The following is a 57,671-nucleotide window of genomic DNA, read 5'->3' on the forward strand; positions in this document are numbered from 1 at the left end:
AGAGGGGGTCATTGTTTTTTTAGGTTTAAAATAGAACAAACCCTTGCAATAGCAAGGATTGAAATAAATAAAACAACGATAGTGTTAACACTATCCAAATAAAATGGGAGAGGATAATATGAAATTACCTCCTTTAAAAATTGGAGATTTAGTAGCAAGAGTGCCTATAATTCAAGGTGGAATGGGAATTGGAGTATCAAGATCAAAATTAGCTTCTGCAGTAGCAAACGAAGGTGGCGTTGGTATTATATCTGGTGTACAAATAGGATATGATGAACCAGACTTTGAAACTAATAATAAAGAAGCAAATATTAGAGCATTGAAAAAACAAATAAAAAAGGCAAGAGAAAGTACCAAAGGTATATTAGGAGTTAACTTTTTATGTGCAATGAATGATTATAATGAATTAGTAAAGGTAGCTATAGAAAGTGGTATAGATTTAATTATATCAGGAGCGGGACTCCCTATATCGCTTCCTAAAATAGTGGAAGGGTCAAATTGCAAGATAGCACCTATAGTATCTTCTGCAAAGGCAGCTAATATTATATGCAGTTTATGGGATAAAAGATATAATAGAATACCGGATTTAATAGTTGTAGAGGGGCCAAAGGCAGGAGGACATTTAGGATTTTCATTAGAGGATTTAAAAATAATAAAAGAGGAGGACTTCGAAAATATAGTAATAGAAGTTATAAGGGTTATAAAACCTTTTGAAATTAAATATAATAAGATTATACCTGTGGTTGTAGCAGGCGGAATTTTTGATGGGAGAGACATAGCAAGATTCATGAAACTAGGAGCAGCAGGAGTTCAGATGGCTACTAGATTTGTAGCTACAGAAGAATGCGATGCAGATATAAGATATAAGAACACCTATGTAAATGCAAAAAAAGAAGATTTAGAAATTGTAGTTAGCCCTGTGGGAATGCCAGGAAGAGCTATAAAAAATGAGTTTGCTTGTAAAGTTATTAAAGAGGGTAAACAACCAATAAATAAATGTTATAAATGTTTAAAGCATTGCAATCCTAAAATTGCGCCTTATTGTATATCTAATGCATTAATAGAAGCGGTAAAGGGGAATATAGATAAGGGGCTTATTTTTACAGGGGAAAATTGTACTAGAATAAATAAAATTGTTAAAGTAAAAGATTTAATTAGTGAACTTTTGACAGAGGCAGAGCTTAATTATATATAATTAGATCTTATAAAATTTTAACAAGTGCTTTGAAAGTCAAAGTATTTGAGTGTCAAAGCAAATGGAGAGGTGAATAATGAATAAATCAATAAGCACAATTAATGAACTTTTAGTTGAAACTTTTAATGATATTTTAACCATAGAGCAAAATGCTATTAATAGTGGTGCGTTTAAAGATATTTCAGTTACAGAAGTACACACTATAGATGCTATAGGAATGTATGAACCAAGAACCATGACTGAAGTTGCAAAAGAGCTAGATATAACTGTAGGGACACTTACTATAGCTATAAACAATTTAGTAAAAAAAGAATATGTAGAAAGAAAAAAGTCAGCAGAAGATAGAAGGTTAGTAATGGTTCAGCTAACTAAAAAAGGAAAATTAGCATATAGGATTCATGAAAAGTTTCATTCAGATATGGTTAAAGCAACTATTGAAGGATTAACAAAAGAAGAAGAGGAAACCTTAGTTAAATCCTTAGAAAATCTTAATAGCTTTTTTAGAGAAAAATATAACTTGAAAAACGGGAAAAAGAGGGAATAGCTATATGAGTGAGGTAAAGATAATAGGTACAGGAAGTTATATCCCAAAGGGAATTACAACTAATGATGATTTATCAAGGTGGGTAGATACTAGCGATGAGTGGATTTCAAGTAGAACGGGAATAAAAGAAAGACGATTATCCATAGGAGAAAATACATCTGAATTAGCATCTAAAGCAGCAATAGATGCTCTGAAAGATGCCAATATGAAAGCAGAAGATATAGAATTAATTATTGTAGCTACTATTACAGGTGATAGCTTTACACCTTCTACAGCTTGTATGGTACAAGAAAGTATAGGTGCTTTTAATGCAGTAGCCTTTGATATTTCGGCAGCTTGCTCAGGATTTATATTTGGACTTAATACCGCTTATCAATTCATAAAAGCTGGACAGATGAAAAATGCACTTATAATAGGGGCAGAGGTTTTATCTAAAATAGTGGACTTTAAGGACCGTAATACTTGTGTATTATTTGGAGATGGTGCAGGCGCAGCTATTCTTAAAGCTTCAAAGAAGCAAGGTATATTATATAATAATATAGGATCTGACGGAATTAATGGGAAGGAATCTTTAAATTGTACTGCTGTGCAACTAAGTAATCCTTATACAAAAGTGGAAAAGAAAGAAGAAAGTTTTATATCTATGAATGGTAAAGAAGTCTTTAGGTTTGCAGTAAAAATTATCCCTAAAAGCATAGAGCAAATATTAAAAGATACTAATAATAGATTAGAAGATATAAAATATATAATTCCACATCAAGCAAATTTACGAATTGTAGAATTTGCAGCAAAAAAGCTAAAAGTAGATATAGAAAAGTTTTACGTAAATCTAGATAGATATGGAAATACATCAAGTGCAAGTATACCTATAGCATTAGATGAAATGAATAAAAATGGTTTACTTAAAAAAGGAGACAAAATAATACTTGTAGGATTTGGTGGTGGACTCACCTGGGGATCAACCTTAATTAAGTGGTAAAAAATAATTTATAAAAAAATGGAGGGCTTAATAATGATTTTTGAAAAAATAAGAAAAGTTACATCTGAGGAATTAGGAATAGAAGAGGATACTATTAAAATTGATATGTCATTTCAAAATGATTTAGGTGCAGATTCTTTAGATCTTTTTCAAATAATAATGGAATTAGAAGAACAGTTCAATATACAAATAGAAGATGCAGAAGATATAGTAACCCTAGAAGATGCTGTGAGTTATGTTAAAAGAAAGATTGAACAATAGGAGGAGCAAAATGTTAAGGTCTATATTTTGTAATATAGTTGGAATAGAATATCCTATAATACAGGGCGGGATGGCTTGGATTGCTGACAGTAGTTTAGCAGCGGCGGTGTCGAATGCAGGAGGACTTGGAATAATAGCAGGAGCTAATGCGCCTGTAGATTATATAAGAAATGAAATAAGAAAGGTTAAAAGTCTTACAGATAGGCCTTTTGGAGTAAATATAATGCTTTTAAGTGATAATGCAGAAGAATTAGCTAAGGTTGTTTGTGAAGAAGGAGTTAAAGTAGTAACTACTGGTGCAGGTAATCCTGGGAAGTATATGAAGATGTGGAAAGAGCATGATATAAAAGTTATACCCGTAGTAGCATCTGTAGCATTAGCAAAAAGAATGGAAAGAAGCGGAGCTGATGCCATTGTAGCTGAAGGTTATGAAGCAGGTGGGCATGTAGGCGAACTTACAACTATGGCACTATTACCTCAAGTAGTAGATGCAGTTGATATACCCGTAATAGGTGCAGGGGGTATTGGTGATGGAAGAGGAGTTGCAGCAGCATTTATGCTTGGAGCAGAAGGAATACAAGTAGGCACTAGATTCTTAGTTGCAAAGGAGTGTACAGTACATCAAAATTATAAAAATAAAATAATAAGTGCAAAAGATATAGATACAGTTGTTAGTGGTAGAGCGACAGGACACCCTGTAAGAGTATTAAAAAATAAACTTACAAGACAGTTTAAACTTTTAGAAAAAGAATGTGTACCCATTGAAAAATATGAGGAGCTTGGCAAAGGAGCCCTTCCAAAAGCAGCAAAAGAGGGAGATGTAGATTATGGTTCTGTAATGGCAGGACAAATAGCAGGACTTATAGATAAAGAGCAAAGCTGCAGGGAAATAATAGAAGAGATGTTTTCAAAGGCAGAAGAGACAATAAATAGATTTAAATAAAGCTTGGAGGTATCTTTTATGAAAGTAGCATTTCTTTTTGCAGGTCAAGGGGCACAATATGTAGGTATGGGAAAAGAACTATACGAAAAGTATAACATTGCAAGGGAAGTATATACTAAAGCTGATTTGGCATTAAATTTTAATATAAGCAATTTGTGCTTTGAAGGACCCATAGAAAGTCTTAACCAAACTAAATATACACAACCTGCAATACTTACTACGAGTATAGCTATACTAAAAGTTTTAGAGCAATTTGAAATAAAGGCTGATGAGGTTGCAGGATTAAGTCTTGGAGAATATTCAGCTCATGTATGTAGTGGAAGTTTAAATTTTGAGGATGCAGTAAAGCTTGCAAAAAAAAGAGGAACATACATGGAGGAAGCTGTACCAAAAGGATTAGGAACTATGGCTGCTATTTTAGGGCTAGAAGGTGAAATATTAAGACAAATATGTGTAGATTGTAGTAGCTTTGGAATAGTTGAAGTGGCAAATTATAACTCTCCAGGACAAATTGTAATTGCTGGAGAAGTAGAAACCGTAAAAAGGGCATCTGAAATGGCCATAGAAAAAGGAGCTAAAAGGGTTATTCCACTTAAGGTTAGTGGACCTTTTCATACATCTATGTTAAAGGAAGCTTCAGAAAAATTATCAAAAGAGCTTCAAGGCGTTAAAGTTAATACTATGAACATTCCTGTGGTAACAAATGTAACAGGGTCATATATAAATAAAAAAGAAGATATAAAAGAATTTTTGATAAAGCAGGTAAGAAGTTCTGTTAGATGGGAAGATACTATAAAAACCATGGTTAAAAATGGAGTAGATACTTTTGTAGAAATAGGGCCTGGCAAGGCACTTAGTGGATTTGTAAAAAGAGTAGATAGAAAAGTAAATATAATAAATGTTGAGGATATAAAGTCTTTAGAAAAGGCTATAGAGTATTTTAAATCTTAATAAGGTGAGGAGGAAGGGTATGCTTAAAAGAAAAACAGCTATAGTTACAGGGGCAAGCAGAGGTATAGGAAGAGCAATAGCCCTTAATCTTGCGTCGCAAGGAGTAAATATAGTTCTAAATTATAGAAATGATGTAGAAGCAATGCAGGAAGTAATTAAAGAAATAGAAGCAAAGGGGGTAAGGGTAGTAGCAATAAAAGGGGATGTAAGTGATTTTAAACAGGCAGAAAATATAATAAAAGCTGCTACTGAAAGTTTTGGATCTCTAGATATCTTAGTTAACAATGCGGGAATTACTAGAGATGGTTTAATTATGAGAATGAAAGAAGAAGATTTTGATAATGTAATAGCTGTGAATTTGAAGGGCGCCTTTAATTGTATAAGGCATGCCAGTTTAGTTATGATGAAACAAAGAAGTGGAAAAATAATAAACATAGCATCTGTAGTTGGAATAGTAGGAAATGCAGGTCAATCTAACTATGCAGCATCTAAAGCTGGGATAATAGGAATTACTAAGTCGGTTGCAAGAGAGTTAGCTTGCAGGGGTGTTAATGTAAACGCAGTAGCACCGGGATTTATAGAAACTGATATGACAGCTATTTTATCAGATAAGATTAAAAGGGTCATGGAAGAAGGAATTCCGTTTAAAAGACAAGGCAAGGCTGAAGAAGTGGCTAATGTAGTAAGCTTTTTAGCTTCAGATATGGCAAGTTACATAACAGGACAGGTAATAAATGTGGATGGTGGAATGGTTATGTAATTTTAAAGGGATTTTGTGTAGTATAAAAATAATAATTTAAAGCATATAAAGAGAAGGTGAAGTATATGAAGAGAGTAGTTATAACTGGTATGGGTGCAATAACACCTATAGGAAACAATGTTAAAGATTTTTGGGCTTCAATAAAAAGAGGCCAATGTGGAATAGATTTTATAAAAACTTTTGATACTTCAGATTTTAAAGTTAAGTTAGCAGGAGAAGTTAAAAATTTTAAGCCTGAAGATTATATAGATGCAAAACAAGTAAAAAGAATGGATAGGTTTTGCCAGTTAGCAATGGTAGCCTCAAAAGAAGCAGTAGAAGATTCAAAGTTGAATTTACAAAACATAGACAAAGAAAAATTAGGGGTTATAGTTGGATGTGGTATAGGTGGTATGAGTACTATAGAAACTCAAGAGGAAAGACTATTAAACAAGGGACCGAGTAGAGTATCTCCAATGTTAATCCCTATGATTATAAGTAATATGGCAGCTGGAAATATAGCTATTGAATATGGAGCAAAGGCTGTCTGTAATACAGTAGTAACAGCCTGTGCGTCAGGGACTAATGCTATAGGTGAAGCCTTCCATAGTATTAAGTTAGGTATGGCAGATATTATAATAGCAGGGGGAACGGAGGCGGCTATAACACCATTATCAGTGGCAGGATTTATATCACTTACAGCTTTAACAAAAAACCAAGATAAAAATAAGGCATCTATTCCCTTTGATAAAAATAGGGATGGATTTGTAATGGGAGAAGGAGCTGGTATGGTTGTACTTGAAAGTCTTGAAAGTGCAGAAAAAAGAGGAGCGAAAATATATGCAGAAGTAGTAGGCTATGGTACTACTTGTGATGCCTATCATATAACATCTCCAGCACCAAACGGAGAAGGTGCAGCTAGAGCTATAAAGATGGCATTAAAAGAAGGAAATATAAAAGCAGAGAAGGTATCATACATAAATGCACATGGAACAAGTACACCATATAATGATAAATTTGAAACAGCAGCTATAAAATCGGTTTTTGGAGAAAAAGCTTATGAAATACCTGTAAGTTCAACTAAATCAATGACAGGACATTTATTAGGTGCAGCAGGAGCTATAGAAGCAATAATTTGTGTAAAAGCTATAGAAGACAGTTTTGTACCAGCGACCATAGGCTATACAACACCTGATGAAGAATGTGATTTAGATTATGTACCGAATAAGGGTAGAGAGAAAGAATTAGAGTATGTACTTTCTAATTCACTAGGATTTGGAGGACATAATGCAGTGCTTCTATTTAAGAAATGGAGTGGGAGGTAATTAACATGGATTTTTCTAAAATACAAGAGCTTATAAAGGCAGTAAGTGAATCTAGCTTAACTAGTTTTGAATTTAAGTGTGATGGAACACAGATAAATATGAAAAAAGAATGTGAAAAAGTAGTGGTTAAAGAAAAGCCACACTTAGAAGCATTAAAAGAAGATATAAAGAAAATAGAAATTCAAAACTTTAAAGAAGAGGATAAAAGAGAAGATAAAACAAAGGCAGCTATTGAAGAAAATTATAATGTAGTTAAATCGCCCATTGTAGGAACATTTTATAAATCCTCTGGTCCAAAGCAAGATCCCTTTGTTAAGATTGGCCATAAGGTGAAAAAGGGAGAGGTACTTTGCATAGTAGAAGCTATGAAACTTATGAATGAAATTGAAAGTGAATTTGAAGGTGAAGTAGTAGAAATACTTGCAAAAGACGGTGAAATGGTAGAATACGGTGAGCCTTTGATTAAAATAAAATACAGTTTATGTATTAATGCATAAGCTGTATTTTATTTAAAAGTAAGCAGTGTTTTAGCATAAGGTTCATTAAAAAGGGAACCTCAAAATTAATAGTAAGGAGAGAAAAATGTTAGATATAAAGGAAATTCAAGAAATAATTCCTCATAGATACCCAATGTTACTTTTGGATAGAGTAGAGGAGCTAGAACCTGGTAAAAGAGTAGTGGCTATAAAAAATGTAACTATAAATGAACAATTTTTCCAAGGGCATTTCCCAGTAGAACCAGTAATGCCGGGAGTACTTATGATAGAAGCATTAGCTCAAGCAGGAGCTGTGGCCATTCTTTCAATGGAGGAATTTAAAGGTAAAATAGCATATTTTGCAGGAATAAATAAAGCTAAATTTAGAAAAAAGGTAGTACCAGGAGACACATTAAAATTAGAAGTGGAAATTACAAAATTAAAAGGTTCAGCAGGTGTTGGAAAAGGAGTTGCATATGTTGAAGGTAAAAAGGCAGTAGAAGCTGAACTTATGTTTATGATTGGATAATCTAAGTTTTCATTTAAGAGGTGATTAAATGTTTAATAAAATATTAATAGCTAATCGTGGAGAAATTGCAGTAAGAATTATAAGAGCTTGCAGGGAAATGGGAATAAGAACAGTTGCTGTTTATTCCGATATAGATAAAGATGCGATTCATACCCAATTAGCAGATGAATCAGTTTGCATAGGATCTGCTAAAGCAAAGAATAGTTATTTAAATATGCAAAATATATTAAGTGCAGCGGTACTTAAAGGAGTTCAGGCCATTCATCCAGGCTTTGGTTTTTTATCTGAAAATAGTACATTTGCACATATGTGTACAGATTGTAATATTAAATTTATAGGTCCAGATCCTGAAACTATAGAAGAGGCAGGTAATAAATCTAGAGCAAGAGAAATTATGATAAATGCAGGGATACCTGTAATACCAGGCACCGAAGGCGTAGTAGAGACAGTAGAAGATGCCCTAAAAGAAGCAAGAAAAATAGGCTATCCGGTAATGATAAAAGCATCTTCTGGTGGTGGTGGAAGAGGAATACGAATAGTAAGAAAAGAAGAAGAATTAAAGAATGCATATGAAACAGCAAAGACAGAATCAAAGGCAGCCTTTGGAGATGACAGCTTATATATAGAAAAGCTCATAGAAAATCCTAAACATATAGAATTTCAAATATTAGGAGATAACTTTGGGACCATATTGCACTTAGGGGAGCGAGATTGCTCAGTACAAAGAAAGAATCAGAAGGTTGTAGAAGAAGCTCCTTCAGCTATAATTACAGATAGTCTTAGAAAACAAATGGGTGAGGTAGCAGTAAAAGCAGCTAGAGCCGTTAATTATAAAAATGCAGGAACAATAGAGTTTTTGTTAGATAAACATGGTGAGTTTTATTTTATGGAAATGAATACAAGGATACAAGTGGAGCATCCAGTTACAGAAATGGTTACAGGTATTGATATATTGAAAGAACAACTAAGTATAGCTAGTGGAGAAAAGTTAAGTTATGATCAAAGTCACATAAAAATACAAGGTCATTCCATAGAATGCAGAATAAATGCAGAAAATCCAGACAAAGGTTTTATGCCATCTCCAGGAAAGATAGAGCGGTTATATGTACCAGGGGGAAATGGAGTAAGAATTGATAGTGCAGTATATGAAGGCTATACCATTCCTCCAAATTATGATTCCATGATAGCTAAACTTATTGTTCACGGAAAAGATAGATTAGAAGCTATAAGTAAAATGAAAAGAGCCTTGGAAGAATTTGTAATAGGAGGGGTAGATACTAATATAGATTTCCAACTTAAAATATTAAACAATAAAAACTTTGAAAAAGGTAAATTTGATACAAGTTTTATAGAAAAAGAAATTTTAAATAGGAAATAATGAGGGTGAATTAAATGAATTTATTTAAGAAGAGGAAATATATAACTGTAAGTAACCTAAATTTAGAGAATAGTAAAGATAAGGCGCAACAGTTAGAAAATACTTCTAATATTCCAGAAGGCATGTGGGTTAAATGTGAAGGTTGCGGTAAAGTACTTTATAAAAAGGACGTTGAAAAGAAAAATAAGATATGTATTTATTGCGGTTATCATTTTAGAATGACACCTAAAGAAAGAATAGAATTAACGATAGATAAAGGAACCTTTGAAGAATTTGATAAAGATATGAAGGCCTCGAATCCTCTTGATTATCCTAAATATGAAGAAAAAATATTTAAAATGGAACAAAAAACAGGTAATAATGAAGCAGTAGTAACAGGAAAAGGTAAAATACAAAATGAAGATACAGTAATTGCTGTAATGGATAGTAATTTTATTATGGGTAGTATGGGTACAGTTGTAGGGGAAAAAATAACTAGAGCTGTAGAATATGCAACTTTGAATAAACTTCCAATGGTTATTTTTACAGCTTCAGGTGGAGCAAGGATGCAAGAAGGAATATTTTCACTTATGCAAATGGCAAAAACCAGTGCAGCTTTAGGAAGGCACAATGAAGCAGGACTTTTATATATTACCATACTTACAGATCCAACTACTGGGGGGGTTACAGCAAGTTTTGCAATGCTTGGAGATATTATTTTAGCAGAACCTAATGCCTTAGTAGGATTTGCAGGAAGAAGAGTTATAGAACAAACTATAAAACAAGAATTACCAAAAGAATTTCAAAAGGCAGAGTTTTTATTACATCATGGATTTGTAGATAAAATTGTAAAAAGAGATGAATTAAAAGAAACCTTAGGTAGAATTATAAAATTACATTCAGATGGAGAGTAAAAAGTGGTAAAGAATTGATTATATAAATATAGGCATTATATGGTGGTAGGTTTATGTAGAAAATATAATAGTAATAGGAGAAGGTGAATTTTATGGCTAGCTTAGATGCAGAAACAAGGATTAAAAAATTAGAATATGCTATTGAAGAGCTAAAGCAAAGTTCTATTAAAGGAAATATAGATTTATCAATGCAAATTTGTGAAATGGAAAAGAAGTTAAATAAAATGAAAGTTAATTTATATGAAAATTTATCACCCTGGGAAAAAACTACTATTTCTAGAATGGTAGAAAGACCTACAGCATTAGATTATATAGAAAGAATCTTTGAGGGATTTATTGAGTTCCACGGTGATAGAAACTTTGGAGATGATAATGCAATTGTAGGTGGAATAGCAAAATTAAATGGAATTCCTGTAACAGTAATCTCACAGCAAAAAGGAAGAAATACAAAGGAAAACATAAAAAGAAATTTTGGTATGCCGAGCCCTGAAGGGTATAGGAAAGCTTTAAGACTTATGAAACAAGCTGAAAAGTTTAAGCGTCCAGTAATATGTTTTGTAGATACTAAAGGAGCCTTTTGTGGTATAGGTGCAGAAGAGAGAGGGCAAGGAGAAGCAATTGCAAAAAACCTTATAAATATGGCTGAACTTAAAACTCCAATAATATCAATAATTATAGGTGAAGGAGGAAGTGGAGGAGCACTTGCTATGGCAGTTGCCGATGAGGTGTGGATGCTTCAACATTCAATATATTCAATATTATCTCCAGAAGGATTTGCCAGCATCTTATGGAAAGACCCTTCCCGTGCGAGAGAGGCAGCAGAGGTCATGAAAATAACTGCTGAAGATCTAAAAGGTTTTGGAATAATAGACAAAATAATAAAAGAGCCCCTAGGTGGAGCTCATAAAGATATAGATAAAATGTCCCAAAGACTAAAAGATAACATAATAAAATCTATTTTAAAATTAAAAAATAAAGATATAAGTAATTTAGTTCAGGAAAGATATGAGAAGTTTAGAAATATGGGAACAAATAAAGTAGTTGATTAAAATTAAATGTAACCCATAAGCCCTCGCACTGAAACCTCCTCAGATATCAAATATTCTTTAGAGCCATCTTTATATTCAACGAGTAACCGTCCATCATTAGTAATATCAATGGCTTTTGCACAAAGGCAAGAGTCTTTTTTTATAACTTGAATTTCCTTCCCTAAAATAGCGGAATTTTCCCTACATATATTAAGAGTTGTGTCCATATTACAATCCTCTAAAAACTCATCATAAAGTATCTCAAAGTTATCCAAAATACTACACAAAAGTCCTTTTCTATCTATAGCATTTTTACTTTCTATTTTAAGTGATGTTGCAATAGATCTAATATCATTAGGAATTTCATCTTCATCTAGATTTACATTTATACCAATACCTATTACTAAATAACTTATTCTATTTAGCTCAGCGCTCATTTCTGTAAGTATGCCACAAACCTTTTTATTGTTTAAAACTATATCATTAGGCCATTTTATTAAAGACTTTATACCTAATTTATTTATTGACCTATGAATTGCAGCAGCTACTATCTGAGTGATTTTAACAGCATTTATAGGATCTATATTTGGTCTTAAAATAATGGACATCCATAATCCCTTATGTTTAGGAGAAATCCAACTCCTACCAAGCCTTCCACGCCCAGCAGTTTGCTCTTCACTAATGACAACAGTCCCTTCTGACACACCCTTAGAAGCAAGCTTTTTTGCTTTAGTATTAGTAGAATCTATAGAATCAAAGTAGTAAACATTCCTACCTATGTATTTTGAAGATAGATCTGATTTAAAATCCTCATAACTTAATGTTTCTTCCTTCATAATTTACCACCTTATAATTGTTATTTTGTGTTGTATATTTATTAGGGCTGACATATGAATAATTATAACAGAAAACAAATAATTAGTATTAGAACTTTCAGTATTTTATTTAATTTAAAGAATATTTGTAATTGGGGTAATTTTCGTTTAAAATATGGTATAAAATCATAGATCATGTTATAATTTGGTATTACATATACTGAGTAGTACAATTTTATAGTGAAGTTGGAGGAATACTACAAAGTATAACCGTATATTAGTAGAAATTTTATGAAAATTAGGGGGAGAAGACATGGATGAATTTAAAATTCTTAAAATCAAAGAAAGCGTTTTCGAAAACAATGACAAACAAGCAGATTTGCTTAGGGAAGACTTAAAAAGAGATAAGACATTCTTGCTTAATTTAATGTCATCACCAGGTTCAGGCAAAACCACAACCCTTGTGAGAACAATTGAAGTATTAAAAGATGAAATGCGCATTGGAATTTTAGAAGCAGATATTGACTCAGATGTAGATGCTCATGCAGTTGCAAAGACGGGTACAAAAGTAATTCAATTGCATACAGGAGGCATGTGTCATCTTGATGCAGATATGACTAAACAAGGTCTATTAGGGCTAGGTACAAAAGACATTGATTGCGCTATATTAGAAAATGTAGGAAACCTAGTGTGTCCAGCAGAATTTGACACAGGTGCATCAAAAAATGCTATGATTCTGAGCATTCCAGAGGGAGATGACAAGCCTTTAAAATATCCTTTAATGTTTTCTATTGTTGATGTTTTATTAATTAACAAGATTGACGCCATTGATTATTTTGATTTTGATTTAGAAGCCGTAAAAGAGCGTGTCAAAAAATTAAACCCAAACATTAAGATTATACCAATTTCAGCTAGAACTGGTGAAGGTATTGAAGAGTGGGCTCAATGGCTACGTACTGAAGTTAAAAATTGGAATGAATAATATAACCATTGCAAAACTAAAAAATTGGGGGTAAAAGATATGGTTAATGAAAAGGTACTAGATCTTGCAAATAAGATTAGTAGGGTAAAACGTGGTACAAAATCAGAAATTAAGCCTGAACATCCAGAATACAAAATTTTAGAACCTGTTGTTACAGAAGAAATGGCAGAAACAGCACTTTGCCTTGAACTACGTAAACCAAAGAGTGCTAAAGAAATTGCATTAGAGTGTGGTAAATCTTTAGAGGAAACCGAGAAACTTTTATGGAAGTTAGCTGTTGACGGTGTAGCATTTGTAGGGAAAATTGATGGAGTTGACAAGTACTGGCATGATATTTGGGTTCCAGGACATATGGAGATGATGGTTAATAATAAGGAAAATGTAAAAAAGTATCCTCAAATTGCTTGGGCTTTTGAGGAATATGGAAGAAAAAAAGGACCTATGGCAGCGGGAATGTTTCCTGTAGGTGTAGGACCTATGCGAGTTATACCAATTGAGACATCAATAGAAGGGGAAACGAGAAGAGCATCCTATGAAGAGGTTTCAAAATATCTTAATGAAAATACTATTTTCTCAGTTTCGGATTGCTCCTGCCGTACATCAAGAGAAGCCATGGGAGAAGGGTGCGGTCATTTAAAGGAAGATATGTGTATTCAGATGGGACATGCTGCTGAATACTATATTCGTACAGGTAGAGGACGAGAGATTACTCGTGAAGAGGCTTTTGAAATTATTAAAAAAGCTGAAGAAAATGGCTTAATGCACAGTATACCAAATACAGACGGTCCAGGAAAAACTCATGCTATTTGTAACTGTTGTGGGTGCTCATGTTTTGCACTAAGAATTGCAGGTATGTTCATTAATAATGATATGGTGCGTTCAAATTATATTTCTAGGGTGGATCAAGAAAAGTGCGTTGCCTGTGGAGAATGTGTTGAAGTCTGTCCTGTAAATGCATTGAAATTAGGTCAGAAATTATGTTCTAAAACCCCAATAATTAAAAAAGAGAGAGAGGATCTCCCATCTAATACGGAATGGGGACCAGATAAGTGGAATGAAGACTATCGTATTAATAGAGAAAATGTGATGGACACTGGAACAAGTCCTTGTAAAACAAATTGTCCAGCGCATATTTCTGTTCAAGGATACATTAAGCTAGCATCTCAGGGAAGGTATAAAGAAGCTCTTGAACTTATCAAACATGAAAATCCATTCCCAGCAGTATGTGGACGTATATGTCCAAGAAAATGTGAAACTGAATGTACAAGAGGGGATATTGACGATCCAGTTGCTGTAGATGAAATCAAAAAGTTTATTGCAGAGCAGGATTTAAATATGGAGAATCGCTATATACCAAAATTGAGACATGAATATGGGAAGAAAATTGCCATTATTGGTTCTGGACCTTCAGGTCTTTCTTGTGCTTACTATTTAGCAATTGACGGTTACAAGGTAACTGTATTTGAAAAACAAAAGGCTCTTGGAGGCATGCTTACACTTGGAATACCATCTTATAGGCTGGAAAAAGAAGTAGTAAATGCAGAAATAGATATTTTAAAAGAATTAGGCATAGAATTTAAAATGGGTGTTGAAGTAGGTAAAGATGTAAGCCTTAAAGATTTAAGAAATCAAGGCTATGAAGCATTTTATCTTGCAATTGGTGCTCAAACAGGTAGGAATCTTGGTATAGAAGGTGAGGACGCAAAAGGGGTTATTACCGGAGTTGACTTTCTTCGAGAGGTAAACTTAGGTAATGAAATAAAGCTTGAAGGTGATGTTGTTGTAATTGGTGGAGGTAATGTTGCAATAGATGTTGCAAGAACTGCTACAAGGGTTGGATCTTCAAAAGTTGACATGTATTGTTTAGAAAGCCTAAAAGAAATGCCAGCTCTTGAAGAAGAAATTGAAGAAGCGGTATCAGAAGATATTGTAATCAATAATTCTTGGGGACCGAAAAGAATCCTTCAAGAAGATGGTAGAGTTACAGGTATAGAGTTTAAAAAATGTATCTCAGTTTTCGACAAAGATGGAAGATTTAGTCCTGTGTTTGACGAAAATGAAATTAAGATTATAAAGACTAATAATATCTTAATTTCAGTAGGTCAAGGAATAGATTGGTCAAACTTGTTAGAAGAAAGCAAGATAGAACTTAATGCAAATAAAACAATAAAAGTGGATTCATTCACTCTTCAAACAGGGGAAATGGATGTATTTGCTGGTGGAGATGCAATGACAGGACCTAAGTTTGCTATTGATGCTATTGCCTTAGGTAAAGAAGGCGCAATTTCAATACATCGTTATGTTCAAAAGGGACAAAGTTTAGTCAACGGACGTGATAGAAGAGAATATCATGCCTTTGATAAAGAAACCTTGAATCTTGAAGGATATGACAATATTCCAAGACAAAAGGTAGATCATGTAGATGGCGCTAAGTCTAAAGAATCTTTTAAAGATTTACGTAACACATTTACACAAGAACAAATTGAGCTTGAGACAAAGCGTTGCCTTGGCTGTGGTGCTACAACTGTAGATGAATACATGTGTGTAGGCTGTGGGGCGTGTACAACTAGATGTAAGTTTGATGCAATTTCACTTGTGAAAAAGTATGACGCTGAAAGTGTACCACTTGAAAAGCTTAAACCTATAGTTCTTAAAACTATGATTAAGCGTAAAGGTAGAATTACAGTTAAAAAGGTTAATAGGTTTGTAAATGGTATCTTTTCTTAAGATAGAATAAAATAAAAGACAAAAGGGGACGTTAAGTTCCCTATAGTCTTTAAATTTAAAAGTATAGAGGTGATTTCATTGCATGAAGTAGGAGTTTTAATTGAAGTTGTAAAGAAGGTTGAAGATATCGCAAAAACAAATAGACTCACAAAAATTGATACATTAGTGCTACAAATTGGAGAGCTTTCCTCAATGATTCCAAGATATATAGAAGCGTGCTACCCAGCGGCAGTAGATGGAACGTTACTTCAAGATACGAAATTGAGAATTGAGATATTGCCAGGAAATTGTATTTGCAAAAGTTGCAATAAAGTATTTAATTTGCTTGAAAATAATAGCAAATGTCCAAATTGTGAAGGTGGATACTGGGATTTATTAAGTGGAAAAGAGTTTATGATAAAGGAAATAATTGCTTACTAAATAATGTAAATATAAAGCAGTCCTTAAATTATTAAAGTTTCTTTGATATCTATAATAATTTCATTAATAATTTCCTTTATTTCAAGATTTCTTGTGCCAGGAATAAAAATATTATGTTTTCGTAGTGGAATGATATATTTAATACAATCCATTTTAAAAATAGATTGTGTTATGGATGCAGATATTTCACTATTAACGCCACCATTGCATATAACTCCAATGGGTCCTATGATACAGTCTATATTTTGTCTATCACAAAAAGAACATATGGCCTTTTCACCAGTAATACCAACGTTAGCTCCAGCTCTAACCATGTTAGATGTAGCAATAGTGTTAGTACCTAAACCAATTATGTAGATTTCTTTTGGAATTTCTTTACGGATCCTTTTGATAACTGTTTGTCCTAGTCCTGCCCCTTGAGCATCAATAACTGCGATTTTCATAATAAGCAAAGCCTCCAAGTAATAATATTAAAAAGTAATGAATGGTTAATTGTACTAATATTTTGTATAATGTAATTATAAATGCAAAATACAATAAAGTACAATAGAATAATTTATTGGAGTGTGTAATAATGAAAATAAAGAGAGTGACACAAGGGTTAGATGGAAATGAAGATTGTAGTGATGAAATTAAAGAATTATTAAATAAAAAAAGGGTGTATATGATAAATATAATGGGCTCACCGGGAGCTGGGAAAACTAGTCTAATAATTAAATTAATTAATGAACTAAAAGATGAGTATAACATAGGTGTTATTGAAGGGGACATAGCAGGACAAATTGATGCTGAAAAGATTGATGCATTAGGAATTCCAGTGGTTCAGCTCAATATTGAGGGTGATTGTCATATTGAAGCTTTGTCAATTAAAAACATTATCCAGTATTTTAATTTAGATGAAATAGATCTTATTTTCATTGAAAATGTGGGGAACTTAGTTTGCCCTGCAGAATTTGATGTAGGTGAAGATTTAAAAATGGCTATTTTAAGTGTTCCAGAAGGAGACGATAAGCCAGAAAAATATCCTTTGATGTTTACCATAACTGATGCAATAATAATAGGTAAGTATGACATGATTGAACACTTTGAATTTGATGATAATAAGGTAGAAATTGTTACTAATAGTTATAATCCAAGTGCCGAAGTATTCAGAGTATCTACAAGGACAGGTGAAGGAATAGAAGACTTAGTTAAGTATATGAAAAGAACAATTAATCTTAAGAAAAATAAACATTAGATGAACTATAAGGTGAGTTTATTTGACAGAAATACCAATATGATTTAAACTATTTTAAGTAAGGCGAATCTTACTTAAAGTGTTAGCAGTAAAAATATCTTTCTTAAATTTGCATAATTTAATAACTATTAAGATTAAACCACGAAGGTTTTAGCCTCTTTTTTTAGTTTGAAGAAGGAGCTTAGTTTTTCGTGGTTTTTATATTTTTATCATGGTTAAGGGAGGATATGATTTGTGAATAATATAACTTATGCAATGAAAAAAGGAGTACAGTTTATTTTAATTATATTTTTGTTGTCTATAACTGTATTTTATATGGCAAGGCTATCACCTGGTGACCCTTTAGCATCTTATTATGGAGAAGGTGTTAAAAGGATGAATACTACACAAAAACTAGAGGCAATGAAAAGACTAGGATTAAATGAACCTATATATAAACAGTATATTAGCTGGTTATCAAATGCTGCTCATGGAGAACTTGGGATATCCTATAAATATAAGCAAGATGTTGTAATAGTGATTGAAAACGTGTACAAAAATACAATTATTCTAGGTGGACTTTCTTATGTTCTCACTTTTTTGTTTGCTTTGCTTTTGGGTATATTTTGTGCATTACATGAAGACAAGCTTATTGATAAAGTTATCTGTAAAGTAGGTATTGTAACCACCTCTATTCCACCATTTTGGATAGCGCTGGTGCTTATATTAGTTTTTAGTATTAATTTAAAAATATTACCTTCAAGTGGTGCATACGCAATGGGTCAATCGAAAAATTATATAAGTCGAATGGAACATCTTGTACTACCTTTAACTGTTATGATATTAAGTCACCTTTGGTATTATGCATATATTATTCGAAATAAGCTGGTAGAAGAAATGAGACAGGATTATGTACTATTATGTAAAGTTAAAGGCTTAAGTAAAAAGAAAATTATTTATAAAGATTGTTTAAGAAATATTATGCCCTCTTATGTTAGCCTTATGGCAATGTCTGTACCGCATATTCTAGGAGGAACTTATGTTGTAGAAAAGGTCTTTTCTTACCCAGGGCTTGGAACACTTTCTTTTGAAAGTGCTAAGTATCATGATTATAACATGCTTATGGTGCTCTGCCTTATAACGGGGATATTAGTTGTTTTTTCAAATATTATGGCAGAGGTTATTAATGATAAAATAGATCCTAGAATGAAGCGTAGTGGGGGTGAGGATGAATGGAACAAAAATGCAGTGACTTTGAAATAGTTGGAGAAAGTTATCTTTTAGAAGAGATGGATATTGACAAGAGAGAAGGTTTTAAAAAGGATTTAAAGGGGAAACCTTATATATCTATTGGAGTACTTTTTCTAATTGTATTAGGCTGCATCTTTCCAAGGGTAATGACGAATTTAGATCCTACTTATATGGATCTTAGCAATATTAATGTGGCTCCCAATGGTACTTTTTATTTTGGTACAGATTCATTAGGTAGAGATATATTTACTATGATTTGGTATGGTGGAAGGGTGTCCTTATTTATTGGAATACTTGCCACGTTTATATCAACAACTATTGCGGTTATATATGGAAGTATCAGTGGTTTTGCACCGCAAGTTGTAGATGATATGATGATGCGGTTTACTGAAATAGCCATTAGCATACCATCCATTTTAATAGTGATTTTTATTCAGGCAATGATAGGACAAGCAAATCCAGTATCTATATCCATTGTAATTGGAATTACTAGTTGGATGAATATTTCTAAGATAGTACGAATCGAAGTAAGGCAACTTAGAAATAGTGAATATATTTTATCTGCAAGATATTCTGGAGGTAAGTTCTTTTATATTTTAAAGAGGCATTTGCTACCAAACTTTATTTCATCAATAATGTTTATGGTAGTAACCAATATCGGAAGTGTTATTGCTACAGAGTCGACTTTGAGCTTTTTAGGAATAGGACTACCTATTGAAATTATATCATGGGGGAGCATGCTCTCTTTAGCAGAAAAGGCATTATTATCGAATTATTGGTGGATTATATTGATTCCAGGTATATTTTTAGTAATGACATTGGTGTGCATTACTAACATAGGAAATTATATTAGGAAGAAAAATAATAAAGAATTTAGTAATTTATAAAGATATAAAGTGAAATATTAATTGCAATATTGTAATTTAATATAAATTAATTTTACTATATGAGGAGGATAATTATGAAATTTAATAAGTTGATGATTTTAGGTTGTGCCTTGACTATGAGTATGTTTTTAATGGTGGGCTGTAATACCGAAAACAAAATATCATCAAAGGAAAAGGTTTTAGTTTATGGAAGTGGAGACTATTCAAGTATTAATCCAGCATTATATGAGCATGGGGAAATTAATTCTCTTATTTTTACTGGCCTTACATCTCATGACAAAGATAACAATATTGTTCCCTCACTAGCAAAAAGCTGGGACAATGATAAAGCTACAAATACATATACATTTAAGTTAAAAGACAATGTTAAATGGCATGATGGTAAAGCTTTTTCTGCAGAGGATGTAAAATTTACTCTAGAAACAATTATGGATCCTAAAAATGATTCGGAAATAGCATCAAATTATGAAGATATTGAAGAAATTGAAGTTGAAGATAAAAATACAATAAAAATAAGATTAAAAGCACCTAATGTAGCAATGCTTGATTATTTAACAATAGGTATATTACCAAAGCACCTTTTAGAAGGAAAAGACATTGCAACAGATGAGTTTAATCAATTTCCAATTGGAACAGGTCCTTTTAAAATGGAAGCTTGGGATAAAGGACAAAGTATTACTCTTGAAAAAAATAAAGATTTCTACGATAAGGAACCTGAAATTGATAAAATAGTTTTTAAAATTGTGGAAGATACTAAAGCAAGAGCACTTCAATTAAAGTCTGGAGAGCTAGATTTAGCACAGGTTACACCTCATGATGTTGAAAAATTTAAAAACAATAAGGATTTTCTTGTATATGATATAAAGACATCAGATTATAGAGGGATTATGTATAACTTTAATAGTCCTATATTTAAAAATAATAAGGGATTACCAAATGCCTTAAGTTATGCTATTGATAGAAAGGCTATTTTAGATAGTGTTGTATTAGGATATGGAGAGATAGCTTACTCACCACTCCAAGGTGGAGAATATAACAACACCAATATGGAAAAGTTCGACTATAACCCCAAAAAGGCTAAAGAGATGCTTGAAACTACAGGTTGGAAAATTTCAACAGATGGTATATATGAAAAGGATGGTACTAAATTATCATTTACCACAAACTGTAGTGAGGGAGATCGGGTAAGAATAGATATTGCAAATATTTGTAGTCAACAATTCAAAGAAATTGGTGTAGATATGAAAGTTGCTGTACTACCTAAAATTGATTGGGAAAACCAAGATGCATTCCTTATTGGTTGGGGAAGTCCATTTGATCCAGATGATCATACTTATAAAGTATTTGGAACAGATAAGGGAAATAATTATAATAGTTATTCAAATGCCAAAGTTGATGAGTTATTAATTAAGGCAAGAGAAACGGATGTGAAGGATGAGAGATTAAAATATTATAAAGAGTTCCAAATGGAGCTTACTAAAGATATGCCATATACATTTATCACATACATGGATGCATTATATGTTGCAAAACCTAATATAAAGGGTATGACAGAAGAAACAATATTAGGACATCATGGTGTAGGTATATTTTGGAATATAACAGATTGGACACTTGAGTAAACAATATAAAATGGAACTACAAAGTCATTTTAGGTGATTTTGTAGTTTTTAATAGGTAGGTGTGATTATGGGGGATTTGTTAAAAGTAAATAAATTATCTGTAAGTTTTAGAACTAAAGAAGGCGAGTTGCAAGCGGTAAGAGATGTTTCTTTTACTCTTAAAGAAGGGGAGGTTCTAGCAATACTTGGTGAATCGGGATGCGGTAAATCTGTATTATCTAAAAGTATCTTACGTATACTCCCAAAGAATGGGGTTATAAAAAGTGGAGAGGTTATTTTTAATGAAAAAGACTTAACAAGCTTATCAGAAAAAGACATGGATAAGGTTAGAAGCAAGGACATATCTATGATATTTCAAGATCCTATGACTTCTTTAAATCCTACCATGTCTGTTGGTAATCAAATTATGGAAGTCATACTAGTTCATGAAAAGATAAGTAAAAGCGAAGCAAAAAAGAAGAGCATAGAACTTATGGAACTTGTAGGAATTGATTATGGGGAAAAGAGATTTAATCAATATCCACATCATTTATCTGGAGGAATTGGACAAAGAATTGTTATTGCTATAGCTCTTGCTTGTAATCCAAAAGTATTGATTGCGGATGAACCAACCACTGCTTTAGATGTGACTATTCAGGCACAAATATTGGAGCTTATTCGCGAATTACAACAAAAAACTAATATATCGGTGATTTTTATAACCCATGATTTAGGAGTAGTTGCTAATTTGGCTCAAAGAATTGCTGTTATGTATGCTGGAAAGATTGTTGAGATAGGTACAGTTAAAGATATCTTTTATGATCCAAGACATCCATATACTTGGGCACTTATGTCTTGCTTACCTAAAATAGATTCTGATGATGAATTTTTGAATTTCATACCAGGAATGCCACCTAATTTATTAAACCCTCCAAAAGGTGATGCTTTTGCAAGTAGAAACAAGTATGCTTTGAAGATAGATTATCTAGTTGAACCACCTATGTTTAAGATAAGTGATACCCATAGTGCTTCAACCTGGCTTTTACATAAAGATGCACCAAAAATAGAGCCGCCTATTAAATTTGAAGAATGCAGAGTGATATAAAATGAAAAATGAAAAAATATTAGAAGTGAAAAATTTAAAACAATACTTTAAAGTAGATAGAAATACTATAATTAAAGCAGTTGACGATATATCTTTTGATATTTACAAAGGAGAAATATTTGGTTTGGTTGGTGAATCAGGCTCTGGGAAATCAACTACGGGTAGAAGTATTATTAATATCTATAAACAGACAAGTGGAGAAGTCTATTATAGGGAAAAGCTTATTTCAGATTCTAAAATTTATAGGGCGGAACAAAAACTTATAAATAGAAATATGCAAATTATATTTCAAGATTCAACTTCATCTTTGAATTCACGAATGACAGTAAAAGAAATTATTGAGGAACCTTTTATAATTCAAAAACTGTATAAAAAGAAAGAAGAGCGATTAGAGAAGGTTTATAAGTTAATGGATTTAGTTGGACTAGATAAGAGTTATAAGGATAAGTACCCCTATGAATGTTCAGGGGGACAGAGACAACGTATAGGAATTGCAAGGGCTCTTAGTCTTGATCCTGAATTCATCATTGCTGATGAACCTATTGCATCTTTAGATATTTCAATGCAAGCTCAGATTATCAATTTATTTAAGAAACTTCAAAAAGAGAAGGGCCTTACATGTTTATTTATTTCACATGATTTAGCAATGGTAAGGTATATCTGTAATAGAGTAGCAGTTATGTATCATGGCAAAATTGTTGAGCTTGCTGAAACTAAGGAACTATATGAAAATCCCATTCATCCTTATACCAAAGCACTATTTTCATCAATACTTGTTCCAAATCCAAGCTGCCAGGGGAAGCCACCTTATGTTAAGTATAATCCAGCTATTGATAATTGCGTAAAAGAACAAGATCAGTTATTTGAAGTGTCAGAAGGTCACTTTGTTTATGGCTGCGACTTTAAAAGATAAAATAAGAAGATGTACAAAGTGCAATAAACCCAGTAATATTGTATTATTAAACAATAGATAAGATTAGTTTTAAAAACTACACTTAAACATAAAAGATCACTATTTATAACTAATTATAAATAGTGGTCTTTTGTATTTATAGAAGATAACTAAGTAATCTTAAAGTCTTTTTAGCTACATCCTGTAGTGGAGCCACAATCTAGGCATACCATGCAAGTTCCATTTCTCATCATTCTAGTGCTAGAACAAGTAGGGCATGTACTTCCGTAGACTCTTTCTCCACCATGGGTATGGGACTTAACATCACTGTCTGAAGCTGTGTTTAAAACTTCAGGGACGTCTATTGGAGTAGAGATTGGTAAATTAAAATTTTCATAACCATCAGGTTTTATTTGGCATCTTGAGTAGTCATCATTTTCAATATCTATAACTTTACTTATAAGATCAGAAATTGAGGATACATATTTTATATATGGATGTTTTTGAACGAATCCATAAGGCTCATATTTTTGACCTCTAAGCATTCTTGCTATATCTGTAGCAGGAACATGATATTGAAGCATTACAGATATTGATTTAGATAAAGAGTTAAGTAGTCCAGTGATTATTGTGCCTTCTCTATCTGTGGTTATATATATTTCTGTAATTTCTCCCTTAGCATTTCTATTAACTGTAGTATATACTTTAACATCATCTATTTGAGCTGGATGTGTAGTTCCAGTTCTTATGCCTTCTGGTTTATCTCTTCTTGATACATTTAAAGATAAATTCATTTCATTTGCTTTTTGTAATAGCTCTTTATAACTAAGATCTTCTAGATTTAAATTTGCATCATTAAATAATGAAGTATTTAATGGCTGACTAGCTTTAGAAGAGTCTCTATAAAGAGAAATACCTTTTACACCTAGTTTCCAAGAAGTTATAACAATATCCTTAAAGTCTTCAATAGAAGCATCTTTAGGTAGATTAACAGTTTTTGAAATTGCACCAGAAATTAAGGGGGTAATAGCAGCCACCATTTTAACGTGTCCTTCTGAGGCAATATATCTCTCACCAGTACCACAAGTATTAGCAGTGTCAAATATAGCTAGATGTTCTTTTTTTAGGTGAGGTGCGCCTTCAATTTTTCCATCTACTATTTTGTCGTATTTAAAATCACCCTCAAAAACTTCTTCAGTTCTAGTTATATACTCTAATATGTCTAAAACCTCTGTTTCACTGTAGCCAAGTGCTCTTAAAGATTCTTCTATAATAGGATTTCCAAGTGTCATGTAACCTCCACCAGATAGCTTTTTATAAACTATATGGCTAAAGAAGGGTTCAATAGAAGTTGCAGCACAGTCCATAGCAAAGGAAATAGTTCCTGTTGGTGCTATTACGGAAACTTGTGCATTTCTATATCCATGACTTTCGCCAAGAGAAACAGCTTTTGACCACTCTTTCTTTAAGTTTTCACTTAAAAATTTTAGTTTATTATTTAGAAGTAAACTATGATTTACTTCTAAAGGTAAATAGTTAAGACCTTCATAAGGAGACTTTAATGCTCCAGCAACTCGTGCATGATTTTTTATTACCTTAAGCATATAAGGTTTATTTATTTCGTATTTTTCAAATGCTCCTATTTCTTTTGCCATCAAAGCTGAAATTGAGTAAGAGCGAGCTGTCATTATACCTATTAAAGAAGCTGCAATGTTACGTGCTTCTTCTGAATTATAAGGATATCCCATTACCATAAATAAAGAAGCTATGTTAGAAATACCAAGTCCTGTAGTCCTAAATAAGTGTGTTCTTCTTGCAATGTCTTCTGTTGGGAACTGTCCCCAATTTATTGAAGCTTCTAGTAATAGCTGATTTAAACTTATAATATGTAAATATCCATCTAAATCAAATTTTTTAGTGGTAGTATCATAAAATTTATAAATATTTATTGATGAAAGATTACAAGAGGTATTATCTAAAAATGCATATTCCCCACAAGGGTTAGTTGAATTCAATCTGTTATAAGGTGCGTTTAATACGCCATCTTCTCCACCAGGGCATGTGTGCCATGCATTGAAGGTATCAGAAAACTGAGGAGCAGGATCTGCACATTTCCAAGCAGATTCATTAAATAGATTCCATAAATCTTGTACTTGAATTTCTTTATTCACTCTTGAATCTACTCTACCCTTTAATTCTATAGTAGCTTCAGGATTTTTGTTTAAATCGCAAACTTTTCCCATAAATTCATCATTTATTCTTAGTGAATTGTTACTATTTTGACCAGAGACAGTTTGGTATGCTTCACCTTCAAAGTCTGCATCATATCCCATTTTACCAAGGGCTCTTACTTTGTCTTCTTCTTTAGCCTTCCAGGATATAAATTGTTCTATTTCAGGATGATCTATGTCAAGACATACCATTTTAGCTGCACGTCTTGTAGTTCCGCCAGACTTTATAGCACCAGCATTTCTATCAAAACCTTTTAAAAAGCTCATTAATCCAGAGGAATATCCACCACCAGAAAGTTTTTCTCCTTCAGCTCTTAAGCTAGAGAAGTTAGTACCGGTACCTGAACCGCCTTTAAATAGCTTTGTTTCAGTTACATACTGCTGTGAGATAGAGTGCTTTCCTAAAAGTTTATCTTCTATTGAAACTATAAAGCATGCTGAAGCTTGAGTTCTTGTATAAGAGTCAGTTGATGAAACTACAGCCTTTGTTTCTTTATCATAATAAAAGTTTCCTTGAGGTGAGCCTTTTATTCCATAACTTAAAGCAAGTCCTGTGTTAAACCATTGAGGTGAATTTGGTGCATACATTTGATTTAATAGTCCATAAACCATTTCATCATAAAATATTTCAGATTCTTCCTTAGTTTTGATTAAGTTTTCTTCTTTTAAAGACTCTACCCAAAAACTAACCATTCTGTGGGCTACCATCTTCATGCTAGTTTCTACCCCTAGCTCATTTGGAACACCAGCTTTTCTAAAATACTTTGAAGCAATTATATCACAAGCACTTTGAGAATAGCTTATAGGGAATTCTAAGTCTTTCATATCTGTAAGTACTTTTCCAGACTTATGATCTTTTAAAAGTACATTAACTTTTTTCCACTGAAATAAATCATATACAGTTTTAGTACTGTCTTTTTCTAAGGACTTTGTATAATATCTTTTAAAGACATCTTTAATTGATTCCATTTATTCAAAACACCTCCAGGTAATTTATAAAATCAAAAATCTAATAATATAGCTTTTTAACATTACAATAGAAAACTATATATAGTGTGACAATTCTGCGTACATCACTATATATAGTACTTATTCATTATATACAATATTTATTTTATAATCAATTTATATATTAAAGACATAGGGCATTTATATATGAGTAGACTGTTTTATCTTTATTTAGGTAGTTATTGCTCTTTATTTTAAAAATTATTTATACATGGTTTGTTTCGATATAATATGCTAAAATGGTTTTTATAATAGGATGATTTATAGTATGAGAGGAGAAAGTTTTATGATTAGAAATTTTGAAGATAAAAGACCCAATATACATGAAGAAGTTTTTGTAGCTGATAGCGCAGATATAATTGGAGATGTAACATTAGAAAAGAATGTTAATATATGGTTTGGAGCTGTGCTTAGAGCTGACGGAATGCCAATTTATGTAGGAGAAGGCACAAATATTCAAGATAACTGTGTAGTGCATATTCATAATGAGAAGTTTTCTACCTATATAGGGAAAAATGTAACTGTAGGTCATAGTGCTATAGTTCATGCTTGCAAGGTAGGGGATAACTGTCTTATAGGTATGGGAGCTATAATTTTAGATGGGGCTGAGATAGGTAGTAATACAATCGTTGCGGCAGGGAGCATAGTTCCTCCAGGCAAAATTATACCTTCAGGCGTTTTATGTATGGGATCACCTGTGAAAGTTTTAAGAGACCTTACAGAAGAAGAAAAATTGGAACTTATAGTTTCGGCAGAAAATTATATTAAGCTTTCAAAACAATATAAATAACTTAAGGAGCAGCTTTCGATGATAAAATTAGATGTAATGAAAAAGATGACTAAAGAAGAAAAATATAAATATATGCTAATACTTATAGAGGGACAACTTAGTTCTGAAAAAAACATTATAGCGAGTCTTTGTAATATTTCTGCTATAATTAATAGCACTATAGATAGGTGTAATTGGGTAGGATTTTATATCTATGAGGAAGAAAAAGAATCATTAGTGCTAGGTCCATTTCAAGGACGTCCAGCTTGCAATAGAATAGACTTTGGAAAAGGGGTTTGTGGCACTGCTATAAAGGAGAAAAAACCTTTAAGAATTGAAAATGTTAATGAATTTGAAGGTCATATAGCTTGTGACTCAGCTTCTAATTCTGAAATAGTTATTCCAATAATAAAGGGTGAAAAGATATATGGAGTATTAGATATAGATAGTCCAGAGGTTGGTAGATTTAGTGAACTAGAAGAGATTTATTTAAAAAAGGCAGTAGAAAAGATAGTTAAATATATTTAAAACTTAATATAAAGATATTATATAAAAAAAGGACCGCTAGGGTCCTTTTTTTATGCTGACTTTTTTTTCATTCTTATAAATACTTTAGCAATTTCATTTAATACTAATGGTATTATTGATAAGCTTCCTACAAATAACCAATCATTCATAGTAAGATCGAATACATCAAATACATTTGCAAGGAAGGGCACTGTTATTATTACATCTTGCAAGAATATACCAAATACTATAGAAAGTATTAAATATTTATTTGTAAATAATCCAACTTGGAAGATGGACTTTTCTGGATGTCTCATATTAAGTGAATGGAACAATTGAGATACACTTAATACAACAAAGGACATAGTTTGAGCATGCTGAAGGGTATCATATTTCGCTTCACCATATTTAAATGCAAATAGTGTAAGTGAACCAATTAAAATACCATTTAAAATTAAGAATATAGGAGTCCCACCAGAAAATAAGCTTTCTTTAGGATTCCTTGGTGGGTTATCCATTACATTTTTATCACCAGGATCTACACCTAAGGATAGAGCAGGCAATGTATCTGTAATAAGATTTACCCATAGTATGTGTATTGGTTTTAAAGGAGTTTCCCAAGCGAGTAATATAGCTACAAATAACGCTATTATCTCACCAAGGTTACAGGATAGTAAAAATATTATGGATTTTTTGATGTTGTTATAAATATTTCTACCTTCTTCAATAGCGGCAACTATGGTAGAAAAGTTATCATCTGTAAGGATTATGTCAGCAGCACCTTTAGCAACATCTGTACCGGTTATTCCCATGGCAACACCGATATCAGCAGCTTTTAATGAAGGTGCATCATTAACTCCATCTCCAGTCATAGAAACTGTATTTCCTTTTGACTTAAAAGCTTTAACTATTTTTACCTTATGTTCAGGGGAAACTCTAGCAAAAACTTTATAGTTATCTATTTGAGTATTTAATTCTTCTTCAGATAACCTTTCTATTTCAGGACCTGAAATACATTGTTTTAGGTCTTCTGCAATGCCTAGTTCTTTCGCTATAGCAAAAGCTGTGTTTTTGTGATCGCCGGTTATCATTATAGTTCTTATTCCAGATTTTTTGCATATAGCGATAGAATCCTTTACTTCAAGTCTTGGTGGGTCTATCATACCTACAAGGCCTATAAAAATTAAATCTGACTCTAATAAGTCTACAGGAATATCCTTGTTTGGAATAACCTTATATGCAGCACTTAATACTCTTAAAGCACTGTTAGACATAGAATTTGATGATTCCATTATTTGAGATTTAAGATCATCAGTAAGATCTTTTATTTCACCATTTATATAAACTTTAGTGCTTACTTTTAATAAATTATCTACAGCACCCTTTGTAAACACATAGTTTTCACCATTGTATTTATTTAATGTAGTCATTAGTTTTCTGTCAGATTCAAATGGAAGCTCATCTATTCTCTCATAAGTGGAATCTAATTCTTCTTTTAGTATTCCTACATTATCTCCAGCTACTAGAAGAGCTATTTCTGTAGGGTCTCCAGTACTTGAGTCTTTAGAATATGTGGCATCGTTACATAATACTAATGCATCCACTAATAGCTTTTCAGAAGACTTATTTATGTCTAATTCACTTATAGGCTTTAGTCCATCTATAGTGAAAAATTTAGTTACTGTCATTTTATTTTGAGTTAAGGTACCTGTTTTATCTGAGCATATTACGTTAACTGAACCTAATGTCTCTACAGCAGGAAGCTTTCTTACTATGGCATGTTCTTTTATCATTCTTTGTACACCCATAGCAAGAACTATAGCTACAATAGCTGGAAGTCCTTCAGGAATTGCTGCTACTGCAAGGCTAATTGCTGTAAGTAACATTTCAAAAACATCTCTTTTTTGTACTACAGATATTATGAACATAATGGCACAAATGCCAAGGGCACCTATACCAAGAACCTTACCAAGTTCAGCTAGCTTTTTTTGAAGAGGAGTCATTTCATTTCCTTCTTCATCTAGCATCTTAGCTATTTTACCTATTTCAGTGTTCATACCTGTGGAAACAGCTACACCAGTACCTCTTCCGTAGGTAACTAAAGTTGATGAGAAAGTCATATTCTTTTGATCGCCTAAGGCTATGTCTGAGCCTTCTAATACTAATTTACAATTTTTTTCTACTGGCACTGATTCACCAGTTAAGGCAGATTCCTCCACCTTCATATTGGCAGTAGTAATTAATCTTAAATCGGCTGGTATGTATCTTCCAGCATCCAGTATTATTATGTCACCAGGTACTACATTTTCGGAAGGTATTTCTGTTGAAACCCCATCTCTTTTAACAATAGCTTTTGGTGTAGAAAGCTTTTTTAATGCTTCTAGAGCCTTCTCAGCCTTGGATTCTTGAACAGTTCCTACAATGGCATTGATGAATATAACCAATAAAATTATTATGGCGTCACTTATTTCCCCCATTATACCAGAAACTAAAGCAGCTACTAAAAGTATAAATATCATAGGATCTTTAAGTTGAGACATAAATATTTGGATTCCTGTTTTTTTAGGTTTAGAAGCTAGTTTGTTTTCACCATACTTTTCTAGGCGAGACTTAGCCTCATTGGAGGATAAACCCTTAGATGGGTCTACTTCTAGTTCTTTAAGGGTATCTTCAATTGTTTTTTTAAACCACATGAATTTTTAATCTCCTTTCTGAAAATCATAAATTTATTTATTATAAAAGCATCTTATAGCTATTATAACCTATTAATAACTTAATAGTATAAATGGTAAACATCATTAAAAAAGACCTATGCATAACTGAAATGTTACACATAAGTCTTACTATTTAATACAAAACCAGATGTTTTACATCGGCTGTTGGCTTTGCAACAGGATAACCTGCAAGCTACTCCCTTATGATATCTTACTAAATTTTAATATCTTGATTATACATAAAATAATATATGATGTCAATGAACTTTCTAATATAAGCTAGATATTAATTTAAAGGTTTAGAGGAATATATTATTAATATATAGTATAATTATTTTAGATAACTGTTACAATTAGATATATTAAAAGGATAACAGTTTAAGAAAAATAATATAATTAAGTAGTAAAGGAGTGGAGTCCTTGGAAATAGGAAGAGTTGGCAAAAAGACTTCCATCACACAAGAAAGAAAAAAGGTTGAAGGCAGAAAAGACTTTTCTGGAAGTTTTAGCTTTGCAAGGGAAAGAAAATCTGAAGAAGATTTAAAAAACATGTTAGATGATATAAAAAAGAAGGGTAATAGATTAGTTGCAACAAAGTGTTACTCTGATGTAATAGCATATAAAAAAATGATAAAAGGATATCTTGAATCTGTAATGGCTTATATGTATAGAGTAAAAAAAGATATAAGCTTTTGGCAGACACAATATTTTATTACAGTGGAAACTGTAGATGAGAAGTTAGAGGAATTAACTAAATTTTTACTTGGGGAAGAAAGAGAAAACATAGATATTGCAGCAACTATTGACGAAATACAAGGATTGGTTTTAGATATATATAGGTAAGATAAAATATTTAAAATCAACAGATTAGGTAGATTCATATGTTAAACTGATAAATAAAACAAATATTTAACTTCTAATTAGATTGGAATAAAAATAGATAACTTACTGTAAGTTATCTATTTTTATTTATATATTTGTGATTATAATAATTCTTAAATTATCCAACTATTAAAGCTAGCATCAGAAGGCATTTTAAGGTCGCCTCTTGGAGACAAGCTTACAGTTCCAACCTTAGGGCCATCAGGCAGGGCAGAACGCTTAAATTGTTGTGTGAAAAATCTTTTTATAAATTTATCTAACCAAAGCTTTATTGTCTCTTCATTATAAGAATCCTTAAAGCTTTCTTTTGCTAAAAACAATATTTTATCTGTAGCCATTCCTTGTCTTATAAAGTAATATAAGAAGAAATCATGAAGTTCATAAGGACCTACTATATCTTCAGTTTTTTGAGTTATATTCCCATGTTTATCCTTTGGTAAAAGCTCAGGACTTACTGGGGTTTCTAATATATCTATCAAGGTTTTTGATACCTCATCTTTTACCTCGAATTCAGCTACATATCGTACTAAATACCTGACTAATGTCTTAGGTATAGAACAGTTTACAGAGTACATTGACATATGGTCACCATTATAAGTACACCATCCAAGTGCAAGCTCTGATAGATCACCAGTACCTATTACAAGAGCGCCTTCCTTATTTGCTATATCCATTAATATTTGTGTTCTTTCTCTTGCTTGAACATTTTCATAAGTAACATCATGGTTTTTTTCATCGTGACCTATATCCTTAAAATGTAAAAGAGAAGCCTCTACTATATTTATTTCTCTTAAAGTTGTCCCTAGATTAACACATAAATCCTTAGCATTGTTATAAGTCCTATCAGTAGTTCCAAAGCCTGGCATAGTAATTGTAAGTATATTTTCCCTTTTGATATTTAACATGTCAAAAGTTTTAAGTATTACTAAAAGCGCTAGAGTGGAATCAAGGCCACCAGAAATTCCTATGACTACCTTTTTAGAACCTGTATGTTCTAATCTTTTAGCAAGGGAAGAGGTTTGAATATTAAATATTTCTCTGCATCTTTCTTTTCGTTCTATAACATCCTTTGGAACAAAGGGGTGTTTATCAACAAATCTATCAAAGCTTCCATAAGACAAATCATTAAATTTAAATTGAATAGTTGTTAGAGTGGGTTTTTTTAAGTTAGGATTTTTCTTAAAACTAGTATTTTTTAGTCTTTCATTTTCTATTCTATCTATATCCACGATAGATGTAATAACCTGGTTTTCTCTTTGAAATCTCTCATTTTCTTTTAAAAGAGTACCATTTTCTGATATTAAAAGGTGACCACTAAATAATAAATCTGTAGTGGATTCATGGACACCACTTGAAGAATATATATATGAACATAATCCTTTAGCACTTTGAGACAAAACTAAGGTTTTTCTATAATCATATTTTCCTATTATTTCATTAGAAGCAGAAAGGTTACCTATTATATTTGCACCCTCTAGTGCAAGAAGAGAACTTGGAGGTATAGTTACCCAAAGATCTTCACATATTTCAAAGGCAACTTTATATGTGCCATCAGTAAATATAATATTAGTTCCAAAAGGAATAGAATCTTGAAATTTTAAATTTATATTGGTAGTTTCAATTCCGAGTCCTTCTGTAAACCATCTTCCTTCGTAAAATTCACTATAATTTGGAAGATAACTTTTAGGAACTATTCCAAGAACCTTTCCATCTAAAATTATGTAAGCTGCGTTATATAATTTGCTGTTATAGTGCAGGGGAGCTCCAACTGCAATCAATATGTCTTTACCTTTGCTATAAATACATAAGCTTTCTAAAGCCTCTTCAGATTTATTTAGCAATTGATTTTGTAGAAAAAGATCGCCACAGCTGTAAGAGGTAATTGAAAGTTCTGGAAATATAAGAACTTTACAATTTTCACTTAGAGCCTTGTCTATACATATTTTAATATTCTCTAAGTTATAATTAACATCGGATACTTTAGTTATTGGGCACGCTGACCCAACCCTTATAAAATTCATATTATCACCTCAATAAATATTATTAATTTGAACATATTCTTAAATATTAACTAGATTAACATCATAGCATATATTATATACATATATGAATATTATATATGTATATAATATAAAAAAAACAAGTCTCATACAATAAAATAGCATGAGGTATAAAATAACTCTTAAAAGGATTAAATTAAACTTGTAATTATTATGCATGTAGTGTATAATAAAAATATAGTAGATAAAAAAATTTATTTCTATATATAGGATAAATACATTATATGTATAGAAGTAATTATAATATTGTTATATAATTAATTAGGGGGGTGACGATATGTCAGGTGATATCATAATGTGGTTAATCATAGCTTCGGTAGCGCTAGTGGTAGATTTATTAACAAGTAGTTTACTTTTTGTTTGGTTTACAGTTGGAGGAATGGTAGCTATTTTAGCTGCTGTAATTGGATTAAGTTTAAGTGTTCAATTTATACTCTTCTTAGCAGTAAGTTTATTGTTAATATTTACAGTATACCCTATTATAAAAGATAAGATGAAAAAGACAAAAGTACTAAATTCACTAGATAGTGAATTTATAGGAAAAGAATTTATTTCAGAAAAAGAAATAGAAAGAGAAATAGAATCCCATGTTAAGATTAAAGGAATATACTGGACTGTTAAAAATATAGGGAGTCGAGATATTGGAAAAGATGAAAAGTTTAAAGTTGAATCTATGGATGGGAATAAAGTACTCATAAAAAGCATTGATTAAGACATCTAATAAAAGTTTAAAGATGCTTAATATTAAATTATATAATTAAGAGGAGGTTATTAAATGGGAAAGATTGCAATTATCGTTATTTTGGTGCTAGTTCTTATAAGTATATTATCTTCTATTAAAGTTGTTAATACGGGATATGTATATTTATTAGAAAGATTTGGTCAGTTTTATAAGGTGTTAGAACCGGGGTGGCATTTAACTATACCTTTCGTAGACTTTGTTAGAAAGAAAATTTCAGTTAAACAACAGATATTGGATATAGACCCTCAAAATGTTATAACAAAAGATAATGTTAAGATTTCTATAGATAATGTTATTTTCTATAAGGTACTTAATTCTAGGGATGCAGCATACAATATAGAAAATTATAAAGCAGGTATTATATACTCAACTATAACTAATATGAGAAATATAGTGGGGGATATGACTTTAGATGAGGTTTTATCTGGAAGAGATAAAATAAACTCAGAACTTTTAATGGTTGTAGATCAAATAACAGATGCCTATGGTATAAAAATACTTTCTGTTGAAATTAAAAATATAATTCCACCAAATGAAATACAAGAAGCTATGGAAAAACAAATGAGAGCAGAAAGAGATAAGAGAGCTTTAATACTACAAGCTGAAGGTCAAAAGCAAAGTGAAATTGCTAAAGCAGAAGGTGCAAAACAATCTAAAATATTAGAAGCAGAAGCTGAAAAGGAAGCTAATATAAGAAGAGCAGAAGGACTTAAAGAATCTCAACTTTTAGAAGCAGAAGGTAAGGCAAAAGCTATAGAAGCTATTGCAAAGGCAGATGCAGGAGCTATACACATGGTTAATAGAGCTATTATAGAATCAGGAACTAATGAGACAGTAATAGCATTAAAACAAATAGATGCATTGAAGGAACTTGCAAAAGGTCCATCAAACAAGCTTATAATACCTACAGATGCGGTATCTTCACTTGGAAGCATTGCTGCATTAGCTGATGTTTTAAATAACAAGTAAATTTACACTTAAATATAAGGAGCTATCTCAAAATAAACTTTGAGATAGCTCCTTATTTATTTAAAAAATCATTAACTGTATTTGAAGTTTTTAAAAAGATATAATATGATAATGAATGATTTAAAAGATTTTTAACAGTTAATTGATAATGCTTATATATAAGGTTAAAATGTTATTGTAGTTAATGAATTATTATATAAAAGATATTATTAAGTAAGCATGTAATAAAACTAAAAATGTTAAAGTGAGGATTTATATTTATGAGTAATAAAGAAATGATATTATTAGTAGACCAAGATGATAGAGAAATAGGATATGGAGAAAAGGCAGAAGTCCATAAAAAAGGTATTTTCCATAGGGCATTTTCAATATTCATATTTAATTCAAAGGGTGAGTTACTCCTTCAAAAGAGAGAAAAGAGTAAGTATCATTCACCAAGTCTTTGGACAAATACTTGTTGTAGTCATCAAAGAATGGGAGAAGATCTTAATGAAGCTGCACATAGAAGACTTAAAGAAGAATTAGGGTTTGATACTGAACTTGAAGAAATATTCAAATTTTCATATGACATAGAATTTAATGAAGATTTACATGAAAATGAATATGATCATGTTTTTATAGGAAAATATGATGGAGATGTAACAATAAATCCAAAAGAAATAGAAGAATCTAAATGGATGGATTTAAAGGAGCTCAATAAAGATATAAAAGAGTTTCCTAAAAGATATACTTATTGGTTCAAGCTTTCAATAGGTAGGGTTATTGAACATGTATCTTAATATTTATAATAATATTATAAATACCTTATAAATTATATCCTAAGTAATTTTGAGTATGAATCTTAATATATGTATATAATTTACCAAAAGAGTTTAATTGTTAATGGAGGGAAACTATAAGATGAAATATTTATGGTGTCAGGTGTTTTTAGATAGGCTAGAGGAAAATATAAGTAATATAAGGAAGATGGATGATAAAAAGATAATTGCTGTTGTAAAAGGAAATGCTTACGGTTTAGGAATAGAAGGTATAACTGAATTTTTACAAGATAAGATAGATTATTTTGCAGTAGCAGAAATATCGGAAGCCAAAAGGGTGGTAGGAGATAAAGAAATATTGTTACTTACCCCACTCATAGATATAGAAGATATTATAAATCCAATGGAAAACGTAATATATACTATAGATAATGAAGAAATTTTAGAACAGATACCAAAGGATTTTAGTAATAAGGTACATATATACTTAGATACAGGTATGAATAGAATGGGAATAAAGATAGGAAGACTTAAATATGTAGTTGAATACATAGAAAACAATTTTCCGAGTATGATATTGGATGGTGTATATACCCATTTACATAATACAAAAAGTAGAAAAGGTACTTTAAATCAAATAAATATGTTTAAGAATGAAGTAACACCTTTTTTAGATATAATACCTAACATCCACTGCTTAAATTCTAGTGGGTTTTTAAATGAGGAGTACAAAAATGAGGCAAGTTTCACTAATAATATAAGAGTTGGAAATCTGTTGTATGGTTATGAAGGTAGTGATAAGGGGTTTAAAAAGATATTTTCCTACAAAGCTAAGGTGATAAATAAGTTTAAAGTTAAAAAGGGCTGTAAAATAGGGTATGGAGAAAAATATAAAGCAAAGGAAGACACTTTGATTGGAATTTTAGGTATTGGAAATATTGAACATCTAGGATTCAATAAAGATGTTAAGCATAATATTTTTTATGACATTTTAAAGGCATGTTACCATCACTTACGAAAACAATACTGCATATTTTGTAATAATAAACCTATTGAAATTATCGGAAAGCCTAATATGAATATGACTATGGTTAATATGAAGGGGGTAGAAGACGAAATTATATTTAAAATAGATATCACACCTATATTGGCAGATAGCTCCATAATTAAAGAATATACGTATGATACAAAATAATAACACGGCAAATGTTCGCGCATTGACGAATATTTAAAATGATATACTAAATAATGTTGACTTACTTTCAAAAGGATGCTAGTCTATATATAGAATTAAATATTAATCCATATAATCTTAGAAATAAGGTCTGAGAGTTTCTACTGAAAAACCGTAAAGTTTTCTTCTATGGGTAAATTTAAGGATATAGTTATGACGCGCAGTATATTTTGAACTTAATTTATACATTTATAACTATTTCTGTAAGATAAAACATGAAGAAAGGTTTACATATAAGCCGTACTTCATGTTTTTTATTTGTAAACTATTGGATTTTATGGATTGAAATCATAGGGGGATAAGATGAACACTAAAAATATATTTGTAGAAAAGAAATCACAGTATAATCTAGAGGGCAAAAAGCTTTTAGAAGAATTTATAATGATTCTTAGAATAAATAGTATAGAAGAAGTAAGAATAATTAATGGGTATAGCATAAGAGGTATAAGCGAGGATGTTTATAATAAATCAAAATACACAATTTTTGCAGAAAAAAATATAGATAATTTATATGAAGACAAATCTTTTATAAATGAAGATTATAACTATATAGGTAGAGAATATCTTAAAGGTCAATTTGATCAAAGAGCAGATGCCGCAAAGGAGTGCGTAGAGATATTATCTGAGGGAGAGCGTCCTAGTATAAGGTGTTTTAAGATACTAGAAATAAAGGGCTCACTTACAAAAGATGAAATACAAAAGATAAAGAAACATTACATAAACCCTGTAGATTCTAAGGAGTTTAATATATTTAAAGATGTAAATTTAAAAGAAGAGAAAGAAGAAAATGAAGTTAAAACAGAAAAGGAAATCATCAAAGATTTTATTAATTTAAAAGGAGTGGAATTAGAAGATTTTTATAGAAAATCAAATATGGCTATGACTAGAGATGACTTAGGGGTTTGTTTAGAACATTTTAAAAAAGAAAATAGAAATCCTACTTACACAGAAATGGCGGTTATAGATACCTATTGGTCAGATCATTGTAGACACACCACCTTCTCTACAGCTATAAAAAATATAGAAATAGAAGATGGAATCTATACAGAGCCAATAAAAATTGCCTTTGATGAATACAAAGAGATGAGGAACCTTTTAAAAAGAGAAGATAAAGATATAACTATGATGGAAATAGCAACTATAGCTATGAGAGAAATGAAAGAAAAAGGACTTTTAAAGGATTTAGATGAATCTGATGAAATAAATGCTTGTACAATAAAGGTGGATATAAATACTGAAAATGGTATAGAAAAATATTTAATACTATTCAAAAATGAAACTCATAACCATCCTACTGAAATAGAACCCTTTGGCGGAGCAGCTACCTGCCTTGGAGGAGCTATAAGAGATCCTCTTTCAGGAAGGGCTTATGTATACCAGGCAATGAGGGTTACAGGAAGCGGAGATCCAAGGGGAGATATAGAGAAGACTTTAAAGGGTAAGTTACCACAAAGAACTATAACCTTAGGAGCAGCAAATGGATATAGCTCTTATGGAAATCAAATAGGAATTGCTACAGGTCAAGTAGAGGAAATTTACCATGAAGGCTTTATTGCGAAAAGAATGGAAATAGGCGCAGTTATAGGTGCAGCACCCTTTTCAAATGTAATTAGAGAAGAACCTATCTTAGGAGATGTAATAGTTTTATTAGGTGGAAGAACAGGTAGAGATGGATGTGGAGGAGCTACAGGATCATCTAAAGAGCACACAGAAAACTCTATAGAATACTGTGGAGCAGAGGTTCAAAAGGGTAATGCTCCAGTAGAAAGAAAAATACAAAGATTGTTTAAAAATCCTAAGGTAAGTAAAATTATAAAAAGATGTAATGATTTTGGAGCTGGTGGGGTATCAGTAGCAATAGGAGAGCTTAGTGAAAGTATAGATATATATTTAGATAAAGTTCCTAAAAAATATGAAGGATTACAGGTTACAGAAATAGCCATATCCGAATCTCAAGAAAGAATGGCAGTGGTAGTATCTAATGAAAATTTGGAATGTTTTGTGAAGTTTGCCTTAGAAGAAAACTTAGAAGCTACTATGGTGGCTAAAATTACAGATAATAATAGACTAAGAATGCTTTACAAAGATGAAGTTTTTGTAGATTTAGATAGAAGTTTTTTAGACTCTAATGGAGCTAAAAGTTATGCAGATGTTTTAATTAAAGCTCCAAAAGAAAAGTCGTATTTAGATAGTTATAAGCTAGATAACAACCCAAAAGACATATTAGAAGATATTGAAAGTGAAAGGTTTAATCTTAAAGGCGAAGAAAGTTTTAAAGATACATTAATAGAAGTACTAGAAGATTTAAATATTTGTAGTAAAAAAGGATTAGTTGAAAGATTTGACAGCACTGTAGGAGCTGGCACTGTATTAATGCCTTATGGAGGATTATTTGAGAGAACCCCATCAGAAGGAATGGTTAGTAAAATACCACTAACTAAAGGACATTCAGACTCTGTAAGTTTAATGACCTTTGGCTATAATCCAAAAATTTCAGAGTGGAGTCCTTTCCATGGAGCTTACTTTGCTGTTATAGAATCTGTAGCTAAGATTGTAGCTTTAGGAGGAGATTATAAAAATATTAAATTAACTCTTCAAGAGTATTTTGAAAAGCTTTATGAGGACAAGGTAAGATGGGGTAAACCATTTTCAGCTTTGCTTGGAGCTTTATATGCCCAGAAACAACTAGGAATAGCAGCTATTGGTGGAAAAGATAGTATGTCAGGAACCTTTGAAGATATAAGCGTTCCACCTACTCTTGTAAGCTTTGCAGTAGATATAGAACCACATTATAAAAGCGTTATATCTCAAAATTTTAAACAAACCAGTAGCAAGGTGATTTTAATAAAGACTCCTATGAGTAAAGATAAAACTTTAAACATAGAAGCCCTTAAAAATAATTTTGAAAGCATTAAAAAGCTTAATGATAAAAATTTAATATTATCAGCTATGAGCGTTAAGCAAGGTGGAGCATTAGAGGCTATTTGTAAGATGAGTTTTGGAAATGAGATAGGAGTAAAAATTCAAGATATAAGTAAAGAAGAATTACTTCAAAAGTCTTATGGATCTATAGTTATTGAAGTTAAAGATGATAAAGAGGCATTTAAGATTTTAGACTCTGATAATTGCAAGGTTATAGGAATAACTATGGATAATAGTAGTATAGAAGGTTTTGGAGAAAAGATAAGTTTAAAAGATTTAATTAAACACTGGGAGAGCCCTCTTGAAAGTATATTTGAGACTAAGACAAAAAAAGAAGAATTATTTGAGGGTTGTTTCAAAGAAAAAAGCAGTGCGGCTAATGTAAAAGATAATAAGTACACTAAAACTTATAATAGCTTAAATATTTCAGTTCCAAAACCTAGAGTATTTATACCAGTATTCCCTGGTACTAATTGTGAAGAAGATTCAAGAAATGCATTTGAAAAGGCAGGGGCTATAGTAAATGAAAGAGTTTTTAAAAACATTACTGAAGGCTTAATAAAAGAGTCAATAAAAGAAATGACAAAAGAAATAAAACAATGTGAAATAATAATGATTCCAGGGGGCTTTAGTGCAGGAGATGAACCTGAAGGGTCCGGAAAGTTTATATCCACTGTATTTAGGAATCCTTATATAAAAGAGGCGGTAATGGAACTTTTAAATAAAAGAGATGGATTAATGATTGGTATTTGCAACGGATTTCAAGCACTTATAAAGCTAGGTCTTGTACCTTATGGTGAAATACTAGATATAGAAGAAAATATGCCAACTTTAACCTATAACAGTATAGGAAGACACGTATCTACTATGGTAAGAACAAAGATAGTATCAAATAATTCACCATGGTTACAAGAGACAAAAATAGGGGACATCCATACATTACCGGTATCTCATGGAGAAGGAAGATTTGTAGCACCTAGAAAAGTAATAGAAGATTTATTTAAAAACGGGCAAGTGGCCACACAATATGTAGATAGACTTGGTAACCCATCTATGGAAATGAACTATAATCCTAATGGATCTTTAGGGGCTATAGAAGGAATACTAAGTCCTGATGGAAGAGTTTTTGGTAAGATGGCTCATAGTGAGAGAATAGGTGAAGGGCTTTATAAAAATATAGAAGGAAATATGGACCAAAAGATATTTAAATCCGGAGTTAATTACTTTAAATAAAAGATAGGGGTGTTTATAGATGAAAGTGGCAATTATATTTGGAAGTAAATCAGACAAAGAAATAATGAGGGGAGCTGTTACTGCATTAGAAGAGATTGGAATAGAATATAAGGCATTTATCTTATCTGCTCATAGGGTACCAGAAAAGCTTTTAGAAGTTATTAAAGATTTAGAAAAAGAAGACTTTCAATGCATAATAGCTGGAGCAGGCCTTGCTGCCCATCTTCCAGGAGTTATAGCATCCCATAGCATTTTGCCGGTAATAGGGGTGCCAATAAATGCAGCTTTAGGTGGACAAGATTCTTTGTATTCTATAGTACAGATGCCTAAAGGAATACCTGTAGCCACTGTTGGAATTAATAATAGCTATAATGCAGGCATACTTGCAGCACAAATTCTTTCTATAAAATATCCAAAGGTAAAAGAAAGTCTTAATAAATATAGAAAAGACATGAAGGAAAAATTTATAAACGATAATAAAGAAGGGGTGGAGTGGTAATGAGTAGAGAATTTTTATATGAAGGAAAAGCTAAAAGGGTTTATCAAGATGAAAAGGAAGATCAAGTGGTGATTTATTACAAAGATGATGCTACTGCTTTTAATGGGGAGAAGAAGGGCGAAATTCAAAGCAAAGGGGTTTTAAATAATAGTATATCCTCAAAGTTATTTGAGCTTCTACAAAGTAAAGGAATAAAAACTCATTATATAAAAACTATTAGTGAAAGAGAACAAATTTGCTTAAAGGTTGATATAGTGCCTTTAGAAGTTATAGTAAGAAATGTAGCGGCTGGAAGCATGGCTAAGAGACTTGGTGTAAAAGAAGGAACAAAGCTTGAAACTACAGTTTATGAAATTTGTTATAAAGATGACGATTTAGGAGATCCGCTTATAAATGATTATCATGCTGTAGCTCTAGGTCTTACAACCTTTGATGAACTTAAAAAGATATATGAAATTACTAGAAATATAAATGATATATTAAAGGACTTTTTCTTAAAGCAAGGTATAGATTTAATAGATTTTAAATTAGAATTTGGGAGATACAAAGGAGAGATACTTCTAGCAGATGAAATCTCACCAGATACTTGTAGGTTCTGGGACAGTAAAACTAAAGAAAAGCTTGATAAAGATAGATTTAGAAGAGATCTTGGAAATGTTACAGAGGCTTATGTAGAGATATTAAAAAGAATAAATAAATAGTTTTAATAAAAGATATTTAAAAATATAAAGGGCAAGTTATAAGGGTATTGGTATATTTAAAGATTTAAACATACCTTATGGAGGGGAAGATCTAATTATGATAGAAGAAATAAAAGACAAGTTTAAAGAGGAGTGTGGCGTTTTTGGGGTATACTCTAAAAGCTCTTTAGATGTTGCAAAGGTTACTTATTATGGATTATATGCACTTCAACATAGAGGTCAAGAAAGTGCAGGCATAGCTGTTAGTGATGGTAAGAATATGAATATTCATAAAAGTATGGGGCTTGTATCCGAAGCTTTTGATGAAAAGTCTTTATCTTCACTTAAGGGGAATGCTTCTATAGGTCATGTAAGATACTCTACTACAGGTTCTAGCAATATAATAAATGCTCAGCCAATACTAACTAATTGTAAGTTTGGATCTATGGCCATAGCTCACAATGGAAATTTAGTAAATGCAGAGGTTATAAAAGAATTATTAGAAGATGGAGGAAACATCTTTCAGACATCTATTGATTCAGAAGTAGTATTAAGTTTAATTGCAAGAGCTTATAAAAAGGGTATAGGTAAGGCGGTTATATCAGCAGTTCAAGCTATAAAAGGATCCTTTGCTATGGTTATTTTAACTGAGGATAAATTGATTGGGGTTAGGGATCCTAATGGTATTAGACCTTTATGCCTTGGAAAGCTTGAGGACAGCTATATTTTATCTTCTGAAAGCTGTGCCTTTGATACGGTAGGTGCGGAATTTGTTAGAGATATAAGGCCTGGTGAAATAGTAATAATTGGAGAAGACGGAATAGAAAGTATAAGTTATTCAGAAAAGATAAAGTCAAAGGTATGCGCTTTTGAATATATATACTTTGCAAGACCTGATAGTGTTATAGATGGTATAAGTGTATATGAGTCTAGAAGAAAAGCTGGAGAAATATTATTTGAAGAGTGTCCTGTAGAGGCAGACATAGTTGTAGGTGTTCCAGATTCAGGACTTGCAGCTGCAGTAGGATTTTCAAAGGCCTCATCTATACCCTTTGGTATAGGATTTATTAAAAATAGATATGTTGGAAGATCCTTTATAGCACCTTCAAAAGAAATGAGAGAAAGAATTGTTTCATTAAAACTTAATCCTTTAAAAGAAAATATTAAGGGGAAGAGAGTGGTACTTGTAGATGATTCTATAGTTAGGGGCACTACTAGTAAAATACTAGTAGAAATGCTAAGACGAGCAGGGGCTAAGGAAGTTCATTTTAGAGTTTCATCTCCAGTGGTTAAATATCCATGTTATTTTGGTATAGATACACCTTATAGAAAGGATCTTATAGGCGCAAATCTTACCATAGAGGAAATAAGAAAAAAAATAGGAGCTGACAGCTTAGGCTACATAAGTGAAGAAGGAGTAGTAAAGTCCTTTGGTGAAAAGGAAGGGTTTTGTCTTGGGTGCTTTAGTGGTATCTACCCTGTAGATACACCTATAGAAACCGCAAAAGATTATCTTGAAAGGTAGTGTTTTTATGATCACATATAAAGAAGCAGGAGTAAATATAAAGGAGGGTTATGAGGCAGTAAAAAAGATAAAGTCTCATGCTAAGAAAACTATGAGTAGTTTAGTTTTAAATAGTATAGGTAGCTTTGCATCTATGGTTGAAATTCCGAAAGGGTATAAAAATCCTGTAATAGTTTCAGGAACAGATGGGGTTGGAACAAAGCTAGAAATAGCTTTTGCTATGAATAAATATGACACTTTTGGTATAGATTGTGTGGCTATGTGTGTTAATGATATTTTATGCCACGGAGCAAAGCCTTTATTATTTTTAGACTACATAGCTTGTGGAAAGCTAAATGCTAACGTAGCTTCCGATATAGTTAAAGGAGTATCTGATGGTTGCTTAATTTCTGGATGTTCCTTAGTTGGAGGAGAAACAGCTGAGATGCCAGGGTTTTATAAGGATGGAGAATATGATATTGCTGGATTTTCTGTAGGGGTTGTAGAAAAGGATAAAATAATAAATGGAAAAGATATAAAGGAAGGTGATGCTCTAATAGGAATATCATCTTCAGGACCACATAGCAATGGTTATTCACTTATAAGAAAGATTGTAGATAATCTTGAAGTAGAGTTAGAAGGAGAAAAGTTAGGGGATATTTTATTAACACCTACAAAAATATATGTAAAGCCAGTACTTAAGATCCTAGAAAAATTTGAAATTAAAGGTATGGCTCATATAACTGGTGGTGGATTTGTTGAAAATATTCCAAGAATGATTCCAAAGGGATATTCAGCTAAGATAAATAAAAACAGCTATGAAATCCCAGCTATATTTAAATATTTAATGGAAAAAGGTGTAGATGAAGAGCATGCTTACAATACATTTAATATGGGAATAGGTTTTATATTATGTGTAGAAGATAATTTAAAAGAAAAGGTAGTTAAAGAATTGTCTTTGATGGGAGAAAAGGCTTATGTGATAGGGTCTATTATTTCTGGAGGTGATGGGATTTGCTTAGAATAGCTTTTCTCATCTCCGGTACTGGGACTAACCTTCAATATATAATAGATAAAATTAATGAAAAAGAACTTGATTGTGTAATTAAAATGGTAATTAGCGATAACCCAAAAGCTATAGGACTTACTAAAGCTAACCTTCAAGGTATTCCGTCTTATGTATTAGATAAAAACACTTATGGAGAAAATATAGGGGATGAAATAATAAAAATTATAAAAGATAAGGTAGATCTAATTGTTCTTGGAGGATTTCTTTCTATATTAAAAGGAGAAATATTAGATAGGTATAAAGGCAAGATAATAAACATACACCCTTCTTTAATACCTAAGTTTTGTGGTAAGGGTATGTATGGAATAAAGGTTCATGAAGCTGTTTTGAACTCAGGGGATAAAATTACTGGGTGTACACTTCATTTTGTTAGCCGTGACGTGGATATGGGTACTATAATTCTTCAAAAATCTTTAAATATAACTGGGGAAGAAAGCCCTAAAACATTACAAGAAAAGGTACTTAAAGAAGAACATAGATGCCTTTTAGAAGGTATTAGACTTATAAGTGAGGGTAAAGTTTAAAGTTAAAGTAAGGTTATAACAGTTATCTTGGATTAGAAGGGAGATTTAATTTCATGAAAAGAGCTTTAATAAGTGTATATGATAAGGGCGGTATAGTGGATTTTGCTAAGTTTTTAAAGAGTATTAATGTGGAGATAATATCTACAGGAGGAACATTAAAATATTTAAAAGAAAATAATATCGAAGCTATAGACGTTGAGGAAGTAACGGGATTTCCTGAAATGCTAGAAGGAAGAGTTAAAACTTTGCATCCTAGTATTCATGGTGGCATACTAGCAAAAAGGGAAGAACCCTCTCACATAAAAGCATTAAAAGAAAAAGACATAGAATTAATAGATATAGTTGTAGTTAATTTATATCCATTTTTTGAAAAGTATAAAGAAAATATAACATTTGAAGAAAAGGTGGAATTTATAGATATTGGTGGACCCACAATGTTAAGAGCTGCAGCTAAGAATTTTAAGGATGTAATAGTAGTTTCAGATAAAAAAGATTATAAGACTATAATAGAGGAATTAGATTTAAGTGGAGATGTAAGTTATAATACTCGAAAAACCTTAGCAGGAAAGGTATTTAACTTAACTAGTGCTTATGATGGAGCTATAAGTAAGTTTTTATTAGAGGATAGCAGTGAGTATCCAGAATATATGAATTTAGTATATAAAAAATCTAAGGATTTAAGATATGGAGAAAATCCTCACCAAAAGGCTGCTTATTATGATTCTTTATTAGAAGAAGGTACTATGAATAATATAGAAATACTAAATGGCAAAGAACTATCCTATAATAATATAAAAGATTTAGACATCGCCTTTAAGGTTGTAATGGAATTTTCTGATATAGCTTGCTGTGCATTAAAACACAATAGTCCTTGTGGAGTTGCCTTAGGACGTGATAACCTAGAAGCTTATACAAAGGCCTATGAATGTGATGATATATCTATATTCGGCGGTGTAGTTGCCTTTAATAAGAAGTTAGATAAGGCTACTGCTGAAAAGTTAATAGAGATATTTTTAGAAATTGTTGTAGCTCCTGACTTTGAAGATGAAGCACTTGAAGTTTTAAGGAAAAAGAAAAATTTAAGAGTTATTAAATGTAATAATAAGCCTATAAGCACTAATGCTTTAGTATCTGTAGATGGTGGTCTTTTAGTTCAAGAAGAGGATAAGGACTTAATTAAAGACCTAGATGTGGTAACTAAAATAGTGCCTACAGAAGAAGAATTAAAGGATATGAATTTTGCAATGAAGGTAGTTAAGTACGTTAAGTCTAATGCTATTGTAGTAGCAAAAGGTGGTAAAACCTTAGGAATTGGCGGAGGACAGGTTAATAGGATTTGGGCAGCACAGGAAGCTTTAGAAAGAGGTAAGGGAGCTTTAGTATTAGCCTCTGATGCATTCTTTCCCTTTGATGATGTAGTAAAAGAAGCTGCAAGCCATGGCATAAAAGCTATAATTCAACCAGGAGGATCTATTAAAGATAAAGATTCAATTAAGGCTTGTGATGAACTTGGAGTATCCATGGTGCTTACTCACATAAGACATTTTAAGCATTAAAAAAGGAGGCTAATATGAATATATTATTGATTGGTTCTGGAGGAAGAGAACATGCTATGGCCTTTAAGTTATCACAAAATCCTAAGGTAGAAAAGATATATTGTGCCCCAGGAAATGGCGGTACTGCAATGGAAAATAAATGCGAAAACATAAGGGAAAAGACCATAGAAGAGCTATTAAAATTTGCCAAAGAAAATGAAATTTATATTACCATAGTTGGTCCAGAAGAGCTATTAATAAAGGGAATTGTAGATGAGTTTAATAAAGAAGGACTTAAAATATTTGGACCTTCAAAAAAAGCAGCTTGCTTAGAAGGAAGTAAAGACTTTTCAAAAAGATTTATGAAAAAACATGGAATACTTACAGCTGAATATGAAAGTTTTACCTTTGCACCAAAGGCATTAGAGTATTTAAAAGATTGTAGGTATCCTTGCGTTATAAAGGCAGATGGCATGGCAGCTGGTAAAGGTGTAGTTATATGTAATTCTTTTAAAGAGGCAGAAAAAGTAATTTGTGATTTTATGATTGATGATATATTTAATGGCTCTGGTAAAAAGGTTGTAATTGAAGAGTTCTTAGAAGGTGTGGAAGCCTCTATACTTTCAATTACCGATGGAGATACATTAATTCCTTTTATATCTGCAAAGGATCATAAACAAATATTTGATAACAACCAAGGTCCTAACACAGGTGGGATGGGTGTTATAGCGCCAAATCCATTTGTTACAAATAATGTTATGAAAGAATTTAATGAAGGTATTTTAAAACCTACACTTAAGGGATTAAAGGAAGAAGGAATAGAATTTAAAGGATTCTTATTTTTTGGATTGATGATTACTAAAAAAGGTGTATATTTATTAGAATATAATGTGAGACTTGGAGATCCAGAATCACAGGCAGTCCTTCCTTTAATGAAGAGTGATTTTTATGATGTTATTTGTAGTGCATACAGTGGCAAACTTAAAAGTTTTGAAATTAAGTGGGAAGATAAAAATAGTTGCGCATTGGTTATTGCATCTTTAGGGTATCCAGGTAAATATAATACTGGGTTTAATATAACTTTAGATAAAAATATAGATGGAAATGTATTTATATCAGGTGGTAGATTAGAAGGAAAAGATTTAAAGACTTCAGGGGGAAGGGTTATTTCATTAGTGACACTTGGAAATGATCTAGAGGACAGTATAAAACGTTGTTATAAGGAAGTAAACAAGATAAATTTTAAAGATATGTATTATAGAAAAGATATAGGATTAATATAAGTAATTAATAAAAACCTATAGTATAGCCTTTTAGGCCTATATTTATAGGTTTTTAAAATTTAATTTTATAAATTATGATTATAAAATTTCTTTAGTTGCATCTTTGCTTAAAAGATCTCTAATTTGTGTAAGTAAAACCTCTTCAGTTGTTGGAAGTTCTTCTTTGATTTCTTCTTGAACCTCTTCTTTTCGCTTGAATTTATTAACTAATCTAATTACTAAGAAAATAGAAAAAGCTATAATAAGGAAGTCGAAAATATTTTGAATAAATTGACCGTAATTAAGGGTTAGTATTTTCTCGGGATCAGCAGATTGGCGTAAAACAACTTTTAGGTCTGTAAAGTTAACACCACCTATAATAAGTCCTAGTAAAGGCATTATTATATCAGCTACTAATGAATTAACTATTTTACCAAAAGCAGCACCGATAACTACACCGATAGCAAGGTCAGTTACATTGCCTTTCATAGCAAACTCTTTAAACTCTTTTAACATGAAATCACCTCTTATTAAATTTTTATTAATAAAAGTATAACATTTAAACACGGTTCTATCAATAATTATTATTGGTAAGTTAAATTAACACTTTTATAAAAGGTTTTAGATTAAAATAATAATAAAGGTTGCAGGCATGTTAAACTGCTAATATAAATATCTTCTTGAAAGTTTTCTTAAATAACTATATAATGATAGATGTAAAATTAAATAATAAGATTATGGTACTTTTAATAAGTTTAATAGGGAAAGTGTAAAACACTACAGCCCCCGCTACTGTATACGAAGACGAATCCGAGCCACTGGCAATGAAGCTGGGAAGGTTGGAAGAGAATGAAACGTAAGTCAGGAGACCTGCCTTAATCTTTAGCTAGTCCTTCGGAGGGAAGGAGGTGGCGTTTGTAATTTATTGATTTTTATATAAAAGTTATAAACTCACAGTTCCTGTGGGTTTTTTTTATGTTGATTTATTATAAAATGATATATTTTTAAATAGACATTCGGAGATGATTTTAATGATTCAAATGATAGGTATAAAAAGCTGTTGCCCCATTGAAATAAGGGAAAAGCTTTCTATAATGGTATACAAGGAAAAAGATGCTTTGAAAAGTATGATGAAAGTATCAAAAGGGGCAGTAATAATAAATACTTGCAATAGAACAGAGATATATTTAAATTCAAATAATGAAGATGATATTGAAATAGAAAGTATTTTTAAGTTACTAGAGTGGGATCAAAAATATATAGAACATGTTTTTAAGATTACTGGATATAATGCCGTTAAGCATTTAATGGAGGTCTGTAGTGGCTTTCATTCTAAAATCCTTGGAGAAGATCAAATATTAGGTCAAGTAAAAAGATCTTATAGGGTATCTCTAGAATGTAATACTATTGGAAATTCTCTTCAAAGATTATTTCAGATGTCTATAGCCTGTGGTAAAAGGTTTAGAAGTGAAGCTAAGTTATATAAAATACCTGTATCCTCAGCATCTATAGTAGCAAAAGAAATAATTAAAGAAAATAAAAAGAATATAATGTTAATAGGATTCGGAGAAGTAGGAAAACGCATCTATAAATACATAAATAGCTTTGAGTTTTCTAAGTTATTTATTGTGGTAAGAGAACCAAATAAAATATTCTTAAATGATCCTAGAGTTAAGGTTATATCTTATAATGAAAAAAATGAATTTATAAAAGATATAGATATAATAGTAAGTTGTACTTCAGCACCTCATATAGTTATATATAAGGATGAAGTTAAAGATAAACCAATTACTATATTTGATTTGTCCATACCAAGAGATGTAGATCCAAAAATAGAAGGGTTAGATTATATTAAACTTTATAACATTGATGATATAAGTAAAATGGATAAGTCTAATAAGGATAAAAGAAAAATCCAAATGGAAAAGTGTAGATATATAATAGAAGATCATATTAAAGAATTTATGAACTGGAAAAAATTAAGAGAATTAGCTCCACTTTTTGAAGAAATAACTAAGTCAAGTAACAATGTATATGAGGAAAGACTTAAAAGCTATAATAGAAAAAAATATACAAAAAATAATGAGGAATTAGTAGAGGTACTACTAAAAAGCACTTCAGAGTATTACGTGCATAGAGCTATGGAAATATTGAAAGAAGAAAAATTAAAGGGAAGTGATAGTAAGTGTCAGGAGATAATAGAAAAGATTTTTCTTTTAAAGAATTAAGTTCTAATTTAACGAACTCAAAAGATGAGTCAAATTCTTCCCTTGAAACGTTAGACTTTTCTTTTATATCATTGATTTCAAATAAGATCCGTGTGCTTATAGTTGGTGGAGGAGAAGCTGGATACATTAAAACTAAATCCTTTATAGCTAAGGGTTGTAATGTATGGGTATTAGCTACAAGATTTGATGAAAGATTTGATGAATTCCATGGAAATGGCATAAATATTATAAAAGATACATATAAAGAAAGCTATATTTTAGATAAACATTTAATTGTTATAGCTATTGAGGAATGTGATATTACAAAAATAATACAAAAGCAATGTGAAAATTTAAGTAAGCTATATGTTACTTGTCATAATTTTAGAGATGGAAACTTTGTTGTGCCTATGCAACTAAGTTCAAAGGAAGTTGCCTTTGCATTGAATGTAAAAAAAGGAAACCCTAGTATATCTAGATACATGGCAGGCTCAATAGTAAAATCTTTAAATGAGCTTGATGGGTTTGTAGATTTTGCAAATTATATAAGGAAAATAGTTAAGGAAGAAACCTTTAAAAAAGAAATCTTAAAATTTATTTCAAATGAAGATTTTGAATTTTATTTTGATAAAGGTTATTCAAGGCAAATATTGGTAATGTTTTATCCTAGGTTAATTAATTTATTAGGAGTGGAATTGATTGAATATGAAAATTGCTACAAGGAAAAGTAACTTAGCTCAAGTTCAAACAGAAATAATAATGGAGCTTATTTACAAAAGGTCTAATATAAAAAGCGAAAAATTATTAATAGAAACTAAAGGAGATAAAAACCTTGATGTTAGTTTAGATAAAATAGGTGGTAAGGGTGTATTTGTAAAAGATATAGAAATTGCTTTACTAGAAGGACGGGCAGATGCCGCTGTTCACAGTATGAAAGATGTGCCCTTTGCTTTAGAACCTTGTTTTGAAATAGCTGCAATACCAGAGAGAGAAGACGTAAGGGATGCTTATATCTCTCGCAATAGGGAAAGCTTTTTTTCGGGAAATAAGACTTTGAAAATAGGTACTAGCAGCATAAGAAGAGCTGCTCAACTCAGGATACTAAATCCTAATTTAGACATAGTACCAATAAGAGGTAATGTACAGACAAGACTTAAAAAGATGGAAGATGAAAAGTTAGATGGAATAATATTAGCAGCAGCAGGACTTAAAAGATTAGATATGGAAAATATAATAACTGATTATTTCGATCCCTTTGAGTTTGTACCAGCTATAGGTCAGGGTGCCTTAGGTATTGAAATTTTAAAGGAATCACAAAGTGCTAATATATTTAGAAATCTTAACTTCGATGATGATAAAATTTGTGTGGATGCGGAAAGAGAATTCATGAAAACTCTTAATGGAAACTGCCATAGTTGTATAGGGGCCTATGCACACCTAGAAGGACAGATAATGTATATTGTAGGACTTTATGATGTAGGGGGAAGGATAGTAAAAAAAGATATTGTAGGAAATAAAGAAGACTATTTAAAACTTGGAAGGTACTTAGGAGAAAAAATTATTAAAGCATAGAAAAGAGGGAATATGATGGAATATGGAAAAGTTTTTCTTATTGGAACAGGACCTGGAGATGAAGATTTACTTACTATAAAGGCTGTTAATGCTTTGAAAAGTTGTACGGCAGTATTATATGATAGACTTATTGGAGGTAATATTTTAAAGTATCTAAATGAAGATTGTGAAATATATTATTGTGGAAAAGAACCAGGAAGTCACTATAAAACCCAAGAAGAAATAAATGAGATGCTTATAAAGCTTTCTAAAAAGGGGCATATTGTAGGTAGAGTTAAAGGTGGAGATCCCTATGTTTTTGGTAGAGGCGGTGAAGAAGCTTTAGCTTTAATAGAAGAAAATATAAGTTTTGAAGTAGTGCCTGGAATAACCTCTGCTATTGCAGTACCTAGTTATGCTGGTATACCAGTAACTCATAGAGGTATAAGTCAAAGCTTTCATGTATTTACAGCTATGGCTAAAGATAAGTTAAATATAGATTGGAATACAGTGTCTAAGCTTAAAGGAACAATAATATTTTTAATGGGACTTAATAAACTTGAGATAATAATTGGAAATTTACAAAAAGAAGGTATGAATGAAGCTACCCCTTGCGCAGTTATTATGAGAGGTACAACTTCAAAGCAAAGGTCTGTTATAGGTGATTTTAGTAACATTTTAGAAAGAGTAACAGAAGCTAAATTGGTATCACCTTGCATTATAATGGTAGGTTCCGTAGTAGAACTTAGTAGTAAATTAAACTGGAAGGAAAAGAAACCTCTTTTTGGTAGAAATATATGCATTACTAGAACAAAAGAGCAGTCTAAGTCTATAGGGGAAAAGTTAAAGGATTTAGGAGCAGATATAACTGAGATAAATTCTATAAAAATAAAAGAAGATATATGTAATCTAGATGAATATAAAGAGAAATTACCAAAGTACGATTATGTGGTATTTACAAGCGTAAATGCAGTAAATTTATTTTTTAAGTATCTAAAGGAAAAGGTTATAGATATAAGAAATATAAATGGAAGATTTGCATGTATTGGTAGTGGAACTTATAAGGCTTTGTTAGAGAACCACGTGGTAGCTGATATAATAGCAGATCAATTTGTTGCAGAGGATTTATTTAGAAAATTATCAAAAACAATTAAAATAGGGGATAATGTGCTTATACCTTGCTCTTTAAAATCTAGAGATTATATTACAGATAATTTAAAAGAACTTGGAGCAAACGTAGATAGAGTAAACATATATGATGCAGCACTTGGAGATAATAAAAATGTAAATTCCTTTGAAGATGTAGATACAGTTATTTTTACAAGTCCATCTACCTTTAACAATATGGTAACTTTAGTTGGTCTTAATAATATAAGCAAAAAACACATAATAGCAATTGGCCCTATTACAGAAAAATCAATATTAGATAAGGGATTAAAGTGTGTAAGTTGCGATGAATATTCAGAAGATGGAATAATAAATAAGCTTTTAGAGTTATATGACAATAAATAATAGAATGGAGATTTTTAAATGATTAAAAGAAATAGACGACTAAGAGAGAGAATAGAAATAAGAGATTTGGTAAGGGAGACTACACTGTCGGTTAAAGATTTAATTTTTCCTGTATTTGTAGTAGAAGGTGAAAATATAAAAGAGGAAATAACTTCTATTCCAGGTACCTATCATTATTCAATTGATAAATTAGAAGAGTTATTAGAAGAGATAAAAGAATCATCTATAAGAGGTATTATACTTTTTGGGCTTCCAGATCACAAAGATAGTTGTGCTTCTTCTGCTTATGATGATAATGGAATTGTTCAAAGAGCTATTAGAAAAGTTAAAGAGCTTAATAAAGACTTATGGGTTATAGCAGATGTATGTATGTGTCAATATACAGACCATGGTCATTGTGGAATTATAGAAGGAACTAAAATAGTAAATGATAAGTCAGTAGAAATCATAGCAAAAATTTCTTTATCTTATGCAAGAGCTGGAGTAGATATGGTTGCGCCTTCCGATATGATGGATGGAAGAGTTCGTGTTATAAGAGAGACTTTAGATAAAGAGGATTATACATTTGTATCAATAATGAGTTATAGTGCTAAATATTCATCAGCTTTTTATGGCCCTTTTAGAGAAGCTGCTAATTCAGCTCCTCAATTTGGAGACAGAAAGTCCTATCAAATGGATCCTGGAAACGTAAAGGAAGCTATGAGAGAAATTGAAGGCGACATTGAAGAAGGTGCTGATATAATAATGGTTAAGCCTGCCCTATCATACTTAGATGTTATAAGACTTGCAAAGGATAGATTTGATTATCCTATAGCAGCTTACTCCGTAAGTGGAGAATATGCACTTATAAAGGCAGCAGCTGAAAAGGGGCTAGTCAATGAAAGGGCCATTGCTTTAGAAATGCTATTATCTATAAAAAGGGCTGGGGCAGATATGATAATAACATATTATGCACTTGAAGCAGCTAAATGGATAAAGGAGGATCTTTAAAATGAATAAAAATGATGAGATTTTTGAGGAATCTAAAATATATATGCCAGGAGGAGTTAATAGTCCTGTTAGAGCATTTAAAGATTTAGATATAACACCACCTGTAATAAAAAAAGGTAGTGGCACTTATGTATATGATGAAGAAGGAAAAGAATATCTAGATTTTGTAGGGGCGTGGGGACCTATGATACTAGGTCACTGTGATGAAGATGTAGTAAAGGCTATACAGGATACTGTAAAGGACGCTATAGCTTTTGGTGCACCTACAAACCTTGAATTAAAGCTCGCAAAACATATGTGCACAACTTTGGATAATTTAGAGATGGTAAGAATGGTTAATTCCGGTACAGAAGCTACTATGAGTGCTATAAAACTTGCTAGGGGATATACAGGTAGAGATAAAATAATTAAATTTGCAGGATGTTATCATGGACATTTTGATGGGTTCTTAGTAAGTGCAGGTTCTGGAGTTATGACAGAAGGTATACCCGGATCACTTGGGGTACCACAAGATAGTATAAAAAACACTCTTATTGCAAATTACAACGATATAGAGAGTATAAAGTCCATATTTAATGCCTGTGGCACAGATATAGCTGCAGTTATAATTGAACCTGTAGCTGGTAATATGGGAGTAATACCTGCAAAGAAGGAATTCTTAAAAGAGCTTAGCGTGTTATGTAAAGAAAATGGAACTCTTTTGGTGTTTGATGAAGTCATGAGTGGGTTTAGAGTAGCTTACAGGGGAGCTCAAAGCCTTTATGGAGTAAAGCCAGACTTAACTACTTTCGCTAAGATAATGGGTGGTGGATTACCCTCAGGTGCTTATGGTGGAAGAGCTGATATTATGGAAAAGCTATCTCCTTTAGGTGCCGTATATCAAGCTGGAACTATGTCTGGAAATCCTTTAGTTATGGCAGCAGGATATACTACCTTAACTAAATTATATAATAATCCAGAGTATTATTCTAAAATGGAAGAGTTAGGAGCCTTATTAGAAAATGGCGTAAAACAAGTAGCTAAAGAGAAAAATATAAATGTAGTAATAAATAGATGTGGCGCTATGTCTACTATATTTTTTAGTGATTTAGATAAGATAGAAAATTATGATGATGCAAAGCTAAGTAATACTAAATTATATGCTTCATATTTTAAGCATATGCTTACAAAAGGTATTAACTTACCACCTTCACAATTTGAAGCGTTATTCTTAAATGTAAAGATGAAAGAATGTCACATAGAAAAGTTTTTAGATGCTTTAAGAAGTTGGGATCCTAGTTGTAAATAATATATTATAAGGGTTTACAGATGAAAAATAAATAATAAATTTTAGAGGTGAAATTATGAAAAAGGCAATCCTTTTAGTATCATTTGGAACAACTTATTATGATACTAGAAAAGTTACTATAGATGCTATAGAGGAAAAGGTAAAGAGAGCTTATAAAGATTACGAAGTTAGGATAGCTTTTACAGCTCATATTATAATAAATATTTTAAAGAAAAGAGATGGCATAATAGAGCTTACACCAGAGGAAGCCTTAGAAAAGTTATATAAAGATGGTTATGAAGATATAATAGTTCAGCCACTTCATATAATACCAGGTGCTGAATTTGATTATATAAAAGATGTGGTAGATCAGTATACTGTTAAAAAATATTTCAACAGTATTAAGGTAGGAAGACCTATGCTTTATTTTAAAGGTCATGAAGAAGAGATACCAGATGATTATAGTATTTTAATAGAAGCTATAGATAAGCTTTTAAATTCTTATGACAACTTAGTTCTTATGGGGCATGGCACAAGTCATTACTCTAATGCAGCATATACTTGTTTTCAACAAGTCTTAAAAGATAAAGGATATAACAAAGTTATAGTAGCTAATGTAGAAGGATATCCTACGTTAGAAGATGTTATCCCAAAATTAAAGGCTAAAAACATGAACAAATTAACTTTAGCACCCTTGATGGTTGTAGCAGGTGATCATGCAAAGAACGATATGGCAAGTGATGAAGATGATTCATGGAAAAGCATCTTAGAGGCAGAAGGATTTGAAGTGAATATACATATGCATGGACTAGGTGAAATATCTGAGTTTCAAGATGTTTATGTAGATCACATAAAAGATGCTATAGATAAAAGATATGATAATTTAGGTAAGACTTCAAAAGGAAAAAATTTGTTTGGGTAGGAGAAGATAATATGTCAAAAATTATGGTTCAAGGTACTGCATCCTCAGTAGGAAAGAGTATTTTGGTAACAGCTCTTTGTAGAATATTAAAAGAAGATGGATATAAAATTTGTCCTTTTAAATCACAGAATATGTCTTTAAATTCCTATATAACCTTAGATGGAAAGGAAATGGGCCGTGCTCAAGTACTTCAAGCTTATGCTGCAGGACTTGAACCAGAGGCATATATGAATCCTATATTGCTTAAACCTACTACAGATAAAAGGTGCCAGGTTATAGTAAAGGGAAAGGTTTATGGAAATACCTCAGCTATGGAATATCACGAATTAAAGCCTATATTTAAAGATATGCTTAAAGAAGATTTTATGAAACTTGAAAGTGAATATGATGCAATAGTTATGGAAGGGGCTGGAAGCCCTGCTGAAATAAACCTAAGAGATAGAGATATAGTAAACATGGGTATGGCAGAGCTTGTAGATGCACCGGTTATTTTAGTAGGTGATATTGATAAAGGTGGTGTTTTTGCTTCTCTTGCAGGAACTATGATGTTATTAAAAGAAGAAGAAAAGTCTAGGGTTAAAGGCTTTGTTATAAATAAATTTAGAGGCGATGTTGACATATTAAAGCCAGGTATAGATATGATTGAAGATATAATAAAAATACCTTGTCTTGGAGTTGTGCCTCACTTTACCTTAAAACTTGAGGATGAAGATAGCGCCATTACCTTTAATAATAAGTCTACTAAAGATATAGATATAGTGGTAATAAAACTTCCTCATATATCTAATTTCACCGACTTTGATGCATTTAGCTGTGAAGAGGACGTATCCATAAGATTTGTAGGAGATAAGAAGGATTTTGGGAGTCCAGACCTTGTTATAATACCAGGGAGCAAAAATACTATAGAAGATTTGCTATTTTTAAGGGATACAGGGCTTGAGGATGTAATAAAAGATTATAGTAATGACAATATGATAATAGGT

At 31.5% G+C, this 57,671-nt stretch carries 51 protein-coding genes and 2 riboswitches (1 of these 53 running past the window's edge); of the genes, 45 read left to right on the top strand and 6 right to left on the bottom strand.

Features of this window, described 5'->3' with window-relative positions; translation table 11 throughout:
* Positions 1-118 precede the first annotated feature (118 nt).
* The 13 genes from BD821_RS07450 to BD821_RS07510 all read left to right on the top strand — a co-directional run bounded on the left by BD821_RS07450 (position 119) and on the right by BD821_RS07510 (position 11,262).
* Positions 119-1,195, top strand: a complete 1,077-nt coding sequence (locus BD821_RS07450) for an NAD(P)H-dependent flavin oxidoreductase (protein WP_104409937.1) — start codon at positions 119-121, stop codon at positions 1,193-1,195.
* A gap of 76 nt (positions 1,196-1,271) precedes the next feature.
* Complete coding sequence (locus tag BD821_RS07455; protein WP_029452918.1) at positions 1,272-1,739, top strand: MarR family winged helix-turn-helix transcriptional regulator; 468 nt, start codon at positions 1,272-1,274, stop codon at positions 1,737-1,739.
* 4 nt (positions 1,740-1,743) lie between these two features.
* Positions 1,744-2,718, top strand: a complete 975-nt coding sequence (locus tag BD821_RS07460; protein WP_104409938.1) for a beta-ketoacyl-ACP synthase III — start codon at positions 1,744-1,746, stop codon at positions 2,716-2,718.
* A 33-nt stretch (positions 2,719-2,751) separates the two neighbouring features.
* Positions 2,752-2,979 (top strand): acyl carrier protein, encoded by a 228-nt coding sequence (gene acpP, locus BD821_RS07465; RefSeq protein ID WP_104409939.1) that lies wholly within the window; start codon positions 2,752-2,754, stop codon positions 2,977-2,979.
* 10 nt (positions 2,980-2,989) lie between these two features.
* Positions 2,990-3,922 carry an enoyl-[acyl-carrier-protein] reductase FabK gene (fabK, locus tag BD821_RS07470; protein WP_104409940.1) on the top strand — a complete coding sequence of 311 codons (933 nt, stop codon included), beginning with the start codon at positions 2,990-2,992 and terminating at the stop codon, positions 3,920-3,922.
* A gap of 18 nt (positions 3,923-3,940) precedes the next feature.
* Positions 3,941-4,873: an ACP S-malonyltransferase gene (gene fabD, locus BD821_RS07475; RefSeq protein ID WP_104409941.1), complete on the top strand. Its 933-nt coding sequence runs from the start codon at positions 3,941-3,943 to the stop codon at positions 4,871-4,873.
* A 19-nt stretch (positions 4,874-4,892) separates the two neighbouring features.
* The gene (gene fabG, locus BD821_RS07480; protein ID WP_104409942.1) at positions 4,893-5,633 is read left to right on the top strand and encodes a 3-oxoacyl-[acyl-carrier-protein] reductase; all 741 of its coding nucleotides are present in this window, start codon (positions 4,893-4,895) and stop codon (positions 5,631-5,633) included.
* 65 nt (positions 5,634-5,698) lie between these two features.
* Positions 5,699-6,937: a beta-ketoacyl-ACP synthase II gene (gene fabF / locus BD821_RS07485; protein WP_104409943.1), complete on the top strand. Its 1,239-nt coding sequence runs from the start codon at positions 5,699-5,701 to the stop codon at positions 6,935-6,937.
* A gap of 5 nt (positions 6,938-6,942) precedes the next feature.
* A complete protein-coding gene (gene accB / locus BD821_RS07490) occupies positions 6,943-7,434 on the top strand; it encodes an acetyl-CoA carboxylase biotin carboxyl carrier protein (protein WP_104409944.1) in 492 nt (163 codons plus the stop codon).
* Positions 7,435-7,519: 85 nt separating this feature from the next.
* Positions 7,520-7,942, top strand: a complete 423-nt coding sequence (gene fabZ, locus BD821_RS07495) for a 3-hydroxyacyl-ACP dehydratase FabZ (protein ID WP_104409945.1) — start codon at positions 7,520-7,522, stop codon at positions 7,940-7,942.
* Positions 7,943-7,970: 28 nt separating this feature from the next.
* Positions 7,971-9,320, top strand: coding sequence for an acetyl-CoA carboxylase biotin carboxylase subunit (locus BD821_RS07500; protein ID WP_104409946.1), 1,350 nt, complete (start codon positions 7,971-7,973; stop codon positions 9,318-9,320).
* Positions 9,321-9,334: 14 nt separating this feature from the next.
* Entirely contained in the window at positions 9,335-10,213 is an 879-nt protein-coding gene (gene accD / locus BD821_RS07505; RefSeq protein WP_104409947.1) for an acetyl-CoA carboxylase, carboxyltransferase subunit beta, read from the top strand.
* 92 nt (positions 10,214-10,305) lie between these two features.
* Positions 10,306-11,262, top strand: coding sequence for an acetyl-CoA carboxylase carboxyltransferase subunit alpha (locus BD821_RS07510; RefSeq protein WP_104409948.1), 957 nt, complete (start codon positions 10,306-10,308; stop codon positions 11,260-11,262).
* A gap of 2 nt (positions 11,263-11,264) precedes the next feature.
* On the opposite strand, the gene BD821_RS07515 is transcribed toward BD821_RS07510, so the two are convergent.
* Positions 11,265-12,077, bottom strand: a complete 813-nt coding sequence (locus BD821_RS07515; RefSeq protein WP_104409949.1) for a biotin--[acetyl-CoA-carboxylase] ligase — start codon at positions 12,075-12,077, stop codon at positions 11,265-11,267.
* Positions 12,078-12,369: 292 nt separating this feature from the next.
* Here BD821_RS07515 and hypB (BD821_RS07520) point away from each other — a divergent pair, with 292 nt between their 5' ends.
* The 3 genes from hypB (BD821_RS07520) to BD821_RS07530 all read left to right on the top strand — a co-directional run bounded on the left by hypB (BD821_RS07520) (position 12,370) and on the right by BD821_RS07530 (position 16,185).
* The gene (hypB, locus tag BD821_RS07520; RefSeq protein WP_104409950.1) at positions 12,370-13,038 is read left to right on the top strand and encodes a hydrogenase nickel incorporation protein HypB; all 669 of its coding nucleotides are present in this window, start codon (positions 12,370-12,372) and stop codon (positions 13,036-13,038) included.
* 39 nt (positions 13,039-13,077) lie between these two features.
* Entirely contained in the window at positions 13,078-15,765 is a 2,688-nt protein-coding gene (locus BD821_RS07525) for an FAD-dependent oxidoreductase (RefSeq protein WP_104409951.1), read from the top strand.
* Between the two features lie 78 nt (positions 15,766-15,843).
* Positions 15,844-16,185, top strand: coding sequence for a hydrogenase maturation nickel metallochaperone HypA/HybF (locus tag BD821_RS07530; RefSeq protein ID WP_104409952.1), 342 nt, complete (start codon positions 15,844-15,846; stop codon positions 16,183-16,185).
* A 23-nt stretch (positions 16,186-16,208) separates the two neighbouring features.
* On the opposite strand, the gene BD821_RS07535 is transcribed toward BD821_RS07530, so the two are convergent.
* A complete protein-coding gene (locus tag BD821_RS07535; RefSeq protein WP_104409953.1) occupies positions 16,209-16,628 on the bottom strand; it encodes a DUF3842 family protein in 420 nt (139 codons plus the stop codon).
* A gap of 131 nt (positions 16,629-16,759) precedes the next feature.
* Between BD821_RS07535 and hypB (BD821_RS07540) the strand changes: the two genes are divergently transcribed.
* The 6 genes from hypB (BD821_RS07540) (at position 16,760) to BD821_RS07565 (ending at position 23,158) form a co-directional block, all read left to right on the top strand.
* Positions 16,760-17,422 (top strand): hydrogenase nickel incorporation protein HypB, encoded by a 663-nt coding sequence (hypB, locus tag BD821_RS07540; protein WP_104409954.1) that lies wholly within the window; start codon positions 16,760-16,762, stop codon positions 17,420-17,422.
* A gap of 234 nt (positions 17,423-17,656) precedes the next feature.
* Positions 17,657-18,664 (top strand): ABC transporter permease, encoded by a 1,008-nt coding sequence (locus tag BD821_RS07545; protein ID WP_341456784.1) that lies wholly within the window; start codon positions 17,657-17,659, stop codon positions 18,662-18,664.
* The gene (locus BD821_RS07550) at positions 18,634-19,539 is read left to right on the top strand and encodes an ABC transporter permease (protein ID WP_104409955.1); all 906 of its coding nucleotides are present in this window, start codon (positions 18,634-18,636) and stop codon (positions 19,537-19,539) included. The genes BD821_RS07545 and BD821_RS07550 overlap by 31 nt, the downstream gene beginning before the upstream one ends.
* Positions 19,540-19,613: 74 nt before the next feature.
* Positions 19,614-21,161 (top strand): ABC transporter substrate-binding protein, encoded by a 1,548-nt coding sequence (locus BD821_RS07555; RefSeq protein ID WP_104409956.1) that lies wholly within the window; start codon positions 19,614-19,616, stop codon positions 21,159-21,161.
* A 67-nt stretch (positions 21,162-21,228) separates the two neighbouring features.
* The gene (locus BD821_RS07560; RefSeq protein ID WP_104409957.1) at positions 21,229-22,245 is read left to right on the top strand and encodes an ABC transporter ATP-binding protein; all 1,017 of its coding nucleotides are present in this window, start codon (positions 21,229-21,231) and stop codon (positions 22,243-22,245) included.
* A gap of 1 nt (position 22,246) precedes the next feature.
* A complete protein-coding gene (locus tag BD821_RS07565; protein ID WP_104409958.1) occupies positions 22,247-23,158 on the top strand; it encodes an ATP-binding cassette domain-containing protein in 912 nt (303 codons plus the stop codon).
* A 170-nt stretch (positions 23,159-23,328) separates the two neighbouring features.
* Here BD821_RS07565 and BD821_RS07570 read toward each other — a convergent pair whose 3' ends face one another.
* Positions 23,329-26,337 (bottom strand): vitamin B12-dependent ribonucleotide reductase, encoded by a 3,009-nt coding sequence (locus tag BD821_RS07570; RefSeq protein WP_104409959.1) that lies wholly within the window; start codon positions 26,335-26,337, stop codon positions 23,329-23,331.
* Positions 26,338-26,662: 325 nt separating this feature from the next.
* On the opposite strand from BD821_RS07570, the gene BD821_RS07575 reads away from it, so the two are divergent.
* Both BD821_RS07575 and BD821_RS07580 read left to right on the top strand, forming a co-directional pair.
* Positions 26,663-27,166, top strand: coding sequence for a gamma carbonic anhydrase family protein (locus BD821_RS07575; RefSeq protein ID WP_029452941.1), 504 nt, complete (start codon positions 26,663-26,665; stop codon positions 27,164-27,166).
* 18 nt (positions 27,167-27,184) lie between these two features.
* On the top strand, positions 27,185-27,673 hold the full coding sequence (locus tag BD821_RS07580) for a GAF domain-containing protein (RefSeq protein WP_104409960.1): 489 nt from the start codon (positions 27,185-27,187) through the stop codon (positions 27,671-27,673).
* Positions 27,674-27,723: 50 nt separating this feature from the next.
* Here BD821_RS07580 and BD821_RS07585 read toward each other — a convergent pair whose 3' ends face one another.
* Positions 27,724-30,345, bottom strand: coding sequence for a calcium-translocating P-type ATPase, PMCA-type (locus tag BD821_RS07585; protein ID WP_104409961.1), 2,622 nt, complete (start codon positions 30,343-30,345; stop codon positions 27,724-27,726).
* 441 nt (positions 30,346-30,786) lie between these two features.
* On the opposite strand from BD821_RS07585, the gene BD821_RS07590 reads away from it, so the two are divergent.
* Positions 30,787-31,209 (top strand): YaaR family protein, encoded by a 423-nt coding sequence (locus BD821_RS07590; protein ID WP_104409962.1) that lies wholly within the window; start codon positions 30,787-30,789, stop codon positions 31,207-31,209.
* Positions 31,210-31,361: 152 nt separating this feature from the next.
* Here the strand turns inward: BD821_RS07590 and BD821_RS07595 are convergent, their stop codons facing one another.
* Positions 31,362-33,269 carry an NAD(+) synthase gene (locus tag BD821_RS07595; protein WP_104409963.1) on the bottom strand — a complete coding sequence of 636 codons (1,908 nt, stop codon included), beginning with the start codon at positions 33,267-33,269 and terminating at the stop codon, positions 31,362-31,364.
* Positions 33,270-33,585: 316 nt separating this feature from the next.
* Here BD821_RS07595 and BD821_RS07600 point away from each other — a divergent pair, with 316 nt between their 5' ends.
* The 12 genes from BD821_RS07600 (at position 33,586) to purD (ending at position 48,260) form a co-directional block, all read left to right on the top strand.
* Positions 33,586-34,020, top strand: coding sequence for an NfeD family protein (locus BD821_RS07600; protein ID WP_104409964.1), 435 nt, complete (start codon positions 33,586-33,588; stop codon positions 34,018-34,020).
* 63 nt (positions 34,021-34,083) lie between these two features.
* The gene (locus BD821_RS07605; RefSeq protein ID WP_029452947.1) at positions 34,084-35,019 is read left to right on the top strand and encodes an SPFH domain-containing protein; all 936 of its coding nucleotides are present in this window, start codon (positions 34,084-34,086) and stop codon (positions 35,017-35,019) included.
* A gap of 260 nt (positions 35,020-35,279) precedes the next feature.
* Positions 35,280-35,798, top strand: coding sequence for an isopentenyl-diphosphate Delta-isomerase (gene idi, locus BD821_RS07610; protein WP_104409965.1), 519 nt, complete (start codon positions 35,280-35,282; stop codon positions 35,796-35,798).
* 121 nt (positions 35,799-35,919) lie between these two features.
* The gene (locus tag BD821_RS07615) at positions 35,920-36,972 is read left to right on the top strand and encodes an alanine racemase (protein ID WP_169994059.1); all 1,053 of its coding nucleotides are present in this window, start codon (positions 35,920-35,922) and stop codon (positions 36,970-36,972) included.
* A gap of 87 nt (positions 36,973-37,059) precedes the next feature.
* Positions 37,060-37,161: riboswitch (purine riboswitch) on the top strand.
* 153 nt (positions 37,162-37,314) lie between these two features.
* Positions 37,315-41,166, top strand: a complete 3,852-nt coding sequence (locus BD821_RS07620) for a phosphoribosylformylglycinamidine synthase (RefSeq protein WP_104409967.1) — start codon at positions 37,315-37,317, stop codon at positions 41,164-41,166.
* A gap of 19 nt (positions 41,167-41,185) precedes the next feature.
* Entirely contained in the window at positions 41,186-41,665 is a 480-nt protein-coding gene (gene purE / locus BD821_RS07625) for a 5-(carboxyamino)imidazole ribonucleotide mutase (protein WP_029452951.1), read from the top strand.
* Entirely contained in the window at positions 41,665-42,366 is a 702-nt protein-coding gene (purC, locus tag BD821_RS07630; protein ID WP_104409968.1) for a phosphoribosylaminoimidazolesuccinocarboxamide synthase, read from the top strand. Before purE ends, purC begins: the two co-directional genes overlap by 1 nt.
* A 97-nt stretch (positions 42,367-42,463) precedes the next feature.
* A complete protein-coding gene (gene purF / locus BD821_RS07635) occupies positions 42,464-43,870 on the top strand; it encodes an amidophosphoribosyltransferase (protein WP_104409969.1) in 1,407 nt (468 codons plus the stop codon).
* 7 nt (positions 43,871-43,877) lie between these two features.
* Positions 43,878-44,876: a phosphoribosylformylglycinamidine cyclo-ligase gene (gene purM, locus BD821_RS07640; RefSeq protein ID WP_104409970.1), complete on the top strand. Its 999-nt coding sequence runs from the start codon at positions 43,878-43,880 to the stop codon at positions 44,874-44,876.
* Complete coding sequence (gene purN, locus BD821_RS07645; protein WP_104409971.1) at positions 44,864-45,442, top strand: phosphoribosylglycinamide formyltransferase; 579 nt, start codon at positions 44,864-44,866, stop codon at positions 45,440-45,442. Before purM ends, purN begins: the two co-directional genes overlap by 13 nt.
* Positions 45,443-45,495: 53 nt before the next feature.
* Positions 45,496-46,998, top strand: a complete 1,503-nt coding sequence (purH, locus tag BD821_RS07650) for a bifunctional phosphoribosylaminoimidazolecarboxamide formyltransferase/IMP cyclohydrolase (RefSeq protein WP_104409972.1) — start codon at positions 45,496-45,498, stop codon at positions 46,996-46,998.
* Positions 46,999-47,012: 14 nt separating this feature from the next.
* Positions 47,013-48,260 (top strand): phosphoribosylamine--glycine ligase, encoded by a 1,248-nt coding sequence (gene purD / locus BD821_RS07655; protein ID WP_104409973.1) that lies wholly within the window; start codon positions 47,013-47,015, stop codon positions 48,258-48,260.
* Between the two features lie 78 nt (positions 48,261-48,338).
* Here purD and mscL read toward each other — a convergent pair whose 3' ends face one another.
* Entirely contained in the window at positions 48,339-48,755 is a 417-nt protein-coding gene (gene mscL / locus BD821_RS07660) for a large-conductance mechanosensitive channel protein MscL (RefSeq protein ID WP_104409974.1), read from the bottom strand.
* A gap of 205 nt (positions 48,756-48,960) precedes the next feature.
* Positions 48,961-49,131: riboswitch (cobalamin riboswitch) on the top strand.
* Positions 49,132-49,270: 139 nt separating this feature from the next.
* Between mscL and hemA the strand changes: the two genes are divergently transcribed.
* The 8 genes in view from hemA to BD821_RS07700 are tightly spaced (at most 55 nt apart) and all read left to right on the top strand, a layout consistent with a single transcriptional unit that may run on beyond the window.
* A complete protein-coding gene (gene hemA / locus BD821_RS07665; protein ID WP_169994063.1) occupies positions 49,271-50,467 on the top strand; it encodes a glutamyl-tRNA reductase in 1,197 nt (398 codons plus the stop codon).
* Complete coding sequence (locus tag BD821_RS07670) at positions 50,425-51,177, top strand: NAD(P)-dependent oxidoreductase (RefSeq protein ID WP_104409976.1); 753 nt, start codon at positions 50,425-50,427, stop codon at positions 51,175-51,177. The genes hemA and BD821_RS07670 overlap by 43 nt, the downstream gene beginning before the upstream one ends.
* The gene (hemC, locus tag BD821_RS07675; protein WP_104409977.1) at positions 51,146-52,018 is read left to right on the top strand and encodes a hydroxymethylbilane synthase; all 873 of its coding nucleotides are present in this window, start codon (positions 51,146-51,148) and stop codon (positions 52,016-52,018) included. Before BD821_RS07670 ends, hemC begins: the two co-directional genes overlap by 32 nt.
* 15 nt (positions 52,019-52,033) lie before the next feature.
* On the top strand, positions 52,034-53,509 hold the full coding sequence (gene cobA, locus BD821_RS07680) for a uroporphyrinogen-III C-methyltransferase (protein ID WP_104409978.1): 1,476 nt from the start codon (positions 52,034-52,036) through the stop codon (positions 53,507-53,509).
* Positions 53,510-53,527: 18 nt separating this feature from the next.
* Positions 53,528-54,499 (top strand): porphobilinogen synthase, encoded by a 972-nt coding sequence (gene hemB / locus BD821_RS07685; protein WP_104409979.1) that lies wholly within the window; start codon positions 53,528-53,530, stop codon positions 54,497-54,499.
* 1 nt (position 54,500) lies between these two features.
* Positions 54,501-55,787: a glutamate-1-semialdehyde 2,1-aminomutase gene (gene hemL / locus BD821_RS07690; RefSeq protein ID WP_104409980.1), complete on the top strand. Its 1,287-nt coding sequence runs from the start codon at positions 54,501-54,503 to the stop codon at positions 55,785-55,787.
* 55 nt (positions 55,788-55,842) lie between these two features.
* Complete coding sequence (locus BD821_RS07695) at positions 55,843-56,688, top strand: sirohydrochlorin cobaltochelatase (RefSeq protein ID WP_104409981.1); 846 nt, start codon at positions 55,843-55,845, stop codon at positions 56,686-56,688.
* A gap of 11 nt (positions 56,689-56,699) precedes the next feature.
* On the top strand, positions 56,700-57,671 hold the 5' portion of the coding sequence (locus BD821_RS07700) for a cobyric acid synthase (protein ID WP_104409982.1). 513 nt of this gene lie beyond the right edge of the window; 972 of the gene's 1,485 nt are visible here — the first part of the coding sequence; the start codon lies at positions 56,700-56,702; its stop codon lies beyond the right edge, outside the window.

Source organism: Clostridium algidicarnis DSM 15099, from assembly GCF_002934235.1.
Lineage (GTDB): Bacteria > Bacillota > Clostridia > Clostridiales > Clostridiaceae > Clostridium_L > Clostridium_L algidicarnis.

What these genes read in the sequence shown, in the direction of transcription:
- BD821_RS07450 (WP_104409937.1), top strand. Translation starts at nt 119, where the DNA reads ATGAAATTACCTCCTTTAAAAATTGGAGATTTAGTAGCAAGAGTGCCT.
- BD821_RS07455 (WP_029452918.1), top strand. Translation starts at nt 1,272, where the DNA reads ATGAATAAATCAATAAGCACAATTAATGAACTTTTAGTTGAAACTTTT.
- BD821_RS07460 (WP_104409938.1), top strand. Translation starts at nt 1,744, where the DNA reads ATGAGTGAGGTAAAGATAATAGGTACAGGAAGTTATATCCCAAAGGGA.
- acpP (WP_104409939.1), top strand. Translation starts at nt 2,752, where the DNA reads ATGATTTTTGAAAAAATAAGAAAAGTTACATCTGAGGAATTAGGAATA.
- fabK (WP_104409940.1), top strand. Translation starts at nt 2,990, where the DNA reads ATGTTAAGGTCTATATTTTGTAATATAGTTGGAATAGAATATCCTATA.
- fabD (WP_104409941.1), top strand. Translation starts at nt 3,941, where the DNA reads ATGAAAGTAGCATTTCTTTTTGCAGGTCAAGGGGCACAATATGTAGGT.
- fabG (WP_104409942.1), top strand. Translation starts at nt 4,893, where the DNA reads ATGCTTAAAAGAAAAACAGCTATAGTTACAGGGGCAAGCAGAGGTATA.
- fabF (WP_104409943.1), top strand. Translation starts at nt 5,699, where the DNA reads ATGAAGAGAGTAGTTATAACTGGTATGGGTGCAATAACACCTATAGGA.
- accB (WP_104409944.1), top strand. Translation starts at nt 6,943, where the DNA reads ATGGATTTTTCTAAAATACAAGAGCTTATAAAGGCAGTAAGTGAATCT.
- fabZ (WP_104409945.1), top strand. Translation starts at nt 7,520, where the DNA reads ATGTTAGATATAAAGGAAATTCAAGAAATAATTCCTCATAGATACCCA.
- BD821_RS07500 (WP_104409946.1), top strand. Translation starts at nt 7,971, where the DNA reads ATGTTTAATAAAATATTAATAGCTAATCGTGGAGAAATTGCAGTAAGA.
- accD (WP_104409947.1), top strand. Translation starts at nt 9,335, where the DNA reads ATGAATTTATTTAAGAAGAGGAAATATATAACTGTAAGTAACCTAAAT.
- BD821_RS07510 (WP_104409948.1), top strand. Translation starts at nt 10,306, where the DNA reads ATGGCTAGCTTAGATGCAGAAACAAGGATTAAAAAATTAGAATATGCT.
- BD821_RS07515 (WP_104409949.1), bottom strand. Translation starts at nt 12,077, where the DNA reads ATGAAGGAAGAAACATTAAGTTATGAGGATTTTAAATCAGATCTATCT.
- hypB (WP_104409950.1), top strand. Translation starts at nt 12,370, where the DNA reads ATGGATGAATTTAAAATTCTTAAAATCAAAGAAAGCGTTTTCGAAAAC.
- BD821_RS07525 (WP_104409951.1), top strand. Translation starts at nt 13,078, where the DNA reads ATGGTTAATGAAAAGGTACTAGATCTTGCAAATAAGATTAGTAGGGTA.
- BD821_RS07535 (WP_104409953.1), bottom strand. Translation starts at nt 16,628, where the DNA reads ATGAAAATCGCAGTTATTGATGCTCAAGGGGCAGGACTAGGACAAACA.
- hypB (WP_104409954.1), top strand. Translation starts at nt 16,760, where the DNA reads ATGAAAATAAAGAGAGTGACACAAGGGTTAGATGGAAATGAAGATTGT.
- BD821_RS07550 (WP_104409955.1), top strand. Translation starts at nt 18,634, where the DNA reads ATGGAACAAAAATGCAGTGACTTTGAAATAGTTGGAGAAAGTTATCTT.
- BD821_RS07555 (WP_104409956.1), top strand. Translation starts at nt 19,614, where the DNA reads ATGAAATTTAATAAGTTGATGATTTTAGGTTGTGCCTTGACTATGAGT.
- BD821_RS07560 (WP_104409957.1), top strand. Translation starts at nt 21,229, where the DNA reads ATGGGGGATTTGTTAAAAGTAAATAAATTATCTGTAAGTTTTAGAACT.
- BD821_RS07565 (WP_104409958.1), top strand. Translation starts at nt 22,247, where the DNA reads ATGAAAAATGAAAAAATATTAGAAGTGAAAAATTTAAAACAATACTTT.
- BD821_RS07570 (WP_104409959.1), bottom strand. Translation starts at nt 26,337, where the DNA reads ATGGAATCAATTAAAGATGTCTTTAAAAGATATTATACAAAGTCCTTA.
- BD821_RS07575 (WP_029452941.1), top strand. Translation starts at nt 26,663, where the DNA reads ATGATTAGAAATTTTGAAGATAAAAGACCCAATATACATGAAGAAGTT.
- BD821_RS07580 (WP_104409960.1), top strand. Translation starts at nt 27,185, where the DNA reads ATGATAAAATTAGATGTAATGAAAAAGATGACTAAAGAAGAAAAATAT.
- BD821_RS07585 (WP_104409961.1), bottom strand. Translation starts at nt 30,345, where the DNA reads ATGTGGTTTAAAAAAACAATTGAAGATACCCTTAAAGAACTAGAAGTA.
- BD821_RS07595 (WP_104409963.1), bottom strand. Translation starts at nt 33,269, where the DNA reads ATGAATTTTATAAGGGTTGGGTCAGCGTGCCCAATAACTAAAGTATCC.
- BD821_RS07600 (WP_104409964.1), top strand. Translation starts at nt 33,586, where the DNA reads ATGTCAGGTGATATCATAATGTGGTTAATCATAGCTTCGGTAGCGCTA.
- BD821_RS07605 (WP_029452947.1), top strand. Translation starts at nt 34,084, where the DNA reads ATGGGAAAGATTGCAATTATCGTTATTTTGGTGCTAGTTCTTATAAGT.
- idi (WP_104409965.1), top strand. Translation starts at nt 35,280, where the DNA reads ATGAGTAATAAAGAAATGATATTATTAGTAGACCAAGATGATAGAGAA.
- BD821_RS07615 (WP_169994059.1), top strand. Translation starts at nt 35,920, where the DNA reads ATGAAATATTTATGGTGTCAGGTGTTTTTAGATAGGCTAGAGGAAAAT.
- BD821_RS07620 (WP_104409967.1), top strand. Translation starts at nt 37,315, where the DNA reads ATGAACACTAAAAATATATTTGTAGAAAAGAAATCACAGTATAATCTA.
- purE (WP_029452951.1), top strand. Translation starts at nt 41,186, where the DNA reads ATGAAAGTGGCAATTATATTTGGAAGTAAATCAGACAAAGAAATAATG.
- purC (WP_104409968.1), top strand. Translation starts at nt 41,665, where the DNA reads ATGAGTAGAGAATTTTTATATGAAGGAAAAGCTAAAAGGGTTTATCAA.
- purF (WP_104409969.1), top strand. Translation starts at nt 42,464, where the DNA reads ATGATAGAAGAAATAAAAGACAAGTTTAAAGAGGAGTGTGGCGTTTTT.
- purM (WP_104409970.1), top strand. Translation starts at nt 43,878, where the DNA reads ATGATCACATATAAAGAAGCAGGAGTAAATATAAAGGAGGGTTATGAG.
- purH (WP_104409972.1), top strand. Translation starts at nt 45,496, where the DNA reads ATGAAAAGAGCTTTAATAAGTGTATATGATAAGGGCGGTATAGTGGAT.
- purD (WP_104409973.1), top strand. Translation starts at nt 47,013, where the DNA reads ATGAATATATTATTGATTGGTTCTGGAGGAAGAGAACATGCTATGGCC.
- mscL (WP_104409974.1), bottom strand. Translation starts at nt 48,755, where the DNA reads ATGTTAAAAGAGTTTAAAGAGTTTGCTATGAAAGGCAATGTAACTGAC.
- hemA (WP_169994063.1), top strand. Translation starts at nt 49,271, where the DNA reads ATGATTCAAATGATAGGTATAAAAAGCTGTTGCCCCATTGAAATAAGG.
- cobA (WP_104409978.1), top strand. Translation starts at nt 52,034, where the DNA reads ATGGAATATGGAAAAGTTTTTCTTATTGGAACAGGACCTGGAGATGAA.
- hemB (WP_104409979.1), top strand. Translation starts at nt 53,528, where the DNA reads ATGATTAAAAGAAATAGACGACTAAGAGAGAGAATAGAAATAAGAGAT.
- hemL (WP_104409980.1), top strand. Translation starts at nt 54,501, where the DNA reads ATGAATAAAAATGATGAGATTTTTGAGGAATCTAAAATATATATGCCA.
- BD821_RS07695 (WP_104409981.1), top strand. Translation starts at nt 55,843, where the DNA reads ATGAAAAAGGCAATCCTTTTAGTATCATTTGGAACAACTTATTATGAT.